Consider the following 56,686-nt stretch of genomic DNA (forward strand, 5'->3'; position numbering starts at 1 on the left):
GGAGGCCCGAACCCACTCCCGTTGCAAAGGTAGGGGATGAGGTGTGATTAGGAGTGAAAAGCTAATCGAACCCGGAGATAGCTGGTTCTCCTCGAAAGCTATTTAGGTAGCGCCTCGTATGAATCTTCTTGGGGGTAGAGCACTGTTATGGCTAGCGGGACATCGCGTCTTAGCAAACCATGGCAAACTCCGAATACCAAGACAGAATGTACGGGAGACACACGGCGGGTGCTAACGTCCGTCGTGAAAAGGGAAACAACCCAGACCCACAGCTAAGGTCCCAAATTTCGTGCTAAGTGGAAAACGATGTGGAAAGGCACAGACAGCCAGGAGGTTGGCTTAGAAGCAGCCACCCTTTAAAGAAAGCGTAATAGCTCACTGGTCGAGTCGGTCTGCGCGGAAGATTTAACGGGGCTAAGCACGAAACCGAAGCTTGGGGTGCATAACTTTGTTATGCGCGGTAGAGGAGCGTTCCGTAAGCCTGCGAAGGTGGCTTGAGAAGGCTGCTGGAGGTATCGGAAGTGCGAATGCTGACATGAGTAACGATAATGCGGGTGAAAAGCCCGCACGCCGAAAGCCCAAGGTTTCCTTGCGCAACGTTAATCGACGCAGGGTTAGTCGGTCCCTAAGGCGAGGGCGAAAGCCGTAGTCGATGGGAAGCAGGTTAATATTCCTGCACCTCGCGTGAGTGCGATGGAGGGACGGAGAAGGTTAGGTGTACCCGGCGTTGGTTGTCCGGGGGAAAGGCGGTAGGTTTGGATCTTTGGCAAATCCGGGATCCTTTAAGACCGAGCACCGAGACGAGTCCTTTAGGACGAAGTCACTGATACCACGCTTCCAGGAAAAGCTCCTAAGCTTCAGCTCACGCAGACCGTACCGTAAACCGACACAGGTGGGTAGGATGAGAATTCTCAGGCGCTTGAGAGAACTCGGGTGAAGGAACTAGGCAACATGGCACCGTAACTTCGGGAGAAGGTGCACCCCCTTTGGTGGCCCATGCGGGCTATAGCTGAGGGGGGTCGCAGAAACCAGGCCGCTGCGACTGTTTATCAAAAACACAGCACTCTGCAAACACGAAAGTGGACGTATAGGGTGTGACGCCTGCCCGGTGCTGGAAGGTTAATTGATGGGGTCAGCCGCAAGGCGAAGCTCTTGATCGAAGCCCCAGTAAACGGCGGCCGTAACTATAACGGTCCTAAGGTAGCGAAATTCCTTGTCGGGTAAGTTCCGACCTGCACGAATGGCGTAACGACAGCGGCGCTGTCTCCACCCGAGACTCAGTGAAATTGAAATCGCTGTGAAGATGCAGCGTTCCCGTGGCAAGACGGAAAGACCCCGTGAACCTTTACTATAGCTTTACATTGAACGTTGAGTTCGTCTGTGTAGGATAGGTGGGAGGCTATGAAACCGAGGCGCTAGCTTCGGTGGAGCCAACCTTGAAATACCACCCTGATGTGCTTGACGTTCTAACCTAGGTCCGTAATCCGGATCGGGGACCATGTATGGTGGGTAGTTTGACTGGGGCGGTCTCCTCCCAAAGAGTAACGGAGGAGCTCGAAGGTACGCTCAGCGCGGTCGGACATCGCGCACTGTGTGCAAAGGCATAAGCGTGCTTGACTGCGAGATCGACGGATCAAGCAGGTACGAAAGTAGGACTTAGTGATCCGGTGGTTCTGTATGGAAGGGCCATCGCTCAACGGATAAAAGGTACTCCGGGGATAACAGGCTGATACCGCCCAAGAGTTCATATCGACGGCGGTGTTTGGCACCTCGATGTCGGCTCATCACATCCTGGGGCTGTAGTCGGTCCCAAGGGTATGGCTGTTCGCCATTTAAAGTGGTACGCGAGCTGGGTTCAGAACGTCGTGAGACAGTTCGGTCCCTATCTGCCATGGGCGTTGGAGATTTGAGAGGGGCTGCTCCTAGTACGAGAGGACCGGAGTGGACGAACCTCTGGTGTTCCGGTTGTCACGCCAGTGGCATTGCCGGGTAGCTATGTTCGGAAGCGATAACCGCTGAAAGCATCTAAGCGGGAAGCGCGCCTCAAGATGAGATCTCCCGGGGCACAAGCCCCCTAAAGGAACCATCAAGACTAGGTGGTTGATAGGTCAGGTGTGTAAGTGGGGCAACCCATTGAGCTAACTGATACTAATGATCCGTGCGGCTTGACCATATAACCTCAAGTGGCCTTGGACTCGACGATATCGTCAGAGAAAATCCAATGCCCGCTACGTCACAAGACCCTATGAGAGATTGGCGCCTTAATCCGTTCCTTGGATGGCGACGCTCCAACCCTCTCCCTGGTGAAATTAGCGCTGTGGTCCCACCCGTTCCCATCCCGAACACGGAAGTGAAACGCAGCCGCGCCGATGGTAGTGTGGCTTAAGCCATGCAAGAGTAGGTCATCGCCAGGGGCTTTACCCCTAAACCCCCAGCCCAAAAGGCTGGGGGTTTTTTCTTGCGCCGGTTTCGCCAACAATCGAGCTTCATCTCATGTCAGGGGGCAGTGCGTGAAGCGATCCTGCTTGGTCGGCGCCATGTTGCTCGGAAGTCTGTACTCGCCCGTCTCGGCGGCCGGCCCCGTCTCGGCGGATGCGCAACGCGTGCACGAAGCCGCGCTCGTGCTCGACACCCATCTCGACACGCCCGCCAACCTCGCGCGGCCGGGGTGGGACATCGCGGACGACCATGCGCATGAAGGCGATCTCTCGCAGGTCGACCTGCCGCGCATGAAGGCCGGTGGGTTGGATGGCGGCTTCTGGGTGATCTACACCGGGCAGGGCGCGCGCGACGACGCAGGCAAGCAAGCAGCGCGAAACCATGGACTGGAGCGGCTGGTCGCGATCCGCGAGATGCTCGCCTCCCACGCGGACACGATGGAACTCGCGCTGACGCCGGACGATGCGTTGCGTATCGCGAAGACAGGCAAGCGTGTGTCGTTCATCAGCATGGAGAACGCGGCGCCCCTGGCCGCGGACCCGAGCCTGCTCGTGGCGTACCACCGGCTCGGCTTACGCATGCTGGGGATCACGCATGTGTTGAACAACGATTTCGGCGACTCCTCCACCGATGCGAAGGGCCCCGAATGGGGTGGCCTGAGCCCGGCTGGCAAGGCGCTGGTCGCCGATGCGAACCGGCTGGGTATCGTGCTGGATGCTTCGCATGCAAGCGATGCCGTGTTCGACCAGCTGCTGGAGCAGTCGCGCGCACCCATCGTGCTGTCGCACACAAGCGCGGATGCGATCTTCGATCATCCCCGCAATATCGATGACGCCCGTATCCGCCGTCTTGCGGCCAAGGGGGGCGTCATTCACGTGAATGCATTCGGTGGCTATCTCGTCAGTATTCCCAAGATCCCTGAGCGAGAAGCGGCACTCGACGCGCTGTCGGACAAGTACGGACCGGAGGGCAGGTTGTCCGTCGAAGGGGCGCCGGCCTATCTGGCCGAGCGGCGCGCCATCGACGCGCGTTACCCGGTGAAGCGTGCGACGTTCGATGACTACATGGCGCATCTGCTCCACATCATCAAGGTTGCGGGTGCGGACCATGTCGGCATCGGCGCGGATTGGGATGGCGGCGGCGGTGTCGTCGGTATGGAGGATGTCAGTGCCCTGCCGCTGATCACCCAGCGTCTACTTGCGGCGGGCTACAGTGAAGACGACATTCGCAAGATCTGGGGTGGCAACCTGTTGAGGGTGATGCGAGAGACCCAGGCGATCGCCGCACCCAGCACCGCGGATTGACCGTGCGTCAGCGTGCGCGCGCCGAGCCGACTGCCGGCAGGCCGCATGCGGGGTGCGGGCGTAGAGAGTGACGTGCCTGTTGTTTGAGCGGGAAATGGACTCATGGACGAATCGATCACGCCGCGCCGTTTCGTGGAAGCGCTGCCGCATGACGTGCCCAAGCACTGGTTGCCGGGCAACGAGGTCGTGTCCTCGCTGCTGAACGCCTATACGGTGCTCGTGCCTGCGAATGAGGCCTTCTATATCCGCACGTTGAATGCCTGCCAGTCGCGGATCGCCGACCCGGCCTTGCGGGCACGATGCCAGGCCTTCATCCGTCAGGAAGCGCAGCACGGGGTGGCGCACAAGCGCTACTGGCAGAACCTCGACGCGCAGGGTTATGCCTATCGCGGTTTCGAGCGCGTCGTCGACCGCGTCATCTTCAGGACGATGGATCGGTGGGGGCCCTTATGGCTGCGTGCGTCGCTCGTCAGCTGCGTCGAGCACATCAATGCGTACCTCGGCTACGAGTTCCTGTCCCAAGCCATCCTCTCGGAGGCCGATCCGCGGGTGCGTGATCTGATGGAGTGGCATTTCGCTGAGGAGATCGAGCACCGGGCCGTGGCGTTTGATCTGCTGCAGGCCGTCGCTCCGCGATATGCCGTCCGGCTGGCGGGCGCACTGACGACGGCGGCCCTGTTCTACCTGCTGATGACGGGGCTGGCCATCGCGCTGCTGGCCCAGGACCGGTTGTTGTGGCGCAGGAGTACGTTGCATCAGGCGGTCGAGCATGTCGGGCCCGGCCACCAGATGGGGCGCCGCACGCTCCGGCACCTGTGGAACTACCTGAAGCCCGGCTTTCATCCGGCACAACTGGGGGGCGATGCGGTCGCGGCGGCCACGCTGGCCCGGCAGACGGCGGCACGTCCCCCGGTGGTCGTCGCCATGGGCGCCAAAGCTGAATGAATGCATTCTCTTCGGATGCGAGGCCGTCGGCTCTGCGCTTTCACCAGCGCCAAGCCGTTGAAAATATTGGGGGTTTTCCCAAGGCCTGATGGCGGGGCGATTGTTGCATCGATGGGACAAAGGGAACTTCCCATGTGGTTAGCAGTCGAACCCCCCGACTGCTAACATCCTTGCCCATGAACCAGATCACCTCCACCACCGCCCTGGTCCCCAACAACCTCCCGATCCCCAGCGCCCTGGGTTCGCTCGACGCTTACATCAGCGCCGTGCACCAGATTCCCGTGCTGTCGGTCGAGAACGAGCGCGAGCTCGCCAACCGCTACCGCGAGGACGAAGACCTCGACGCCGCGCGCGAGCTGGTGCATTCGCACCTGCGCTTCGTCGTGCACGTCGCCCGCGGCTACAACGGCTACGGTCTGCCGCTGGGCGACCTGATCCAGGAAGGCAATATCGGCCTGATGAAGGCCGTGAAGCGTTTCGACCCCGACATGGGGGTTCGCCTGGTGAGTTTCGCGGTGCACTGGATCCGTGCCGAAATGCACGAGTTCATCCTGAAGAACTGGCGCATCGTGAAGGTCGCCACGACCAAGGCGCAGCGCAAGCTGTTCTTCAACCTGCGCAAGTCCAAGACCCGCCTCGGCTGGATGAACGCGGAAGAGGTCAGCGTCATTGCGAAGGACCTCAACGTATCCGAGCGCGAAGTGCTCGAGATGGAAGCGCGCCTGTCGGGCCGTGACATCGGCTTCGATGCGCCTTCAGACGAGGACGACGACCATGCGCCGCCGTCGCCGGCCAGCTACCTGGTCGCCCACGACGAGGACCCGTCGCAGGCCTACGAGCGTGCCGACAGCGAGGACAACCAGCTCGAGCTGTTGCGCGAGGGCCTGGCGAACCTGGACGACCGTTCGCGCGACATCATCAAGCGCCGCTGGCTGGATGGCGAAAGCAAGGTGACGCTGCAGGAACTGGCCGATGAGTACGGTATCTCCGCCGAACGCGTGCGCCAGGTCGAAGCCAATGCACTGAAGAAGATGAAGGCCTTGTTCGCTGCCTGATCGCCGTCAGTCGCCGCGCTTCATCGCAGAGAGGCCCCGCAAGGGGCCTCTTTCGTTTTCGCGCATGCATCGGTCAATCAAAATGTGATCCACTACGCCGCAGTCCGGATCGGACGACGACGACACAAGGAGCAGGGCATGCGGTGGGGGATACAGGGGCGCTGGATCGTGGGTTTGACGTGGCTCATCGTGGGCGCTTTCGCGATGACGGCGGCGCATGCCGCGGCAGCGGGGGCGGACGGAGCGAAAGCGACCGACACGCAGGGCCGCATCACGTTCGGCATCGATCGCGAAGAGTACGACGCGCAGGCCCGTGCGGCGATGCAGGTGGATCCGATCGTGGCCAAGCACCTCGGCGCGATCCGCAAGGTGGCACTGGACGAAGCCGCGAGCATGGACGAGCCCGGCCCCGACGTGCTGGTGTTCGATGTCGAAGGCAGCCGCGGCAAGGGGCGCGTCACCGCGCGTTTCATCACCGTGAGCCCCACCGAGGAAGTGCTGGGCCCCGGGACGCTGGTGATGGCGGACGGCGCCACGCACGCCATCGACGGCAACGCCGATGCGCTCGCCGCGGAGGACGAGCACGACCACGCGCATGACGACGAGGCGATGCTCGCGCATGGCAAGGATCTCTTCACCCGCCAGGCACGCGAAGCCGCGCAGCGGTATCCGCTGGTGCAGGAGCATATCGGGCAGATCGACACGTTCACGATGAACGAAATCGGCACGGGTGCCGCGGTCGGCATGAACACGTTCGTGTTCGACCTCGTGGGCAGCAAGGGACGTGGCACGCTGGAGGCCGAGTTCATCACCGTCAGCGCGGATACCGAACGCCTCGGCAAGGGCGTGCTGACGCTGCAGGACGGGCGCCGCCTGCCGTTCGAAGGCGAGCCTCGCGATGCGGACGAGCCCGCAGACGACGAAGACGCGACGTCGCTGTTCGGCGGCATGCAGGACAACATCTTCACCCGCCAGGCGCGCGCCGCGGCGCAGCGCTATCCGCTGGTGCGGCAGCACATCGGCACGCTGTCGGCGTTCGAACTCGATCTGAGCGCAAGCGCCGAGGCCGAAGGCGCGGATGAGTTCGTGTTCGCGGTGGCGGGCGACAAGGGGCGCGGACGCCTGCTGGCCGAGTTCATCACCGTGGATGCCGACACCGAACGCCTGGGCAAGGGTGTGCTGACGCTGGACGATGGCCGCGAACTGGCCTTCGAGGGTGAGGCGCCGTTCCCGGGCGAAGACGAACGCGCCACCGAAACCGATGTCGTGGACGTCGACGAGGACATCGAGATTCCGGAGACCTTTGCGCGCCAGGATGGCATCTTCGTCCTGCAGGCGAACGCCGCCATGCAGGCGCATCCGGTGGTGAAGCGCCATATCGGCGACATCCGCGAAGCGGCATTCGACCGCGAGGCGTCGTGGGCGGCGGAAGGCGAGCGCTACATCTTCGATCTGAAGGGCAGCAAGGGCGCCGGCCGGCTGGAAGCCGAGTTCATCACGGTGGACGCCGACAGCGAGCGTATCGGCGATGGCGAACTCGTGATGGCGGACGGTACGCGCCACCCGCTGGGCGGCCAATGATCAGCGCAAGATCCGGATAGCCGGATCGCCGGCGCGGCACGAACATGGCGTCACGTCCATTGGAATGATGCCATGTCGTTCGTGATCCGGGGCCTGTCTCCCGCACCCTTCCTGCCGCTGTTCGCGCTCGACGGGGTCGCGCTGGCCGCACGCAACATCCGCCGCGTCGTCGCCACCGCCGACCATGGGTTCCCTTGCCGCGTCACGCTTCAGGATGCACGCCAGGGAGATGCCCTGTTGCTGCTTCCCTACGTGCACCACGACGTCGCCGGCCCGTATCGCGGCAGCGGACCGATCTTCGTCAGCGAAGCCGCCCTGCAGACGCCGCCGGCGGAGTTCCGCGACACGCTTCCGCCCACGTTTCCACGGCGCCTGCTGTCGCTGCGCGCATACGACGCGGAAGGCGTGATGCGCGATGCGGAGGTCAGCGAAGGCGTCGATGCGCTTCCGCACCTGCAACGCCTCCTCGATGCGCCGGGCGTCGCCTACCTGCACGTCCACAATGCGCGCCGCGGCTGCTATGCCTGCCGCGTCGATCCTGCCTGATCGTCGTCCTTGCCCAGGATGATCCGCGCGCCGCGCTGGTAACTCCAGTACGCCCAGAACCAGTTCAACAGCACGACGAGCCGGTTGCGGAACCCGATCAGGAAGAACACGTGCGCGGTGAGCCAGAACCACCACGCCAGCAGGCCGGAGAATTTCAATCGGCCGAAGTCGACCACCGCCGCCATCCGGCCGATCGTGGCCAGGTTGCCGTAGTCGCGGTAGCGGAACGCCGCGGGCGACGGGCGTCCCGCCAGCCGCGCGCGCAGCACGGCCGCCACGTGGCCGCCCATCTGCTTGGCCGCCGGCGCGACGCCAGGAACCGGGCGGCCATCCGAGGTAAAGGAGGCGAGATCGCCGGCGACGAAAATGTCGGGATGGCCCGGCACGCTGAGGTCCGGTTGCACGTGGACGCGACCGGCCCGGTCCAGCGGCACGCCGAGCGTGCGCGCCAGGGGAGACGCGGCCACGCCGGCGGCCCACACGACCGTTTTCGCGGGCACGAACACGTCGCCCAAGCGGTAGCCGTCATCATCGATATGACTGACGGGCGTGCCGGTCGCCACTTCCACGCCCAGTTTCTCCAACTGCAGGCGCGCCTTTTCCGAGAGGGCTTCGGGGAACGACGCCAGTACGCGCGGGCCTGCTTCCACCAGGCGTACACGCGCCTGTGAGGGATCGATGTGGCGGAACTCGTTCTTCAACGTATGCCGTGCGATTTCGGCCAGCGTACCGGCCAGCTCGACGCCGGTCGGGCCGCCGCCGACGACGGCGAAGCTGAGCCAGGCCGCGCGCTTCGCCGGATCGTTCTCGGCTTCGGCGCGCTCGAAGGCGAGCAGCAGGTGGCGGCGCAGCTGCAGCGCGTCGTCGAGCGTCTTCAGCCCCGGCGCATGCGCAGCCCATTCGTCGTGGCCGAAGTAGGCGTGCGTCGCGCCAGTGGCCAGCAGCAGGTAGTCGAACGCGAGGGCGTTCCCATCGGCCAACACCACCTGCTTGTCGTGCGGGACGACCGAGGCGACATCGGCCAGGCGTACTTCGACGTTGCGCTGCTTGCGCAGGATGTGCCGCAGCGGTGCGGCGATGTCGGGTGCGGAGAGGCCCGCGGTCGCGACCTGGTACAGCAGCGGCTGGAACAGATGGTGGTTGTGGCGATCGATCAGGGTGATCCTCACCGGAGCGCCATCCAGCGCCCGCGTGGCCCAGAGGCCCCCGAAACCGCCGCCGACGATGACGACGTGGGGAAGTGCTGCGTGCATGCCCGTTTCTCCTGTCACCGCGGGCGATTGTCTCACGGCGTCAGTCGCTGTCGCGGTCGATCAGCGACGTCCTGCGGGTATCGGGCATCCACAGGTACACCAGCAGCGAACACGCGATGCAGGCGCTGACGTACCAGTAGAAGCCGGTTTCCATGCCGGCCCGCTTGAACCACAGCGCCACCATGTCCGCGGTGCCGCCGAAGATCGCCACGGTCAGCGCGTAGGGCAGGCCCACTCCAAGGGCGCGGATCTCCACCGGGAACAGCTCCGCCTTCACCACCGCATTGATCGCGGTGTAGCCGCTCACGATCACCAGCGCGGCCATTACCAGCCAGAACGCCTCGGTGGCGCTCCGCACGTCCTGGAGCTGGCTGAGGATCGGCACGGTGAAAAGCGTGCCGAGCACGCCGAAGGCGATCAGGATGCGGCGCCGGCCGATGCGGTCCGACAGCGCGCCGACGACGGGCTGCAGCAGCATGTAGACGAACAGCGTGGACGCGTTGATCAGGCTGGCCGTTTCGGCGGCCATGCCGGCGCTGTTGACGAGGAACTTGTGCACGTAGGTCGTGTACGTATAGAAGGCCAACGTGCCGCCCATCGTCAGGCCGACCACGCTGAGGACCGCGCGCGGATGCCGCATCAGTGCGCGCAGCGTGCCTTGGGCCTGCTGCTGCGAGGCGCCGGCATCGGATTCGGTGCGCACGAAGGATTCGGTTTCCACCATGTTCCGCCGCAGCCACAGTGCGACCAGCGCGGCCGCGGCGCCGATCGCGAACGGAATGCGCCAGCCCCAGTCGCGCAGTTGTTCGTCGGTGAGGAAAACGCGCTGCAGGACGATCAGTACCGCGAGTGCGACCAGGTGGCCCATCACCAGCGTGACGTACTGGAAGCTCGACCAGAACCCGCGATGCGCGCGCGTGGCCATTTCGCTCAGGTACGTCGCCGACGCGCCGTACTCGCCGCCGACGCTCAGGCCCTGCAGCAGCCGGGCCAGCACCAGCAGTACCGGCGCGGCGATGCCGATGCTGGCATAGCCGGGCGTGCAGGCGATGATCAGCGAGCCCGCGCACATCATCACCACCGACAGCATCAGGGCGCGCTTGCGGCCGTGGCGGTCCGCGTACCGGCCCAGCAGCCAGCCGCCCAACGGGCGCATCAGGAAGCCGACGGCGAAGATCGTGGCCGTCTTCAACAACTGGCTGGTGCGGTCGTCGCCGGGGAAGAACACGTCGGCGAAGTACAGCGAGAACGCCGCGTAGACGTACCAGTCGTACCACTCCACCAGATTGCCGACCGAGCCGCTGAAGATGCTGCGCAGGCGGCGGGTGGGCGTCATCGCATCAGGTGGCGTGTTCGTCATCAGTAGAGGTCCATCGGGTCCACATCCAGCGACCAGCGCGTACGGCGCGCTTCCGGCAAGGCATGTATCTGTGGCAGTGCCAGATCCAGCGTGCGGTGCAGGCTGCGGCGCTCCGGCGAGGAGAGCAGCAGCTGCACGCGATGCAGGCCTGCGCGGCGCGGCATCGGCGCGGGCAACGGGCCATGCAGTTCGAGGGTCGCATCGTGCGCACGCAGGGCCTGCTTCGCGGCCTGCAGGAACTGCTGCGCGGCATCGACGTGTTGGGCTTCGGCACGCAACAGGGCGAGATGCGCGAACGGCGGGAAGCCCGCCATCCGCCGCTGCTCGAGTTCGGCATCGGCGAAGGCGTGGTAGCCGCCGTTGATGAGCGTATCCAGCAACGGGTGGTCGGGATGATGCGTCTGCAGCCAGACATCGCCGCGCTTACCCGCACGTCCGGCGCGACCGGCCACCTGGATCAGCTGCTGCGCGAGTTTCTCGGTCGCGCGGAAATCGGTGGAGAACAGGCCTTCGTCCACGCCCACCACGGCCACGCGGGTGAGATGCGGCAGGTCGTGGCCCTTGGCCAGGATCTGCGTGCCGACCAGGATGCCCGGCGCCTCGCCCAGCTTCGCCAGTTGTTGCGCCAAGCCGTCGCGTTTCTGCGTGGTGCTGCGGTCCACGCGCAGCACCGGCACGTCCTGGAAGGTCTCGACCAGCAACTCTTCCAGCCGCTCGGTGCCGATGCCCTGCGGTTGCAGCGCCAGTCCGCCACAGTCCGGGCAGGCCAACGGTGCCGGTTGGCGTGCGCCGCAATGGTGGCACTGCAGGCGCTTGCCGCCGGCGTGCACCGTCATCGAGGCATCGCAGCGCTTGCAGTGCGCATTCCAGCCGCAGTCGTGGCACAGCAGTACCGGCGCATAGCCACGGCGGTTCTTGAACACGAGCGCCTGCCCTCCGGCGTCGACGGCCTGCCGCAGGGCCTGCAGCGTGTCGGCGAGCAGGCCGGCCTGTTGTGGACGCTTGCGCATGTCCAGCACGCGTACGCTGGGGGGCTGGGCCTCGCCGGCACGCCGCGACAGTCGCAGGTGCGTGTAGCGCCCGCTGCGCGCGTTGTGCAGCGTCTCCAGCGACGGTGTCGCGCTGCCGAGCACCACCGGCACGTCCAGCGCCTTGCCGCGCACCAGCGCGAAATCGCGGGCGTGGTACCGGATGCCGTCCTGCTGCTTGTAGCTGCCGTCGTGTTCCTCGTCGACGATGATCAGGCCCGCCTCCGGCAGCGGCGTGAATACCGCCGAGCGCGTGCCGACCACCACCCGCGCCTCGCCGCGCAGGCAGGCGGCCCAGGTGCGGGCGCGTTCGCCATCGTTGAGGCCGGAGTGCAGCGCGTGCACCGGCACGCCCAGGCGGTCGCGAAAACGCGACAGCGTCTGCGGCGTCAGCCCGATCTCGGGGACCAGTACCAGCGCCTGCCGCCCACGCGCCAGGCAGTCCGCGATGGCCTGCAGGTAGACCTCGGTCTTGCCGCTGCCGGTCACGCCGTCGAGGAGCAGTGCAGCGAAGCCATGCGACGCGATGATGGCGTCCGCCGCCTCGCGCTGCTGCTCATTGAGAAGCGGACCTGCGCGGGGCACGGGAACCGGCATGGTGGCCGGCACGGCGACGCGCTCGGCGAGCCCGCGCTTGGCCAGGGTTCGCGCCGTCGCGCGGCCTTCGTCCAGATGCAGGTCCAGCGCGTCCTCGTCCAGCGGCACGGCGGCCAGCAGATCGGCCAGGCGGCGGGGGCGGCTGCCGCTCCTGAGGCGGTCGCGCTGGGTCAGCCCGGCGTCGGTCAGCCGCCACTGCCAGGCGTGCGTGTCAGGCAGTGGCTCGCCCTGGCGCAGGGCAGTCGGCAGCGCGGTCGCGAACACTTCACCGAGCGGAGCATGGGTATAGCGGGCCAGCCAGTGCAGCGATTCCAGGAGCTCTCCCTGCACGAGCGGCGCGTCGTCCAGCAGAGCCAAGGCTTCGCGCAGCTCGGGCACGTCGTCGGTCCGGGGCTCGACGGAGGCGACCACGCCGACCAGTTCGCGGCTGCCGAACGGCACGCGCACCCGTTTGCCGACGTCCCCGGCGGTCGGGGCATGGCCGGGCGGCGGCAGGTAGTCGAATGCCTGCGGCAGGGGTACCGGCAGGGCGATCCGCAGGACGGGGGAGGGAGGCATCGGGCTCAGTTTATCGGGCGGCCTCGGCAAGGTCAGGTGGTTGTGCAGTTGCACGGTTGTCCTGCCAATTTCTTGACGAAATTCACGCAAGTACTGATCCGGCAAGGAGAATTGGGTTTATCCACATCTGCTGTGGATAAATCTGTGCATGGCGCTGATGCTTCACGGCGCGATGACGTACCTGCAAGCCTTCCAGTCAGGTTGGCGAAAAAAGCACCAACGCCAATATTCCTTTGAAATTCAATAATTTAATCGTGAAACCCAGCTGAAACATGGCGAGTGCCGCCGGGTCCACCGGGCTGCGTGACGGTTTGGTGACCGCTGTGCACAACGCATTTTCGTGGAAACCCTTGTGGCGCCGGGGAGAGCAGGTTCCGGCGCGCTGTCAAGCGTCCATACGGCCCCGCAGGCTGTCTATGATCGGACTGTCGAACCCCGGTTTTCGCATGGCCCCGAACCCCCCGTCCGAAGCTCCGCCCGCCGCTCTGGCCGCCTTCCTGCGCGGCTGCGAACGGCGGGGTGCTGTCTTCGCCGCGCTCCAGTGCGGCGACGCCGAACGCGGCGACGTGGCGCTGGCCGCGGCCCTGCGGGCGTTCCGTGCCCATGCGGCCGAACTGCCGATGGCCGCGTGGCCGGCGCGCTTCTGGAGCCTGCTGGTCGCGGCGCCACCGCTGCGAGCCGAATCCCCCGTCGCACATCGCGCGCCGGCGATGCAGGCGCTCGCCGGTATCGCCGCGCCCGACCGCGCTGCCTTGCTGTTGCGGCTGGCGGGCGGGCTGCAGGAAGACGAGGCGGCCGGCGTGCTGGGCCTGTCCACCGACGACTACCGGGCCGCCCTGACGCGCGCCTGCCCCCGGGATGCCACCGGGCGTCCGGATGCCGAGGCCTGGCGCCGCCTGGCCGAGGCGGTCCAGGTCCATCTGCGCGACCTGCCGCCCGAGCGGCTGGCCCGCCTGGCGCGTTTGCGCGAGGATGCGCTGGCGGGCACGCGGGTGCCGCCCGCCGCCACCGCACCTTCGCCCCGCACCGCCGTTCCCGTCAGTACGCCGCGCCGGTGGCCTTGGGTCGTGCTGGTCCTCGCGCTGATGGCGGCCGCCCTGGCGGCCACCTGGTGGCCCGGCGCGCCGTGGGCGGACCTGCTGCAGCCGGCGCCCACGCCCGTGTCCGAGACGGTGACCCTGACCGATCCCGACATCCTGCAGGAACCGTTGCCGCCGGCCGAACCACCCGCCGCGCGCTTCGACGCGGAAGAAGCCGCGCGCACGGATCGCGATGCACCGATGCGGATGGATCCCGAGGCGGCCACGCTGGTGCCGCAGGCAGATTTCCTCGCCTGGTACATCGTGCAGCGTGCAGCGACGGCGGCGGCCGAGGTCGCACCGGAGCCGTCGCCGCCACCCGCGCAGGCCGATGAAGACGCGGAAGCGCCCACGGCCCAGGCCGTCGTGGTGCCGGACCCGCCGCGACCCTGGGAAGCGCTCACCCGCCAGCGTGCCGACTACGCGGCCTGGCAGGCGCTGGAGGAAGCGGACCGCGCGCGCCTGCGCGCAGCGGCGCGGGATCTCGCGATGCAGCCCGCGGACGCGCAGCAGGCGCTGCGCACGCGTTTCGGCGCGCTCGATGCCATGGAGCATCGTGGCTGGCGGCTGGGCCCCGTGCTGGGCGCGGTGTGGCCGCGCCTGCAGCCGCTGTTCGCCTACGTACCGGCGCGCGAGCGCGAACCGCTGCTGGCGTTGCTGCGCCAACTGGATGCCACCGCGCTGGACGACCTGGCGGCGCTGGCCCAACGCACGCCGCCGCAGGAGCGCGACCGCTTCCGCCACGCGCTGATCCGGGTGCCTGCCGGCCAACGCACGGCATGGCTGCACGCGCGCCGCGAACGCTGATGCGTCAGGTGTTCACCCAGGTGGTCAACGCCAGGAAGAAGATCGCCATCACCAGCATCAGGTAGTAAAGCGTGCCCAGCACGCAGAACTTGATCGCGGTGAAGATCCAGTGCTGGCGGTAGACGCGCTGCTGCATCCAGAACAGGTAGACCGGCATCCAGGCCAGCACGGCGAGCTGTGCCGTCCACTGCGGGATTTTCAGCCAGAAGTTGCCCGATGGAACCAGGTTGCCCAGCGCCTGGATCAGGCAGAGCACCAGGATGCACAGGCACAGATAGGCGTGGCTGTACAACGCCACGACCAAGTGCTCCAGGTACACGCGCCGCGTCTCGATGTACGCCAGTTTCAGCAGCAGGGCGAACACCGGCACCAGCACGAACAGGGCCGACGGTACCGAGCCGATCAGGCGGGTGACGAAGTACTCCGGATCCTGTGCGATGCGTGGGACATTCTCTTCCGCCCGCGCCAGCTTCTTGTTGAACCAGCGATTGGCGAAGTCGGGCAGCCAGTCCACGCGCACCGGGTTGGTGTCGGCATCGAACGGCTTGCCGTCGATGCTGATCAGGGCGCGCATGGGTATCTCGGGCAGTGGTGCGCCTGCCGGGTAGAGATCGGGCTGTGCCAGCGATGGATGGTTCGGTTGAAGCTGGACGATCCGCTCGCGTGCCAGTCGTTGGGTGGCATAGATGTTCTCTTCAATCCGTTCGCGTACGAAGCCCAGTCCGCGAGGGACGCCCGCGCGCGCCGATACCAGGCCCTCCAGCGTCTGGTCGCGCTGTTTGATGACGCCCTCGACCGTCGTCTGCTTGGAGAAATCGATGCCGGACTCATCCGGTTTTGCGACCAGGTTGGTCGTGCCGTCGGCCGTCGGGGGCGGTTCCGGTAGCGTCACTTCGCCGATATGCAGGGTCAGCTTCGCGACGAAGAACGTCAGCACGCTGACGATCACGAACAGCCGCAGCGGCGCCACGTACGGCGCTCGGTGCCCGGCGAGGTAGGCGTTGGCCAGCGTGCCCGGCGAGAGCAGCGTGCGCAGCGTGCGGAAGATGCGGCCGTCCAGGTGCCAGAACGACTCGAACACCTCCTCCACCGCGTGCCCGAAACTGCGCAGCGGGTTGTGCGCGTTCTGCCCGCACTGGTGGCAGAACCCGCCCTGCAGCGGCGTCCTGCAGTTGTCGCACGCACTGGCGTGCACGGCGTCGGCTTCCTGCGATGAAGTCATGGGCGGTTCGGACGGTGCGGGTGGCGAGCGGGTAAGATACCGGCCTCCCGTGACCCGGTGCCAGCGCGCGACCGCGCGACCGTAGTCCGGCGGTTGCCCTCATGTCCCAGCTCCCCTCCCCGATCCCGCGCTTCGGCCAGGAAGTGCGTGCGACGGCCTCCCTCGCCCTGCCGTTGGTGCTGGGCCATGTCTCCACTGGCCTGATCGGCTTCGTCGACAACGTCATCGCTGGCCACCACGCCACCCAGACGCTGGCGGCGGTCACCGTGGGCACGGCCCTGCTGTGGCTGCCGATGATGGTACCGATCGGCACGCTGATCTCGCTGACGGCCTCCGTGTCCCAACTGGACGGGGCGAACCGGCGCGGCGAGATCGCGCCGCTGTTCCGCCAGGCGCTGTGGCTGTCACTGGGCCTGGGCCTGCTGATGTTCGCCTTCCTCAGCGTGGCGCCGTACGCGTTGGCGCGGTTCGGCATCGCCCCGGACATCATTCCCGGCGCGACCGCCTTCCTGCACGGCATCCGCTGGGGCGTGCCGGCGCTAACGTTCTATTTCTGCATGCGCTACCTCAGCGAGGGCACGCACTGGACGCTGCCGACGATGATCCTCGGCTTCGGCGGCCTGCTGGTGCTGGCGCCGGTAGGCTACGTGCTGACGTTCGGCAAGCTGGGATTCCCCGAAATGGGCGCGGGCGGCCTGGGCATCGCCTCGGCGCTGACCATGTGGCTGCAGGCCATCGCGTTCGCGGTGTACCTGTCGCGTTCGAAGCGGTTCGCCGACCTGCACCTGTTCGCGCACTTCGATCCGCCGCGCCGTGAACCGATCCTGCGGCTGCTCCGCACCGGCCTGCCGATCGGCATCACAGTGCTGATGGAGGGCAGCCTGTTCATCGTCACCGCGCTGCTGATCGCACGGCTGGGCACGACACCGGCCGCGGCGCACCAGATCGCCATCAACGTGTCCGCGCTGTGCTTCATGGTGCCGATGGGCGTGGCCGAGGCGACGACCGTGCGGGTGGGCCATGCGGTCGGCTCGGGCGATGCGCCCGGCATCCGCCGCGCGGCGCACGCCGGCTACGTCATCGTGCTGGCCACGCAGGCGATGTCGGCGCTGTTCCTGCTGTTGGGCCACGACCTGGTGGTGGCGCTGTACACCGACGATCTCGCCGTCGCCGCGCTGGCCGGGACGCTGCTGCTGTTCGCGGCGGCGTTCCAGTTCCCGGACGGCATCCAGGTGCTGTCGGCGGGCGCGCTGCGCGGGCTGAAGGACACGCGCGTGCCCATGTGGCTGGCGGTGGTGTCGTATTGGGGCCTGGGCATGCCGCTGGGGGCCGGACTGGGCCTGGGGCTCGGCTGGGGGCCGCAGGGCATGTGGGCAGGCCTGATCGTGGGCCTGACCGCCGCCGCGGTGCTGCTGGGTTGGCGTTTCGAGCGGAGCAGTCGGCGCCACATGGCCGTCGCGCAGGACCCCTTGCCAGCGTCACGGTGACCAACGGGGCATGAAAGCCCCGCAGGCACACGCTACAGTGGCCCCAGTTTCCCGGAGTCTTCCATGAACCAAGTCGCACCCGCACCCCGCCGTAGCCCGGTCGCCACGTTCTTCGTGGGGCTGTGGGACGTGATGAACTTCACCCGCAAGCTGGTCCTCAACCTGATCTTCTTCGGGTTGCTGTTCCTCATCTTCATCTTCTTCGTCATCGCCGCCGGCAGTGGCGGGGTGAAGCCGCTGATGGAGCGCACGACCTTCGTGCTGGCGCCGGAAGGCCGCCTGGTGGAACAGTTCACCGCCGATCCCGCCACCCGCGCGCTGGCCAAGGCGCTGGGCGACAAGAGCGGCGAGGAAGTGCAGCTGCGCGACCTGGTGCGCGCCATCGAGGCCGCGCAGAAGGACGAGAAGATCGAACGCATGCTGCTGCGCGTGGACCAGTTGCAGCCGACCGGCTACGCCTCGCTGCGTGAAGTGGCCGCGGCGCTGGCGAAGTTCCGTGCCTCCGGCAAGCAGATCGTCGCGTTCGGCGAGAACCTCAGCCAGACGCAGTACCTGTTGGCCGCGCAGGCCAACGAGGTCTACATCGATCCGATGGGCAGCCTGGTGCTCGAGGGCCTGGGCCGCTACCGCCAGTACTATCGCCAGGGCCTGCAGGACAAGCTTGGCGTGGACGTGCACCTGTTCAAGGTGGGCGAATACAAGTCGGCCGCCGAACCCTACGTGCTCGACGCGGCGTCGAAGGAAGCCAAGGAAGCCGACCTGTTCTGGATGAACGATGTCTGGCAGCGCCTGCTCGCCGACATCGCCAAGGTCCGCAAGACCACGCCGGAAGCGCTGGCCGCCGGCATCGACACGCTGCCGGAAGGCGTCGCCGCCGCCGGTGGCGACCTGGCCAAGTACGCACTGCAGCAGAAGCTCGTCGACGGCCTGAAGACCCAGGAAGAAGTCGAGAACCTGCTGATCGAGCGTGGCGTGGCCGATGAGGATTCGGAAACCGGCTTCCGCGCGGTCGGCCTGGCGGGCTACCTGGCCCAGATCGATGGCAAGAAGAATCCGCTGGACAGCCGTCCGCAGGTCGCCGTGGTCGTGGCCGAAGGCGAGATCACCGACGGCGACCAGCCGGCCGGCCGTGTCGGTGGCCTGTCCACCTCGGCGCTGCTGCGCGAGGCGCGCGACGACGAGGACGTGAAGGCCGTGGTGCTGCGCGTGGACTCGCCGGGCGGCGGCGTGTACGCCTCCGAGCAGATCCGCCGTGAAGTGGCCGCGCTGAAGAAGGCCGGCAAGCCCGTGGTCGTTTCGATGGGCGACCTGGCCGCGTCCGGTGGCTACTGGATCAGCATGAATGCCGACCGCATCTACGCCGATCCGTCCACGATCACCGGCTCGATCGGCATCTTCGGCATGATCCCCACCGTGCCGCGCTCGCTGGAGAAGATCGGCGTGCACACCGACGGCGTGGGCACCACGCGCTTCGCCGGCGCGTTCGACATCACCCGTCCGCTGGACCCGGCCGTCGGCCAGGTGATCCAGTCGGTCATCGACAAGGGCTATGCGGACTTCACCGGCAAGGTCGCCGACGCGCGCAAGAAGTCGGTCGAGGACATCGACGCCGTCGCGCGCGGCCGCGTGTGGAGCGGCGCGCAGGCGAAGGAACGCGCGCTGGTCGACGAACTGGGCGGCCTGGACGCCGCGCTTGCCGACGCCGCCAAGCGCGCCAAGCTCACCGATGCCGAGGGCTACCGCGTGCGCTACATCGAGAAGGCCGCCTCGCCGTTCTCGCAGTTCATGTCGGGCATGGCCGGTACGCGCCTGGGCGCCGCGTGGTTGAAGGATTCCGACTTCGCCCGCGCGCTGCTCGCACGCAGCCTGCCGGAAATGGAAGCGCAGCTGCGCTTCGTCGACGAAGCCGTGAACGACCGCAACGGCGCACCGGTGAAGACGTTGGCGTACTGCTTCTGCGGTTTCTGACGCCGACCCGCATCGCATGAACCCACGGGCCGCCCGGGCAACCGGGCGGCCCGTTTCGTTGTGCGCGTGCGAATGGCCGTCCGCCGCGCAATCCGCGTTGTATGCGGCATCGGCGCAGGAACCGGAGACGCATGAAACGCAGGGTGTCGGGTGTAGGGGCGATGGCCGCGATGGCCGCGATGGCCGCGATGGCGTGCATGGCGGGCGCGCATGCCGCAGAGCCGAGCCTGCCGGACGTGCCGTCATGCTCGAGCACGACAGCACCGGACGATGCAGGCCTGGTGGCGACGCCGGGTGGCTTCATGCTGGTGCATCCGCGCAGCGTGGACCTGGCCGACGATTACACCGGCTGCAAGACGCTGTGGGTGATGGACGTGGATCCGGCGCCATGGCGCTGGGCGACCCTATGGTTCCGCGACGGACGCCTGCAGCGCGTGGTGAGTGGCTCGCGCGATGCGGCGCCCCGCGTGTGCGACATGCCCGGCGCCGCGCTGCCCACCGGATACGCACCTGCACCGGCCTGCGAAGGCCTGGAGGAGCACCCCTGGATCGCGCTGCGCCTGCCGAGCTGGCCACGCGCCTGCGCCGCCGAGAACCCGCCGGCGGCCTGCGAGGGTGCGCCGGAATGAGTGGGGCGATGCGGATGGCCATCGCGATGCTGCTGGCGTTCGCCGGTGTCGTCGCGCCCGTGCGGGCGTCGGATGCCGATGCGGACTTCGCCACCTTCCTGTCGCGCTGGCGGGAGGCGGTCGCCACGAACGACGCCGAGGCCGTCGCGAGCCTGACGCAGGTGCCCTTCCTGTTCGAAAGCGAGCCGCGCGATCGCCAAACGGTGGCGCGCACGGTGGTGCCGGCGCTGCTGACCGCCGACGTCCGCCGCTGCCTGCGCACGGCGACGCCGCTGCGCGAAGACGATCGCTACGTGCTCTCCTGCGCGCCGTACCTGTTCTACCTCGGTCGCGTGGACGGGCAGTGGCGCTGGGTGGAATTCGCCGCCGACGGCGAAGCCTGAGGCTCAGGGAGCGCTGGCGTCGCCGGTCGCTTCCGCTTCGGCCGCGTTCGTGCGATCGGCCGATGCCTGCACCTGCGCTTCCACGGCCTCGGCCTTCTGGATGGGCGCCTGCACGGCGTCGCGCAGTTCGGTGCCGCTGGGCGTCGTCGTCGATGCGGTGGCTTGCGGTTCCGGGGGCTCGTCGGTGGGAGGCGGTTCCGGTGCGCGGCATGCCGCGGCCATCAGGGCGAGCGAGGCGAGCAGGGCGAAGCGGATCCCGGGCATGACGACGATCCTCGTATGACGTGGCGCTATGCTACGCCCAACGATGGAGGAGGCGCACGTGGCGGCGAACCGGTGGCGACTGGAGGGACAACTGGCGCTGGTGACCGGTGCCAGCGCGGGCATCGGGCTGGCGATCACGCGTGAGCTGCTGGGGTTCGGTGCCGACGTGCTGATGGTCGCGCGCGATGCGGACGCGCTGCAGGACGCGCGCCAGGACCTCGTCGAGGAATTCCCCGAGCGCGAGATCAGCGTGCTGGCCGCCGACGTGGCCGACGACGAGGATCGGCGCGCCATCCTCGATTGGGCCGAGGACCATGCCGACGGTCTGAACATCCTCGTCAACAATGCTGGCGGCAACGTCACCCGCGCCGCGGTGGACTACACCGAGGACGAGTGGCGCGGCATCTTCGAGACCAACCTGTTCTCGGCCTTCGAACTGTCGCGTTATGCGCATCCGCTGCTCACGCGGCATGCGGCCTCGTGCATCGTCAACGTCGGCAGCGTGTCGGGCATCACCGCCGTGCGCAGCGGCGCACCGTACGGAATGACCAAGGCCGCGCTGCACCAGCTCACCCGCAACCTGGCGGCGGAGTGGGCCGAGGACGGGGTGCGCGTGAATGCGGTGGCCCCGTGGTACATCCGCACGCGGCGCACGTCGGGTCCGCTCTCGGACCCGGACTATTACGACGAAGTGGTCGCGCGCACGCCGATGGGTCGCATCGGCGAGCCGGAAGAAGTCGCCGCGGCCGTCGGTTTCCTCTGTCTGCCTGCGGCCAGCTACATCACCGGCGAGTGCATCGCGGTGGATGGCGGGTTCCTGCGCTACGGGTTCTGAGCGACGCCGCAGGTACTCTCGGACAGGATGCGCGCCACGCGCTCGTACTCGGCGCGATTCTTCTCGACGTTCTCGCGGCGCGCGAAGCGATAAGCCACTTCGGTTTCGTCGCCGCGCTTCTTCCAGGCCTCGCACAGGCCGCCGTCGGGCACGCGCGCGCAGGTGTCGCGCACCACTTCGCAGGCCTGGCCTGCGCCGGCCTGCGGGTTGCCGTCCAGGCCGGTCGTGCGCAGCGAGACGCAGCGCGAGGCGGGCTCGCTGTCTTCGGTGACGTACGTGTCCTTGTCGTATGTCGTGCACTGGAACAGCACCGGCGGAGGCAGCGGTGCGGCGTCGGTCGCGCGTGCCGGAGGCGCGTCGGCCGTTCGCGCGGCCGGCTTCGCCGCCGCCGCGGGCGCCTGTCCGGCAGGGGCTGCGGGCGCCATCGGTACCGTGTTGACGCCCTGCATCGTGCGCTGTTCCTGCTTCGTGCCTTTCGGGCACGGTGCGTTCTGCAGGGTCAGCGCACCGCTGGCATCGGTACAGCGGTAGATGACGACGTCCGCGGCCTGCGCGGCGAACGATGCGAAGAGGCAACAAACCGCCAGCAGCAGGCGGCGGGCGATGGAGCGTGCGGTGCGGCTCATGGATTCCTGCAGTCGTTGGCGATGCGCGCGTCGATGCCGCGCTGCTCCAAGTCTAGCGTGCGGCGTTCGCTCGCCATCGCGCTGCCGTAGCGGCGCAGGATCTCGTAGCGCCGGTCCGACAGGCGCGCGCAGACCTCGGCCTGCGGCAGGACGTGGCAGGTATCGCGGATCCAGACGCCGCCGGGCGCATAGCCCGCGCCCCCGTGCCCGGGTCGCGGAGGTCGAGGCGGTCTCGGATCGCCGCTCTGGAACGAGAGCGTGCCGTTGCCGATCGACACATTGCCCGACACGCTGGCGGAACTTGTGTAGCCGTTGCGCGCCCACCCCGGATGGCCGGTCGACCAATACGGCACCCAGCGCGGATTTCCTTCACCGTCGTCGCTGGTGTAGCTCTCGCCATCGGGCGTCACGCATTCGTACATCGGGCGTGGCGGCGTGACGTAGACCACCTGGACACGGGTGTCCGATACCGGTGCGGCGGGCGTCGTCGGCGCGGGGGCCGGACGTGCGACGGGCGCCGGGTCGCGTGGGCGCTGCATGGTGCGGACGTCCTGCTTCTCGCCCTTGAGGCAGGGCGAATCCCGCACCGTCAGTGCGCCGGCGGCGTTCGTGCAGCGGTAGATCGTGACGTCCGCAGGCGCGGCCGGCTTCGCCTGCGTCTGCGCGAACGACGGCGGCGATATCAGGAAGACCGGCAGCAGGAGCAGGGCGCGGCGAGGCATGCCGCCATGGTGCGCGCGTGGGCAGGGGATGGAAAGTCGGGCGCCGTCGACGGCCGCCGGTCATTCACGTAGCGCTTGGCCGCTCAGTGCGTCGCGGATGGCGGTCGGGCGGGCCAGGCCGCCGGTCTGCCCGGGCACGGCGGCATCCACGCGTGCGAGCAGGGCCGGGTCCAGCGCGTCATAGGTGCTGACGGCCGGCTGGCCGCTCAGATTCGCGCTGGTGGACACCAATGCACCGCCATAGGCCTGGCACAGGCCGACGACGGTGGGATGGTCGCTGACGCGCACCGCGATGCCGCGATGCTGGCCGGTGATCCAGCGGGGCGCCTGCGCGCTGGCAGGCATCACCCAGGTGTGCGGGCCAGGCCAGCTGGCGAGCACTTCGGTGAGACGGTCGGTGGGTACGGCGGCGACGTCGATCAGCGGCTTGAGCTGTTCCAGCGTGGCGGCGATCAGGATCAGCCCCTTGTCGACCGGCCGCTGCTTGATCGCCAGCAGCCGGTGCACGGCACCCTCGTCGAACGGGTCGCAGCCCAGGCCCCACACGGCTTCGGTGGGATAGGCGACGATGCCGCCGCTGCGGATCACTTCCGCTGCTTCCTCGATGGTCCTTTCGATGGGCATGGTGTCGGCGTCGTCGTCGGATCAGAAGGGCGCGTCGTCTCCGGCGGCGGCCTTGGAGGCGGCCTTCTTCACCGTCGTCTTCTTGGTTGCGGTCTTCTTGGCGGCCGTTTTCTTGGTCGCCTTCTTCGCTGCCTTCTTCGCCGCCTTCTTGGCCGGCGCCTTCTTGGCGGTCTCGGTCTTCGGCGCAGCGGTCTTCTTCACCGCGGCTTTCTTGGTCGCGGCCTTCTTGCCGAAGCCCTTGCGCACCGGCTTGCCGGTTTCCTCCAGCAGCTTCTGCACTTCCTCGAATGTCAGCGAGGCCGGTTCCCGATCCTTCGGGATCTTGCCGTTGAGCTTGCCGTCGCTGATGTACGGGCCGAAGCGTCCGTTCAGCACCTGGATGTCGCTGCCGTCGAATTCCTTGATGATGCGGTTGCGCGCGATCTCTTCCTTCTCTTCGATCAGGAACACCGCGCGCGCCAGATCGATCGTGTAGGGATCGTCTTCCTTCTTCAGCGAGGCGTAGGTGCTGCCGCGCTTGGCGAACGGACCGAACCGGCCGATGCCGACGCTGACGTCCTCGTCCTTGTCCTGGCCCAGCTTGCGCGGCAGCTTGAACAGCTCCAGCGCGTCTTCCAGGGTGATGGTGTGCATCGACTGGCCGGGCCGCAGCGAGGCGAACTCCAGCTTCTCGTCGGTGTCCTTGTCGCCGATCTGCGCGTAGGGTCCGTAGCGGCCCAGGCGCACGCTGACCGGCTTGCCGGACTTGGGATCGGTACCCAACTCGCGCGCGCCGGTGGCTTCGCTGCGGTCGACGGTCTCGGCCTTCTCGTCGACCAGTTCCTTGAACGGGCCCCAGAACTTCTCCATCAGCGGCACCCACTCCTCCTCGCCACGGGAGACGGCGTCGAGCTCGTCCTCCAGCTTGGCGGTGAAGTCGTAGTCCACGTACTGGGTGAAGTGGCCGGACAGGAACTTGCTGACCGCGCGGCCCACGTCGCTGGGCTTGAACGCGCGGCCTTCCATTTCCACGTACTTGCGGAAGATCAGCGTCTGGATGATCGAGGCGTAGGTGGAGGGACGGCCGATGCCGTATTCCTCCAGCGCCTTCACCAGCGCGGCTTCGGTGAAGCGCGGCGGCGGCTGGGTGAAGTGCTGGTCGGCGTGGATGCGGTCCAGCGGCACCGTGTCGCCCGGCTTCATCGCCGGCAGCTTGCGGCCTTCGTCCTCGTCCTCGGCGTTCTTCTGGTCCTTGCCTTCCTCGTACACGGCCAGGAAGCCCGGATCGACCACCGTGGTGCCGCTGGCGCGGAAGCTGTGCTGGCTGCCCGCGGCCAGGTCCACACTGACGGTATTCAACGTGGCCGGCACCATCTGGCAGGCGACGGCGCGCTTCCAGATCAGGTCGTAGAGCTTGCGCTCGTCGTCGCTGAGGTAACGCGCAACCTGCGTCGGCGTGCGCAGTGCGCTGGTCGGGCGCACCGCCTCGTGCGCTTCCTGTGCGTTCTTCGACTTGGTCTGGTAGACGTTGGGCTTGTCGGGCAGCGCCTGGGTACCGAAGTCGCGCGCGATCACGTCGCGGATTTCGGTCAGCGCCTCTGCCGAGAGGCTCACCGAGTCGGTACGCATATAGCTGATCAGGCCGACGGTGCCTTCCTCGTCGCCGATGTTCACGCCTTCGTACAGCTTCTGCGCGACCTGCATGGTCTTGCGGGTGGTGAAGCCGAGTTTGCGCGAGGCTTCCTGCTGCAGCGTCGAGGTGGTGAACGGCGGCGCCGGTCGGCGCTTGCGCTCCTTGCTGGTCACGTCGGTGACATGCAGCGAACCCTGCGCGGCCTGCTGGATGCGCAGGCGCGCGGCCTCGGCGGTGTCACCATCGGTGACGGTGAACTGCTCGAATTTCTGGCCGTCCAGCCGGGTCAGCTTGGCGGTGAAGGCCTGGCGCGGATGCGCGCACTCGGCTTCGATGCTCCAGTATTCGCGGGCGACGAAGGCTTCGATCTCTTCCTCGCGCTCGACGATCATGCGCAGCGCCGGCGACTGCACGCGCCCGGCCGACAGGCCGCGCTGCACCTTCCGCCACAGCACCGGTGACAGGTTGAAACCGACCAGGTAGTCCAGCGCCCGGCGCGCCTGCTGCGCGTCGACAAGATCGCCGGCGATCTGGCGCGGCTGGCTCATCGCTTCCTTGATCGCGCGCGGCGTGATCTCGGTGAACACCACGCGGTGCAGCGGCTTGTCCTTCAGCAGACCGCGTTCCTTCAGGATCTCCGCGATGTGCCAGCTGATGGCCTCGCCTTCGCGATCCGGGTCGGTGGCCAGGAAGATGTCGTCGGCGCTCTTGGCGGCCTTGGCGATCGCGTCGACATGCTTCTCGTTCTTGTCGATCAGGTCGTACCGCATCGCGAACCCGTTGTCCGGATCCACCGCTCCCTCCTTCGGCACCAGGTCCCGGACGTGGCCGTAGGACGCCAGGACGGTGAAGTCCTTGCCGAGGTATTTGTTGATCGTCTTGGCCTTGGCGGGCGACTCGACGATGAGCAGGTGCTTGGGCATGTCGGGGATTCGGGGGATTCGAGGGGGGCCGTCCGGGGCCGGCTAGGGTGGCCCAAACGCGGGCGCCAGAGAAGCGGACGCCCGGGGCGAGGGGCCCCGGGCGTTCAGATTTCCTATTTATAGTGGAATCACGCCCGGCCCCGGCCTGTCAAGCCGGGCCGTCGGACGGGAGCGGGTTCCGTGAACCGGGTCGCGCCCCGGGCCGGGGCTCAGCGGCCAATCGAGGCGAACGCCGCGAAGCCCACCGCCAGCAGGATGAAGGCGCCCACGAGCAGCACGCCGAAGATGATCAGCACGACCAGGGCGACCGTGCCCAGCTCGTCGCGCTGGCGCTCGGGCTGCGAGGTGAAGGCCCATTTGTCGACCACCAGGGTGTCGCAGATCAGGTCGTGCAGGCCCTGCTTGCGGCTGGTGAACGCGGCCATGATCAGGCCGATGCAGAGCAGCAGGCCGCTGAGCAGGTACGCCCAGTAGCGTCCGAAGCCGCGCAGGAAGCTGATCCGGTCCCCGTCGCTGCGGACCACCTTGATGCCGATCGCCAGCTTGCCGGGCGTGGCCGTCAGGCCCGCCGTGGAGTGGAACCAGGCGAAGGCGATCGCGGTGAGCAGGTAGGAGATGGTCGTTTCGCCCGGGTTGAGTACGTCGGCCGCCCCGGAGAGGCCCGATGCGAACGAGCTGCCGAACCCCATCAGCCCGCCGATGATCGCCGCCACGATGCCCACGGGAATCCCGATGGCGAAGGCGTCGATGATGCTGGCTGCCACGCGCTTCCAGAAGCCGGCGTAGACCACGTGGCCCTCGTACACGGGCGTGCCGGTGTAGCCGCCGATGTCGGCGCGCGGCGCCGCATAGGGCGACGTGGCGGCGGACGCACCGCTGTCCACCGACGGCGCGGCCGCCATCGCCGCGGCCGCGACGGCCTCGGACTGGCTGGCATGGGGCGGCGTGTACTGGGTGTAGCTGGGTTCGCTGGCGGTGAACACCGCGCGACCGGTGAGCGGGCGCTCCACGGGTGCGTCGGTTTCGACGGCCATCGGTGCAGGGGGGACCGCCGGAGCGGCGGGCGCGCTGGCGGGTGCCGGATCCGCGATCCCGAGTTCCGTCGTGATCTCCCCCAAAGGCGTCCACTGCGACATGCCTTCGCGCCACGCGAGCGAGGCACGGGTCAGCGCGCCGGTGCGGTAGAGATGGGCGATGGCGTCCGCGGGCACCGGGCCCTGGCGCTGATGCTGCGGATCGACGTAGTACCACTGGGTCATGGGGTGCGCCTGCGGGACGGATCCCGCGATGAAAGGGTGAGAGTGGAGGGTGATCGCGGGGTGCTTACGAAGGCAGGCTGCCGAGCATCATGGCGCCCATCACCGCATACATGGCGATGGCGCCGACGATCACGACGCCCGCGAGGACCAGGATCACGATGGTCACCGTGCCCAGTTCCTCGCGCTGGCGCTCCGGATGGGCGGTGAATGCCCATTTGTCGACTACCAGCGTGTCGCAGACCATGTCGTGCAGCGCCTGCTTGCGCTCGGTGAACGCCACCATCAGCGCGGAGATAAGCACGCCGAGTCCGCAGGTGACCGCGCCGAACATCACGTAGGCCAGGGAACGCAGGAAGTTGCGCCAGAACCCGGCGCGTTGGCCGCTGGTCCGCACGACCTTGATCCCCACGGCGAGCTTTCCCAGGCTGGCCTGCATCGACGAGGACTGCATCCAGCCGAAGTACACGCACGGCGCCAGGATCAGTATCGGATACATCGCCAGGATGGTCACCATGCCCGCGCCGGTGGCCATCGCGTTGTCCGTGCCGCCGGCGCCCATCACGCTCACGCCGATCAGCATCATCGGGATGATCAGCGCGTAGCTGATGACCGTGGTGACGATGTTGTCGATGAAGGACGCCGCGAAGCGCTTCCACAGGCCCGCCTGCACGACGCGGCCGCCGGTGACGAACGAATGCGTGGAGGTCAGCTGCGCGCTGGGCGGCGCATAGGGGACGTGCGCCTGATCGGTCGCCTCCTCGGCGACCGGCTCCACCTGCGGCAGCGCCGTGACCGGCACGTCCAGTTCGGAGGCGAAGTTGCCGAACGGCTGCCAGTCGTCCAGGCCATCGCGCCAGACCAGCGATTCCGCGGTGAGGCGGCCGTTCCGCGCATGCGCGGCGAGCTCATCGGCCGTGAACGGCCCCTGCCGCTGCCCCCCGGCGTCGGCGTAGTACCAGTGCGTCATTCCGTTGTTCCCCTGTCATGCGCGCGGCCCGCGTCGCCGCGCTGACGATTCAGCCGCGGCACTCCAACGGCAGCCACTTGTCATCGACGTCGGACGAGCAGTGCCACTCGGTGTGGTCGCTGCCCAGGTCCCACCACAGCTTGCGGCCGTCGATGCCGGTGTTGCCGATGTTGCCGAACTCCAGTTCGAACCCGCAGGTGCCATCGTCGAACTCGCCGATGGTGGCGCGGGTGACGTAGGTGCCGGCGTAGCTCTCGGGCGTGCCGAACGTGCCTTCCCCGTTGCTGGGGCACCGGCCCTGGCTGATGTGGAATTCCTGTACCTCGGCCTTGAGCGCCTGGCTTTCGCTGACCGCCTGCACGACCTTCGCGCGCAGGGTGTAGTCCTGGTAGGCGGGAAGGGCGATCGCGGCGAGGATGCCGGCGATGCCGATGCACGGCACCACCATCACCGCGGCGACGATCAACGCGATCTTGCCGCCGGACATGCCCTGTTTCGGCGGCGGTGCCGGCGAGGGCCGCGGCGCGGCGGGGCGTGGCGGCGTGACGGCCGGCGGTACCGGCGGCGGAAGCGGTGCCGTCGTCTCGTCGACGGCCGGATGCAGGCCGAGTTCATCGGCAAAATCGCCCAACGGCAGCCATTGCGGCAGGCCTTCGCGCCACACCAGGCTGTCCAGCGTGATGCGACCGTAGCGGTAGTGCGTCCCCAATTCGTCCGCCGTCACCGGACCGTGCTGTTCACGGTTCCGGTCGGCGTAATACCAACCCGACATGCTTCCCCCAGAAGCGGACCGACGTCTCAGTGTACCGGTTCAGGCTCGTCGGCAAACATCTGGGTTTCCATCCACGCGTACGCGGCTTCCGACCCGGGCTGGTTGAACAGCACCATCAGGACGACCCACTTCAGGTCGTCCAGGTCCAGTTCGTCCTGGTCCAGCGCCATCGCGCGGTCGAGGACCAGTTCACGCTGGTCCGCATCGAGCACGCCGTGCTGCTCCAGGAAGAGCAGGAAGCCGCGGCATTCCACGTCGAGCTTTTCCAGCTCCGGACCATGGAACACGCGGGTGGGACCCCCGACGCGCGGGTTCGCCGCGCTGGGGCGCTGGTCGGCGAGGGCGTCGAGCCAGTCGAAGGCCTTGCTGATCTCGGCGGGGCTGAAGCCGGCCTGGATCAGGCCGTTCTGAAGAGAGTCGCGGTCACGGACAGGGTCCGCATCTTCGGTGAAGTAGTGTTCGAACAGGTACAGCAGTACGTCCAGGATGCTCTCTTTCATTGCCCCTCGGCCTGCGTCAACGACGCTGTGGAGGTGAAGAAACCGGTCTTTCTCAGATATCGGCCGTGTTCCGCCGTAACTAAGCCATCCAGTTCCATGACCAGCAGCATGGAGGACAGTTCCGCGGCCGTCAATCGTGTGCGTGAGACGAGCTGATCCATACCTGTTGGGTCATGTCCCAGCGCCTCCCACAAGGTCTGGTAGTCGGGTGCCAGTGCACGCGGTGCGCCGTCCGCACTGTCCGGGGGCCCCCATTCAGTTTCACCGAGGCGTTCGCGCAGGGCGTTCGCGAGGTCGGCCGCCAGCGGGGCGAGCGCGCCGATCACGTCTTCGGCGCTTTCGACCAGGGCGGCACCCTCGCGGATCAGTCGGTGGCAGCCGCGTGCCATCGGGTTGTGGATCGACCCGGGTACGGCGAAGACCTCGCGGCCGGCTTCGGCCGCCTGCCGGGCGGTGATCAGCGCGCCCGAACGCTCGGCGGCTTCGACCACCAGGGTCCCTAGGGACAGGCCGGCCAGGATCCGGTTGCGGGCCGGGAAGTGGCTGCGCAGCGCCGGCGTGCCGGGCGGATGTTCGCTGACCACCGCGCCGCGGGCCGCGATGCGGCCGCGCAAGCCGGCGTGGTGGGGGGGATAGGCCACGTCCGTGCCGGTGCCCACCACCGCGACGGTGGCGCCGTCCGCGGTCGCCAGCGTGGCTTCGTGGGCGGCGGCATCGATACCCCGCGCCATGCCGCTGGCGACGACGATGCCGGTCGACGCGAGGGCGCGGGCGAACCGCTGAGCGTTTTCGCGTCCGCCCGGGGTCGGCGAGCGGCTGCCGACGATGGCCACAGCGGGTCGCCAGAGCAGCCCGGCGTCCCCCTCGACGAAGAGCGCCAGCGGCGGGCTCGCGCTGCGGCGCAGGGGTGCCGGGTAATCCGCTTCGTGCCAGCCGATCAGGTGATGCTGTGGGATCCCAAGCCACGCGAGGGTGCCGGCCAGTGCGTCGTCATCGCGCATGCGGAGGGCTTCGGTCTGCGTCGCGAGCAGGCCGGCTTCGCGCCAGCCGGCGGGCCCGGCCGCAAGCGCGGCAGCGGGCCCGGCATGCGCATCCAGCAGCCGTCGCCGGGGCAGGAGAGGGCCGCCTGCCAGGACGAGCCGGGCCAGCGCGATCAGATCTTCGTTGGGCATCCTGCGAGCCTAGGCAGGAAACGACGACGGCGCCCTCGGGCGCCGTCGCGGTGATGCGTAGGAGTTGCCTGAAGCGGTCAGTACTTTGCGTCGGGGTGCTTCAGCTCATAGCCCACGCGGGTCGCTTCCACGCCTTCCATGACCAGGGCGTAGCTGACCTTGTCGAAGGTGCGGAACACCATCGCGTGGCTGGCGTATTCGTCGGGCAGCGAGACGCGGCCCGCGCCGGACTTGGGCGATTCGCTGACGCGCGAGGATTCCGGGTGGGCCATGCGGTTGGCGGTGTGGCTGCCGTTACGCCACACCGAGAACACGGTGCCGTTGTCCACGCCATCCAGGCGGCCGCCCGAAATGGCGATCACGTCGCGCGGACCGCCCGAGGTCAGCGCATCGGCCACCGCGAGCACGCGCAGCTTGCCGGCCGGATCGGTCGCCGGCGCATGCGGGAAGAAGTGCAGGTCGTACGGCTGCGCGTCGACCGGAATCAGGCGGTCGCCCACCCGGACTTCCATGCCGCCGATGTCCACCAGCAGCGTGCTGACTTCGGTGCCGGGCACGACGCCGCGGGTGAAGGTGGCGAGGTTGACCTTGGCCAGCTCGTAACCCAGGAACTCGCCCTTGCCGTTCTGCTCGATGATGTCCTTCCACATGTCGACTTCGCCGCGGATCGTCTTGCCGCGGAAATCCAGGTCCTGCGAGCGCGGGTTGTCGGTGAAGCGCGCGGTCGGGCGGACGATGGCGAAGCGCTGGCCGGGCTGGGCGCCGTCCAGGCCGCGCACATAGATGTTGTGGCCGCCGGAACTGCGCAGGCGGTCCTCGTCCAGGCCGGCCACATGCGGCAGCCCCTCGAAGCTGTCCACCACGCGGCGGTCCTTCAGGAAGGGCTCGATGTCGGCCAGCGGGATCGCGTTCAACGGCGCGTCCTGGCGCGGGCCCGGCTGCACCGCGACGCGGTCCAGGTAGGCCAGGCTGATGACGTCACCCGGGTAGATCAGGTGCGGGTTCTGGATCTGCGGGTTGGCCTGCCAGATCTCCGGCCACAGCCAGGGCTTCTTCAGGAAACGCGCCGAGATGTCCCACAGCGTGTCACCCCGCTTGACCACGTAAGTGTCGGGATGGCTTCCCGCCATCTCGGCCGCGGTCGCGTAGGTGCCGACGGTCAGCACCGCAACGGCGAGAACCGTACGAAAATATTTAAACATGGCGGTATCTACCTGATTCCCCGACAGGTGGTCAGCACTATAGTCCAGAAAACCCGGCGCAACGCAAGCGCCCTTGTTAGAATTCGTGAGGCCTTGCCGGATTCCGCAGGCACCCCCATCTCGAGACGTACCATGGCCCTGCTCCCCATCCTCGAATTCCCCGACCCCCGCCTGCGTACCAAGGCGGTGCCGGTCGACGCCGGAAACGTGACGACGCCCGAATTCCAGCGCCTGCTCGATGACATGTTCGAGACCATGTACGACGCACCGGGCATCGGCCTGGCCGCCAGCCAGGTGGACGTGCACCGGCGTTTCATGGTGATCGACGTCAGCGAGGAGAAGAACGAGCCGCAGGTCTTCATCAATCCCGAGCTGAGCGAGCAGGTGGGCGAACAGGTCTACCAGGAAGGGTGCCTGTCCGTGCCCGGCATCTTCGCCGACGTCACCCGGGCCGATGTGATCACCGTGCGTTTCCTCGACCGCCAGGGCCAGCCTCAGGAACTGCGCGCCGACGGCCTGCTGGCGGTCTGCATCCAGCACGAGATGGACCATCTGGACGGCAAGCTGTTCGTCGACTACCTCTCGCCGCTGAAGCGCGAGATGGTGCGCAAGAAGCTGGCCAAGCAGCGCAAGCACGTCGCCTGACGCGACCGCGGGGACGGGATGCGCGGGCCCCGCCCCGCCCGTTCCGTCCCTCCTCTTTCGGAACACGCCCCATGAGAATCGTCTTCGCCGGCACGCCGGCGTTCGCCGTGCCCAGCCTGCGCGCCGCGCATGCCCACCATGAAGTGGTGGCCGTCTACACCCAGCCCGACCGTCCCGCCGGTCGCGGCCGCGGGTTGACGCCGTCGCCGGTGAAACTGGAGGCGATCCAGCGCGGCATCCCCGTGCTGCAGCCGCTCTCGCTGAAGAAGAAATCCACCCAGGACGCGCTGCGCGAACTGCAGCCCGACGTCATGATCGTCGTGGCCTACGGCCTGATCCTGCCGCAGGCCGTGCTCGACATCCCGCAGTACGGCTGCTGGAACGTGCACGCCTCGCTGCTGCCCCGCTGGCGGGGCGCGGCGCCGATCCAGCGCGCGATCGAAGCCGGCGACGAGGAGACCGGCGTCTGCCTGATGCAGATGGAGGCCGGCTTGGACACCGGGCCTGTGCTGTTGGCACAGAGCTTGGAGATCGGCCGGGAAGAGACCGGCGGACAACTGCATGACCGCCTGTCCGACCTCGGTGCCCAGGTGCTGCGCGATGCGCTCGGCCTGCTGCGGGCCGGGGTCCGCCTGCCGCCGCATCCGCAGCCGGACGAAGGCGTGGCGTACGCGCACAAGCTCGACAAGGTCGAGGCGAAGCTCGACTGGACCCGGCCCGCCGCCGTGTTGGCCAGGAAGGTGCGCGCCTTCAACCCGTGGCCGATCACCGAGGCGCAGCTGGCGGGCGAGCGGTTGCGCATCCACGGCGCGGTGGCCGTGGACCAGGCCCACGATGCGGCGCCGGGCACCCTGCTCGGCGCGAGCCGGCAGGGCCTGGATGTCGCCTGCGGGCAGGGCGTGCTGCGCCTGCGCGTGGTCCAGCGCGAGGGCGGCAAGGCGATCACCGCCGCCGACTACCTCAACGCACGGCGTGACCTGGTGACGCCATGAGCGGGCAGGCCGGCGTCGCGGTCCGGGTGCTCGCCATCCGTGTCGTCGATGCGGTGATGCATCGCGGGCGATCCCTCAAGGCCGAACTGGCGAGCACGCTGCCGCAGATCGAGGACGTGCGCGACCGCGCGCTGCTGGAAGCCATCTGCTTCTCGGTGCTGCGTGCGCGGACGCAGAGCGATGCGGCCTTGGCGCAGTGGATGCCCCGCCCCCTCGGTCCGCGCGACAACGAACTCAAGGCGCTGCTGCACGTCGGCTTCGCGCAACTGGTCGTGTTGGAACTGCCGGCGCACGCCGCGGTCTCGGCGACGGTGGAAGCCGTGCGCGTGCTCGGGCGTCCCCATCAGGACAAGCTGGTGAATGCGCTGCTGCGGCGTGCTCAGCGGGAAGGACTGCCTGCGTCGGCGCCGGAGGCGGCGTGGCCGGCCTGGTTGCGCGGACAGGTGCGGAAGGACTGGCCCGTCCAGGCCGACACGGTGTTCGCCGAAAGCCAGCGCGAGGCGCCGGTGTGGCTGCGGGTCAACCGGCAGCACGGCCGTCGCGACGCGTACTTGCAGCGCCTGGCCGATGTCGGGCTCATGGCGGAAGCTCCCGAGGGCCTGCCGGACGCCCTGCTGCTGCGCGAGCCGCTGGCGGCGACCGCGCTGCCCGGCTTCGCGCAGGGCGACGTCTCCGTACAGGACGGTGCCGCACAACGCGTCGCCGACCTGCTGGACGGGCTCCCGGCCGAAGCGCGCGTGCTGGACATGTGTGCGGCGCCGGGCGGCAAGTCCGCGCATCTGCTCGAGCGCGATCCGACGCGACGCCTGCTGGCCCTGGACGTGGATGCGCGCCGGCTGCAGCGCGTACGCGAAACCTTCGATCGCCTGGGCGTACACGCCGAGTTGAAAGCCGCCGACGCGGCCGATCCGTCGGCGTGGTGGAACGGCGAACCGTTCGATGCCGTGCTGCTGGACGCCCCCTGCTCGGCGACAGGCATCGTGCGTCGCCAGCCGGACGTGCTGTTGCATCGGCGGGCAGAAGACCTGCCGGCGCTGGCGAGGCTGCAGGCTCGCCTGCTGGATACCGCCTGGCAGGTCCTGCGTCCTGGCGGGCGCCTCGTCTACACCACGTGTTCCGTCCTGCGGGAAGAAAACGCGGCGCAACTGGAAGCCTTCCGCGCGCGTCATCCGTCGGCCCTGGTCGAGCCGCTCGATGAAGGCTGGGGGCACCCGGACGCGGGCGGCCGTCAGCGCCTGCCCGGTGAACGCGACATGGACGGGTTCTTTTACGCGGCCTTCCGGAAAGCGTGAGCCTCGTAGCAGGATGCGACGTGGCGTCGCGGATGTTCCGTGCCGTGCCGGTGCCGAGCGGTCCGCATCGGCGATACTGGGCGGACGGCTCGTCGCCGTTTAGGACGCCTTGACGTCGGGGCACGTTCGTCGGCGCAGACTCCTGGCGTCGACCCGGCCCCGATCCCTGATTGCATGAACGTACTGTCGTACCCGCAGGATCCGAAGTGATGCAAGGAAGCAGTCCCCGCCGACAGGATGTCGCAAGCGCCTTCGTGTGGCTGGCGGCTTTCAGTGCGACGGCATTGCTGGCGGTGCCCAAGGGACTCTCGCTGTTCGCCGGTCTGATGCTGGTGGCGACGCTGCTGGCGCTGCCGGATGCGTGGCGTGATGGCCGCGCATCGGCGCCACGAGCCTTGCACGCGCTGCTCCTGATGGCGTTGGCGGTCGTGGTCGTGGCGGTGCTCTCCCTGTGGAGCGCCGGAGCGCGCCTGGCAGCGCTGGACAACCCCGCGCGCGTACTGCTGTTGCCGTGGTGCGCGTGGCTGGCGTGGACTACGCGCGTTCGCGCTTCGAGCCTCTGGTGGGGAGCGCTCGCCGGGCTGGTGATCGCCTTCCTGTTGTCCTCGGTGCAAAGCTGGCTGGGCGTCGAGCGGGCGGGCGGGGGCGCCAACCCCATCGTGTTCGCCAATGCGGTGCTGATCCTGCTGGTGGTGGCCGTGTTCTGCCGTCCGGCTCGCCAAAGCTTCCCCATGCAACTGCTGCTGGCGCTGGTCGTCGCGCTGGCCGTCGTGGCGGTCACGCTCAGCGGAAGCCGGGGCGTATTGCCCGGGCTGGGCCTCGTCCTGTTGATGCTCTTCGCGGGCGGCGCCGCCCGGCATCGCTGGCGACGGTTGGCGCTCGTGGCGGGGGTGTTCGCCGCCCTGTTCGCGGCGCTGTGGACCGTACCCTGGCTGTCCACGCAATTCCGGATGGACAGCTTGCACGCCGATGTGTCCGGCTATGCGCAGGATCACGTCGACCAGCCCATCAGCGCGCGCATGGGGCTGCTCTCGGTGGCGTGGGATGCCTTCCGCTCCGCACCGCTGTCCGGTGTTGGCATAGGAGGTTTCGCCCAGCGCGTCGATGCCAGCGGCTATTGCCGCGACGCCTCGCGGCACTTCTGCGGCCTCGAGCACGCGCACAACGATCTGGCCCAGTGGGGCGCGACGATGGGGGTGGGCGGAATCGTCGTGCTCCTGGCGTTGTATGGCGTGCCCCTGGTCATCGCGGCGCGGCACGTCCGCCGCTCGAAGCCGGACCTGCCCGTGGGGGCGGGCTGGGCGGCCGGCATGCTGGTCGCGGTCTATCTCATCTCCGGGCTTACCCAATCGATGTTCTCGCACGCGCTGACCACCAGTGCCTACGTTGTCATCGTCGGCCTGCTGTTGGGGACTGCGCTGGCCGAGGAGGCGCCCTCACAGGGCGGCGGACAAGCGTAGTTCGGGTTTCATTTCACATTCCTAAATGGCGCCGCAATGCCGGCGTGCAACGCGCGTTCTCTCACAGTTGAGTCATCAACGCCTTCCTACACTCTGCGCTCCCCCACGCAGTGTTTCCCCATGCCCCACGTCAACCTGATCGGTTGGGACAACGGTGTCGGCCTGAGCCGTGACTTGCGCCTGATCGAACAGGCATTGAGCGATGCAGGATTCCAGGTGGCGATCCAGCCGGCGCGCGGGCGGGGCAAGCTGCGCAAGTGGTTCGGCCCCTGGGTTCAACGGGCGGTGATCGCCGGGCGACGCCTCGCGCGCCGCAAACGTTTCGACCTGAACCTCATGCTGGAACACATCACGCCCGAGTTCCTCGGCGCCGCCGAGCGCAATGCGTTCATTCCCAACCCGGAATGGTGCCTGCCGCGCGATGTACGGCGCCTGCCGCAGGTGGACCGTGTGCTGACCAAGACCTCGCACGCGACCGGCATCTTCCACCGCCAGGGGTGCGAGGTCGCGCCCGTGGGCTTCACCAGCACGGATCGCCACTTGCCGGACGTCGTGCGCGCGCCCACGTTCCTGCACCTGGCCGGGCGCAGCAGCGCCAAGCGCACCCGGCTCGTGCTCGAAACCTGGGCACGCCATCCCGAATGGCCCAGGCTGACGGTCGTGCAGCATCCGCGCATGGCCGACTTCCGTCCGGAAGCCGCCAACATCGTCCATCGCGTGGACTATCTGGACGACGCCGAACTGCGCGAGATCCAGAACGCCAATCTGTTCCACCTGTGCCCGTCGGAGACCGAGGGCTTCGGCCACTACATCGTCGAAGCGCTGAGCGTCGGTGCGATCGTGCTGACCACCGACGCCGAGCCGATGAACGAGTTGGTGACGGCCGAGCGCGGCGTCCTCGTCCCGTTCGCCCAGACCGGGCGGCAGCAGCTGGCGACGCGCTACCTCATCGAGGCCGAAGCCCTGGAATGCGCCGTGGTCGGCGCCTTGGCACTGGACGCCGGAGAGATCGAGGCCAAGCAGGCGGCGGCGCGCGCGTTCTACCTCGACAACGACAGGACGTTCCGCGAGCGGCTGGCCGCCGCCGTGACGGCGATGATCGGCGGGACGGACGCGGCATCCGTCGCGCGAAGCCTGCCCGGGACGACCGGCGAGGCCTATGCCGAGGCCGCACTGCCTGCAGCGCAGGCATAGCCGTCATACGCCGGACATCCCCCGCGCGTAGGCGCGTCGGCGCTGCGGGTAGAATCGGCGGATGCAGCCCTTGCCCGCCTCCCTCGTCGTCATCACCCACAACGAGGCGTCCAACATCGCGCGCTGCCTCGACAGCGTGCCCTTCGTGGCGGAAAAGCTGATCGTCGACAGCGGCAGCACCGACGACACGATCGCCATCGCCCAAGCCCATGGCGCGCGGGTGGTGCGCCAGGACTGGCTGGGCTTCGGCCCGCAGCGCAACTTCGCCAGTACCCAGGCGAGCCACGACTGGATCCTCGTGCTGGATGCGGACGAATTCCTTTCGGCCGAACTCGCCGCGGACCTGCAGCGAGAGCTGCCCGGCCTGATCGCGTCGCAGAAGGCCGGTGCGTGGTTGCGCCGGAGCACCTGGCTGATGGGTGCGCCGATGCGCTGGTACCGGCCGATGGTCGGCGAGCGGATGGCGCGCCTCTATCACCGGGGACGGGCGCGCTGGACGGATGCGCGCGTGCACGAGTCCCTGCGCTTCGACGGAGAGGCGGCCGAATTCAAGGCGCCGTTCAACCATGCCGACAATCCCAGTCTGGTGCACAAGCAGCTGAAGGTGCTGCGCTACAGCGAGCTGAAAGCACTGGATTGGCGCGACAAGCGACGCCCGGTGCGAATGTGGCTGACGCCGCTGGTCTACCTGTCGACCTTTTTCAAGGATTACGTGCTGCGCCTGGCGTGCCTGGATGGCTGGCGCGGCTTCATCATCGCGCAGACGGCGGCCAGCTATGCCGCCTACAAGCGCATGCGCTACTACGAGATGCAGCGGAACCCGGCCTCGATCGAGGCCGCTCACGCCAAACTCGCCAAACACGGACTCGAACACTGATGGCCAAGCACTATCTCCTCTACGGTTCGGAGCGCTATGCGTTGGCGATCCTGCGCCCCGTCCAGGACGCCATCCGCGCGCGGGGCGGCGAGGCCGCCTGGTTCTTCGACGGTCCCGGCGCCGAGGACCTGCGGCCGGACGAGAAATTGCTGACCACCACCGAGGACGTCCGCCGCTGGAACGCGATCGCCGTGATCACCGGCAGCAACGCGGTGCCGCATTTCTTCCCCGGGGTGAAAGTGGAGACGTTCCACGGCTTCGACGCGGGCAAGCCGCGGCACATCTACATCCGTGGGTTCTTCGACCTGTACTGCACCACCGGCCCGCGCGACACAGCGCAGTTCCAGGCCATCGCCGACCAGGTGGGGCACTTCCGCGTCATCGAAACCGGCTGGCCGAAGATCGATCCCTTCATGCAGGAAATCGCCGGTGGCGTGCCGCCCGTGCGCCAGCCGCCGGTCATCCTCTACCACTCGACGTTCTCGCCCTCGTGGAGCGCGGCGGAGACGCTGTACGAAGAGGTGAAGCGGCTCTCGCGCACCGGGGAGTGGAAGTGGATCGTCACCTTCCACCCGAAGATGGACCCGGCCACCGTGGCGAAATTCCGAGCGCTGGAGAACGAGCACCTTCGCTTCGCCGACGACGACAACATCCTGGCGCTGTTCCCGCAGGTCGACATGATGTGCTCGGATACGTCGTCCGCGCTCAACGAATTCCTGCTGACCCACAAGCCGGTGGTGACCTTCAAGAACCGCCGTCCGGGCCCGCAGCTGATCGACATCGACGATGCGGCCCAGTTCGAACCGGCGATCCGTCGCGCGCTGTCGCGGCCACCGGAGCTGATGGAGGCGATCGTGGCGTATGCGGACAGCATCCACCCTTACCGCGACGGCCGGTCCAGCGAGCGCGTGCTGGAGGCCATCGACGCCTTCATCGCCGCCGGTGCGCGCAACCCCAAGCCGAAGCCGATGAACCTGTGGCGCAAGCTCAAGATCCGCAAGCGCATCGGCTACTGGGGACCCGCCTGAGGGCTGACTTCCGGGTGTCATCGCCACCGGCCACACTCCGGCAACGGATCCAAGCGGGGATGGGGATGAAGATCTCGGTCATTGCCAGCACCTACAACGCGGAGGCCTGGCTGGAGAAGGTGCTGGTGGGCTATCGCCACCAGACCTGGCCTTCTTTCGAGCTGATCGTCGCCGACGACGGTTCGCGTCCCGAGACGCGCGCGCTGATCGAACGCCACGCGACGGACTTTCCGGTACCGCTGCGGCACGTCTGGCACGAGGACGACGGCTACCGCAGGCAGGAGATCCTCAACCGGGCGATCCCGCTCGCCGCCCACGACTACATCGTGTTCACCGATGGCGACTGCATCCCGCGGCGGGACTTCGTGGAAGTGCACGCACGGCATGCCGCACCGGGGCGTTTCCTTTCGGGCGGCTACTGCAAACTGGACATGGGCGCCAGCCAGGCCATCGGCGCGGACGACATCCGCAGCGGCCGCTGCTTCGAGCTTCGATGGCTGCGCGCGCACGGACGGCAGGGTCTCTCCAATCGCATGAAGCTGGGCGCCGGCCGCACGGCCGCGCCGGTGCTGGATGCGGTCACGACCGCGCGGGCGAGCTTCAACAACTGCAACTCGTCCGCGTGGAAGGCCGACCTGCTCGCCATCAACGGCTACGACGAGCGCATGAAGTACGGCGGGCCCGACCGCGAACTGGGCGAGCGGCTGGAAAACGCCGGCATCCGTGGCAAGCAGATCCGGCATCGCGCGGTATGCGTGCACCTGGATCACGCACGGGGCTACAGGACCGACGAGTCGATCCGCCGCAACCTGGCGATCCGCGCCGAGACGCGCGCGCGCAGGATCACCTGGACGCCGCACGGCATCCGCAAGACGTCCGCCTAGGCGCGACCCAGGCGGTGAAGCGTGCGGTACTTCCGCACCACCGCGCGCGCGTGGCTCGCATGGAACTGCCATCCCTGGCGTCCGTCGCGCCAGGCCGCCCGCAACAGATACATCTTCAGCCAGTACGCTGCCGCGTGCGTCCATGGGCTCCATGGGGGGCAATGCCGGCCGTCCGCATGGCGTTGCTCGGCCCAGAGCTGCGCATAGCGATCGTTCTTGGTCCGGTGCGCGACCAGCGAGCGTGCGGTGTCGTGCTCGATCGTTGCGGTGCAGTCGGCGACGCGACGCCCCGCCAGGTCGGGCTTCTCGTGCACGCGCATCGGCAGGAAGCGATGGCTCGGGCGGACCAGGCGCGCCATGCATTCGTGCCCATGGAGCTTGCGGCCGAGGAACCAGTTCTCGCGGCGCAGGCGCCAGGCATCGGCCTGTTCGACGCGACCCTCGGCGAACAAGGCGCGGAGGACGTCCGCGGCGCCGTCGGCGAGCCACTCGTCGGCATCCAGCAGGAGCAGCCAGGGCTGCGTGGCCAGCGCGATGGCGGCGTTCTTCTGCGCGCCGAAGCCCAGCCAGTCCTGGTGTTCGACACGCGCGCCCAGCGACGTCGCGAGCGCCACGGTGCCGTCTTCGGAACCGCAGTCCAGCACCACGATCTCGGCGCACACGCCCTGCATCGACCGCAGGCAGCGGCCGATGCGGTCGGCCTCGTTCTTGCTGATGACCACGCCGGAAAGCGGAAGCGGAGCGTTCATGCGTCAACGGTGGGCGGAGGGAAGGAGTGTCCCCCGCCGACATGACAGGCGTGCGGTGGCTACCAGCGCAGTCGCCGGCGGCTCAGTGCGGCCGACAGCCGCTCGAAGGTGGCGCGGGCCTCGGCTTCCGGCACGAAGCGCAGGGCCAGCGGCGCGGCGATGCCGCTCGCGCCCGCGGTATCCAGCCATAGCGACGCCGTGCCGCAGGCATGGTCCAGCGGCGAGCGCGACAGGCGCAGCGCCTGCAGCTTGTCGATCTCGGCGAAGCGCCAGTAACGCGACCACCAGCCGCTGCGGACCGCCACCAGGTGGTCGTCCAGCGACCAGCCCATGCGCGACGACTGCCGGTGCGCAGCGTAGGCCGCCACGGGCAGCCAGGCGAGAGCGGTCCACGCCCAGGGCCCCAGGTGCCAGGCGGCCAGCGCCGTGGCGGGCAGCAGCCACACCAGGGTCGGCAGCAACAGGCGCCAGCGCGCGGACGCGGCCGCGCGCTGCCACTCGGCGCGTGGCCAGGCGGCATGCGGCAGCAGGTGGCCGATCAGCGCATCGCAGGCGTCGGGCGTGGCGATCGGCGCCAGGTCCTTCAGTGCGCGCTGGTCCTGCTGGCCGGCTTTTTCCGCGACCGCGGTGTCGATGCGCAGCGAGCGCCGGCCGAACCAGCGGTGCAGCACGCCTTCGTGCAGGGTCCAGGCCTGGATGCGCCGGCGCGCCACGCTGGTACGCAGGCGGGCGAGCAAACCGCGTTCCACCATCAGGCGGCGCGTGTCCTCGCTCAGGCGGAAGCCATGGAACTGCAGCAGCGCCAGGACCACCGACAGCGCGCGGACCATGGCGAGCGCGAGCAGCACCAGCGCGACGACGCTGGCGGCGCCGGCCATCCAGCCCAGATGCAGTTGTTCCGCGTACCCGAAGGCCTGCTTCGCGCCCTGGCGGAAGAACTGCTCGATCATGCGTTCGGGCAGGATCTGCCAGGCGGCGCCGAAGCCCGCGGCCACCACGATCATGCCGCGGTTGGAAATCAGCCCCAGCCGGATCACTTCCGCCGTCGACAGCGACAACAGGGTCGCGTCGCCCGCCTGGGTGTCGGCGTCCGTCGATGCCGCCTGTCCCGGGACGGAACCCCGCGCCTGATGGCGCACCAGGTCCTCCAGCGCGAGCGCGTCGCGCAAGCCGAGCACGCGCATCTGCGCCTCGGGTTTCTGCCCGCCGGCGGATTCCAGCCGCACCTCGGCGACGCCGAACACGCGGTGCAGCAGCGATTGGTGGACGACGACGTTGTGGATGCGCGAGAACGGGATCTCGCGCCGCGACCGGTGCAGCAGGCCCTCCCTCACCGTCAGTCCGTCGCGGCCGATCACGTAGCGGTAGGTGAAGTACTGCAGGATCGCCAGCACCACCAGCACGGCGATGCCGATCACGGGTGCGAGCGCGACCCAGAAGTCGCCGTCGTCGCCCTTGCGCGCGCCGAACACGAGCAACGCGACCAGCGGGAAGATGAACTGCTTGAGCTGCTGCAGCAGCACGAACAGCCACGACCACGGATGCAGGCGGCGTTCGGGGGCGGCGGTATCGATCGCGACGTCGTCCATCACAGCGCGTCGTCGTGGTCCAGCTGGTTGGCCAGGCGCTCGCGCAGGCGCTCGGCGTCGTCGACATCCAGACCGGAAATCGAGACCGCGGCCATGCGCGTGCCCGCGGTGTGCACGACCAGGGTCGACAGGCGCGCGCTGCGCTCCAGCGGGCCGCGCTTGAGGTCCAGGTGCTGCACGCGCGAGATCGGCACGTGCGTCTCGCTCTGCCACCAGTTGCCACGGCGCACGGCCAGGCCCTGCTCGTCCAGGCGCCAGCGGGTGCGCCTGTGGCGCTTCACCGCGACCCATGCGCCCAGGAGCGCACCGAGGCCTGCGGCGAGCGGCACCGCGAGCCAGGGCGAGACCAGGTCGCTCGTGCGCGAGATGAAGAACACGGGGAAGCCGAGCGGGAACAACAGCGCGGCACCTCCCAACGCGGCCAGCCAGGCGCCGCGCGACGGCAGGGCCTGCCAGGAGGAGGGCGCCGTCGTGGCGGCGATATCGTGATCGGTCTGCATCAAAGCCTGCTCGCTCGCATCTCGTCGATGGCGCGGTAGTCCACCACGTAATCGCGCCCGTTGCGATAGTGGCCCAGGCGCGCCTTCATCCGCTTCTGGACCGGACCGCGCCGGTCCTTGGACAGGGTCTCGTCGGCCGTCATCTTCTCGATCGCAAGCGTCTGGAACTGCACGGCCTGGGCGAAGTCGCCGTTCGCCGCCAGCGCGGCCGCCACGGTATCCAGCTCGTGCCAGCCGAGCTCGTCCTTGCGCTGGATCATGAACTGCGCGAGCTCCAACGCACGGGCGGCTTCGCGCTGGCCCGGGACGGGGCAGGTGGCGAGGATCCACACGCGTTCGTTGCGACCCTGCTTCGCGCCGGCCTCTTCCGCGCGCGCGGCCCATTCCTCGGCCTGGCGGCAATCGCGGGCCATGCCGGCCAGGCCGTCATGGTGGTACTGGGCCATCGCCATCAGCGCCTGCGGGCCCACGCCCTGGGTGGCGGCGCGCGTGAGATGGGGCAGGGCGCGCCGCATCGCGTCGTCGGAATACTTGCCTTCCTCGGTGATCGCCACCGAGGCGAGCCAGGCGGCCTGTGCCTGACCGCCCTCGCTGGCTTTCTCCAGCCAGGCAAGGCCTTCGACCGTGTTCTTCGGGACCATCTGCGGCAGGCCTCCGCCGTACCGCAGCGCGCCGTAGGCGTACTGGGCGAAGGCATCGCCCGCTTCGGCCTTGCTGAGGACAGCGCGCAGGCGCCAGCGGAACGGCGCGGCGTAGTCCGGCCATATTTCGTTGAGGCGCGTGCGCATGGACGCATCGTCCAGCGGCGTGCGGTCCAGCAGGGCCAGGCTGGGCGCCTCGGCTTCCAGCACCTCCGCCAGAGCGATCTCCATGATGCGGACCTCGCCCATCCCGCTCCGCTTGATGGCCTGGTCCATGGCGGCCGACGCGTCCGGGACCATCGACTCGTAGCGGTAGCGCCACTGCCCGTCCTCGCGGACCAGGGTGGGACCGAACTGGAACTGGCTTTCCGTCGGCGGTGCGATCTCGCCCACGGCGAGATCGTCGATCACCGTGACATTCGAGAGCGACAGGATCGGATGGTCCTCGTTGCCCGGCTCCACGCCCGACCAGCCCTCGACCATGCACAGCGTGGCCACCGCGCGGTTGTCCATCGCCTTGAGCGCGTCGGGTTGCTGGGTGGCGCGCAGCAGGTAGACCGTGATGCGGTCGCCGCTGGGCAGCCGGCGGATCTGCTCCGGCGAGGCGTACAGCGCCATGTCGCGGAGGAAGCCGAAGTGGACCAGGCTGGAGGCGGCGAGCAGGTCGACGCTCTCCGCCTTGTCCTGGCTGCTCAGCTCGGCATAACGGTCCCACGCCCGCGATACCTGGTTCATCGCAGCCGGGTCCTGCGCCGCCAGCGCCGGAACCACAAGCCATCCCGCCAACAGTCCTGTCAGCCACCTACGCATGCGCATCGCGTCCCCCGTCGTCGATCCCCTCAGCGGTAGGGATTGTCCTCGCCGCTGCCCTCGGGTCGCAGCGTATAGCGTTTGTAGGTCCACTGGTACTGCGCGGGATCGCGTCGCGCGATGCGCTCCACCGTCTGGTTGAGCGCGGTCACGGCCACGACAGGGTCGGCATCCGCGATCGCGGCAGGCGCCGGCTCCACGTGCAGCGCGAAGTCCGGGCCCGGGCCGATCCGTTCGCACCAGGCGAACAGCACGGTCGCGCCCGTGCGTTCGGCCAGGCGCGAAACCAGGGTCATCGTCAGGGCCTGCGTGCCGAAGAATGGCGCGAATTCGCCGTCGCCGGCCTTCGGTTGCTGGTCGGGCAGGATGCCGACCGCGCCGCCGTCCTTCAGCACCTTCCAGAGCTGGCGCACGGCAGGGCCCTCCGCGCGGACCTGGCGGATGTTGTCCGCACCGCGCACGCGCAACAGGAAGGCATCGCCCACGGCCGATTCGGGCGGCCGGTACACGATCGCGATGGGGCCGCGCGAGGCCAGCCACTGGTTCAGCAATTCCCAGTTGCCGAAATGCGGCGCTGCCACGATCACCCCCTTGCCGCTGGCCAGGGCCGCGTCGTAGAGCGCTTCGCCATGGCGTTCGCGCAGCCGCGTCAGGTTCTCGGCGGGCGGGCGGGTCCAGAAGCGCAGCGTCTCCAGCGCCTGCCGCGAAGTGGTGCGCAGGATCGCGTCGTGCAGCGCCTCGCGCTGGCCGGGCAGCAGGTCCGGGAAGGCGATCTCCAGATTGAGGCGGGCCACCCGGCTTTCACGAGCGTCGGAGCGACGCCACGCCCAGGCCATCGCATCGCCGAGGGTGCGCAACCACGGCCACGGCAGGCGGCCGACCAGGGCGGCGGTGTGATAGGCGAAGGAGGCGAGCGTGGCCGGTTTCATCGGGGCAGTGTAGCCAACCGCGGCGACACGTCCGTGGCAGGAGGCTCGGGCGGCGCTGCCGCTATCCTGTGGCTCCCTCACGCGGAGCCTGCCCATGCTGTCCCTGATCCAGCGCGTCGCCACGGCCACGGTCACGGTGGAGGGAGAGGTGGTGGGCGCCATCGACGCCGGGCTGCTGGCGCTGGTGGGCATGGAGCCGGGCGATGGCGAGGCGCAGATCGCGCGCATGGCCGAACGCCTGCTGGGCTACCGGGTGTTCGGCGACGACGCCGGCCGGATGAACCGGTCGCTCGGCGATACCGGGGGCGGCCTGCTGCTGGTGAGCCAGTTCACCCTGGCCGCGGACACCCGCTCGGGCATGCGCCCCAGCTTCACGACGGCCGCGCCGCCCGCCGAGGCTGAACAGGGCTTCAACCGGCTCGTCGCGATCTGCAGGGAAAAGCATGCCGGGAGGGTGGAAACCGGGCGTTTCGGTGCCCATATGGTGGTCAGCCTCGTCAATGACGGGCCCGTGACCTTCCTGCTTCGGCCATGACGTTCTCCCCTTGTCGGTGGCCGGGGTCCAGGAACCCAACCCGGTCCGGGCTGGTATAATACGGGGTTCTCCCTTCCTCACCTTCCGGTGGCGCAACCTCCATGGCCAACGAACGTCCTGCCCAGCAGTCCGACATCAAGCTCTTGATCAGCAAGGGCCTGGAGCAGGGCTATCTGACCTACGCCGAAGTCAACGATCACCTGCCGGACGACCTGGTCGACCCGGAGCAGATCGAGGACATCATCGGCATGATCAACGGCATGGGCATCGATGTCCATGAAGTCGCCCCGGATGCCGAGACCCTGCTGCTTGCCGATGGCAACACCGGCAATCGCGAAGTCGACGAAACCGCCGCGGAAGAAGCCGCGGCCGCGCTGACCTCGCTGGACACCGAAGGTGGCCGCACCACCGACCCGGTGCGCATGTACATGCGCGAGATGGGCACCGTCGAGCTGCTGACGCGCGAAGGCGAAATCGCCATCGCCAAGCGCATCGAGGAAGGCCTGGCCCAGGTGCAGGCGTCGCTGGGCAACTTCCCGTGGTCGATCGAACTGCTGCTGGAAGACTACGAACTGCACAAGGCCGGCAAGAAGCGCCTGGCTGAAGTCGTCGTCGGTTTCAACGACGTCGAGGAGCCGGCCCCGGAAGTCCCGGTCGCCGAAGACGCGGCTGACGCCAGCGAGGACGAGGAAGAGGAAGAAGAGGGCGGCGACGATGTGGCTGAAGAGGCCGCGCCGACCGGTCCCGATCCCGAAGAGGTGGCGCGCCGCATGCAGGTGCTGGCCGATGGCTACACCAAGTTCAAGAAGTCGTACGCCAAGAACGGCCCCGAGAACAAGGCCGTCGCCAAGCTGCGCAGCGAACTGGGCGAGACCTTCGTCACCCTGAAGCTGCCGCTGCCGCTGACCGACACGCTGGTCAGGAAGCTGCGCGAGGTGATGGCGCAGATCAAGGACCACGAGCGCCGCGTGCTGCACCTGTGCGCCAACGTCGCCAAGATGCCGCGCAAGGAATTCCTGCGCGCTTGGGAAGGCAACCAGACCAACCTGGGCTGGGTGGACGAGGTGCTGAAGCGCAAGCAGAAGTGGTCCTCGGGCCTGCGCGACGTCAAGGACCAGATCGTCGCCGAGCAGGAAGCCACCATCGCCGTCGAGCAGGCGATGCACCTGACCCTGGCCGACATCAAGGAAATCAGCCGCGCGATGGCCTATGGCGAAGCCAAGGCGCGCAAGGCGAAGAAGGAGATGGTCGAGGCGAACCTGCGCCTGGTGATCTCCATCGCCAAGAAGTACACCAACCGCGGCCTGCAGTTCCTCGACCTCATCCAGGAAGGCAACATCGGCCTGATGAAGGCGGTCGACAAGTTCGAATACCGTCGCGGCTACAAGTTCTCGACCTACGCCACCTGGTGGATCCGCCAGGCGATCACCCGCTCGATCGCCGACCAGGCGCGCACCATCCGCATCCCGGTGCACATGATCGAGACGATCAACAAGCTCAACCGCATTTCCCGCCAGATGCTCCAGCAGTACGGCCGCGAGGCCACGCCGGAGGAGCTGGCGAAGGAAATGGACATGCCCGAGGACAAGATCCGCAAGGTGATGAAGATCGCGAAGGAACCGATCTCCATGGAAACCCCGATCGGCGACGACGAGGATTCCCACCTGGGCGACTTCATCGAGGACACCAACGTGGAGTCCCCGATCGAGAACACCACCAACATCAACCTGCAGGAAACCGTCCGCGACGTGCTGGCCGGCCTGACCCCGCGGGAAGCCAAGGTGCTGCGCATGCGCTTCGGCATCGACATGAACACCGACCACACGCTGGAAGAGGTCGGCAAGCAGTTCGACGTCACCCGCGAGCGCATCCGCCAGATCGAAGCCAAGGCCCTGCGCAAGCTGCGCCATCCGTCGCGTTCGGAACAGCTGCGCAGCTTCCTCGACATCGACTGAGCCATCGCGCGCAATAACGCACCATCCAGGCGCGGCCTTTCGGGGCCGCGCTTTTTTTTAGTGCATCGGTGCGCCGCATGCACGGCGTTCCTTGTCATGACCCTCACATCACGCGCTCTACACTGACGCCATCATCACGGTCAGAGAACCGCGTGCAGCGACGGGACGCACTCAAGAGCGCGCTCGCCATCGCATTGCTGGGCGGCGTGCCCCGCGTGCTGGCACAGGCGACGACACCGGCGGATACCGCTGCAGCCTCCACACGCTTCACGTTGGAAACGGTTCCAGACCTAGCCCGCGCGTTGGCCCGGCAACCGTATCGCACACCGGACGAAACGCTGCCCGCGTCGTTGGATACCGGCTATGACGCCTATCGCGACCTGCGCTTCGACCCGCAACAGGCGATCTGGCGCAAGGAAGGCCTGCCGTTCCAGCTGCAGATGTTCCATCGCGGCTTCCTGTTCAAGCAGCGCGTCGAGCTGTACCGCGTCGACGGTGGCCGCGCGACGCCGATCGCGTACGCGACCGACCTGTTCTCGTTCCCGCCGGGAACGAAGCCCGAACTCGGCAGCGACCTCGGCTTCGCCGGCTTCCGCGTGCACACGCCGCTCAACACGCCCGATGTCTACGACGAACTGATTGCCTTCCTCGGCGCCAGCTACTTCCGAGCACTCGGCAAGGGGCATGCGTATGGCCTGTCCGCGCGCGGCCTGGCCCTGGGCAGTGGCGACGCGGGCGCCGAAGAGTTCCCGATCTTCCGTGCGTTCTGGATCGAGCAACCGGCGCCCGACGCGAATCACCTCGTCGTGCACGCACTGCTCGACAGCCCGAGTGTGGCCGGGGCGTTCCGTTTCGATATGAAGCCCGGTGCCGAAACCACCATCGATGTGCAGTCGCGCCTCTATCCGCGCGTCGAACTGACGCGCGCCGGCATCGCACCGCTGACCAGCATGTTCGAATTCGATGCCGGCGACCGGGTGGGTACCGACGACTACCGACCCGCCGTGCACGACTCCGATGGTCTGGCGATCTTCAACGGCCACGGCGACCAGATATGGCGGCCGCTGAGCAACCCGCCGCGCGTGCAGAGCAGCGCCTTCATGGACACGCATCCCCGTGGCTTCGGACTGATGCAGCGCAAGCGTGGTTTCGGCGACTACGCCGACATCGAGGCGCGCTACCACCAGCGCCCGAGCCTGTGGATCGAGCCGCGCGGCCGCTGGGGCAAGGGCGCGGTGACATTGGTCGAGATTCCGACCGGCGACGAGTACCACGACAACATCGTTGCGTTCTGGCGGCCCGAACAGCCGCTGCGCGCCGGCCGCGAGCATCGCTTCGACTACCGCATGCACTGGTGCGACACGCATGCCTGGCAACCTGCGCTCGCCGTCGTCAGCGACACGCGCATCGGCGCGGCGCCGGATCCGGCGCGACGCCTCGTCGTGATCGACCTGGAAGGCGGGCGCCTCGCATCGATGCCGCGCGATGCGAAGCTGACGGCCGACGTCTGGGCTGCGCGTGGCGAGATCGCCGGCGCCGTGGTGTATCCCAATCCGGAGACGCAGGGCTGGCGCCTGAGCTTCGAGTTCCGTCCGAACACCGACAGCGCCGACGGGCGCGATGTCGAACTGCATGCGCGCGTGTTGGAGGGGCACGCGCCCTTGTCCGAAACCTGGCTGTACCGCTGGAGCACCTGAGCATGAACGACACCCGCCACCCCGCCACGAACCCGCAGGCATGGCTGCCGCCCGAATCGCCCCTCGCCATGCCGGTGCAGACGCTGGCGAAAGGCGCCTCGCGCCCACGCGCGCTGCCCACGTCGCCGGGCGACATCGGCGCGCGGCGCGCGGTCGTGATCGGGGGCGCGGCGCTGCTCACGCTGCTGGCGACGTACCAGGTCTGGTGGGTGCTCCGCGCCGACGGCATCGACATGCTGGAGGGCGTGGTGCTGGTCCTGTTCGTGGCCCTGTTCGCATGGATCGCCCTGGCGTTCTCGAGCGCACTGGCCGGCTTCGTCCAGGTGGTGTCGCACCGCGCGATGCCGCTGGGCATCGATCCCGACGCGCCGCTGCCGGTGCTCGCGACGCGTACGGCGTTGCTGCTGCCCACCTATAACGAGGATCCGGACCGCCTGCTCGCGGGCCTGCAGGCGATGCATGAATCGCTCGCCGGCACCGGGCAGCTCGACCGTTTCGATTTCTTCGTGCTCAGCGACACCACCAAGCCGGACGTCGCGCAGGACGAAGTGCGTGCATTCGCGCAGCTGAAGCGCCGGCTCGGTCCGGCGGCGCGTGTCTACTATCGGCGCCGCGACAAGAACACCGAGCGCAAGGCCGGCAACATCGCCGAGTGGGTGCGCCGTTTCGGTGCGGCCTATCCGCACATGCTGATCCTCGATGCGGATAGCCTGATGACCGGCGACACGCTGGTGCGGCTCTCTTCGGCGATGGAGAAGCATCCGCAGCTGGCCCTCGTGCAGACGCTGCCGATGATCGTCAACGGCCGTACCTTCTTCGCACGGATGCAGCAGTTCGCAGGCCGGGTATATGGCCCCGTCGTCGCCCAGGGCGTGGCGTGGTGGCATGGTGCGGAGGGCAACTACTGGGGCCACAACGCCCTGATCCGCACGGCGGCCTTCGCCGCGCACGCGGGCCTGCCGCATCTCGGCGGTGGCAAGCCGTTCGCCGGCGCGGTGCTGAGCCACGACTTCGTCGAAGCCGCACTGCTGCGGCGCGGCGGCTGGGCGGTGCACATGGTGCCGGGCCTGTCGGGCAGCTACGAAGAAGGCCCGCCCTCGCTGACCGACATGCTCGTGCGCGACCGCCGCTGGTGCCAGGGCAACCTGCAGCATGGCGCGGTGCTGCCGGCACGCGGCCTGCACTGGGTGAGCCGCATGCACCTGCTCGTCGGCATCGGCAACTACTTCACCGCGCCGATGTGGGCGATGCTGATGCTGGCCGGCCTGGCGATTCCGCTGCAGCAGGCGGGCTTCTCGCTGGCGCAGCCGCATCTGGACGGATTCACGCCCGCGCTCTATTGGCGCGGCGGCGATCCGGAGCGCTTCCTGTGGGTCTTCTACTTCACGATGGCGGTGCTGCTGGCGCCCAAGGTCATGGGCTGCGTGGCCACGATGCTGCAGCCGGGATTGCGCAGGCAGTGCGGTGGCGTCGTCCGCATCATCGGCAGCGCCATGCTGGAGACCGTGCTGGCGGCGCTGATGGCGCCCGTCACCATGTACGTCCAGTCGCGCGGCGTGGCGGAAGTGCTGGCCGGACGCGATTCGGGCTGGGAAACGCAACGCCGCGACGACGGCAGCGTCCCGCTCATGAGCCTGGTGCGCCGCTATGCCGGCCTGACGCTGTTCGGCGCACTCAGCGGCGTGCTCGCCTATCTGGTATCGCCGGCACTCGCCGCATGGATGGCGCCGGTGGTACTGGGCATGGTGCTGTCGGTGCCGATCAACGTGCTCACCTCGTCGCCGGCGGTGGGCCAGTACCTGCGCGCGCGCGGGTGGCTGCGCATCCCCGAAGAGACCACGCCACCGCAGGTCCTCGCCCGCGCGCTCCAGCTGCGCGGAGCGCCCACCGCCACCGATTCGGAACAGGCCCCGTCCGGTACAATCCCGGCGCAGCGGGCCTATAGCTCAATGGTTAGAGCAGAGGACTCATAATCCGGTGTAGCCCAGTTTCCGCGGGTTACACGAAGTCTCCGGATCTTGCCGAAACCGCCTGAAATAGGCGGTTTCGCGCTTCTGGCATTGCCGCCAGTTTCCTCTGATTGGCTGCCTTTTCCGGCATCGTTACACCGGAATTACACGCGCTTTGGCGCGGGCGTATAGCACAAAAATTCGGTTGGGGGTGGGTGGGGGATGATTTAGGCGGTTTTCCGACTATTTGAATGTCAAGCCTTGCACTAGCAAAGCGAGGGGAATACGTTTTTTGTACGCCCAAATGCAAGTAACAGTTAACCCATGCGGCATGTCTTCATCGACGAGAGTTGTCAGAACGCCCACCAGTTCATGGTGCTTGGCGCGCTGATCGTGCCCGGCCAAATCGTCAAGGAGACCGAAGAGGCCTTCGAGGCTGAGCTCGTTAGGCAAGGCATGAGCGCTGAGCTCAAGTGGACGAAGGTGAGCCGAGCAAAGCTTGCCGCCTATCAGGGCAGCATCGATTTCTACTTCAACTGGCTCCATCCAAGAGGAGCTTCGTTCCAAGCTCTGATCGTCAACTGCCACGAGCTGGATCATCGAACCTTTAACCAGGGTGATCCTGATCTTGGCTTCAATAAGTTCCTCTATCAGCTGCTGTACCAAAAGGTCGGCAAGAGATTCGGTGATATGGAGCGCGTCGTTGTCGACCTTGACGCTCGGAACTCCACGAGGCATGTGACCGAACTTCAGAACGTGCTGAACACCACGATGATTCGAGACAATGGCGACCCAGGCCGTGCACCTTTTGCGAGGGTGGCACACCGGAACTCCAAATCGACTAGGCTTCTCCAACTGACCGACCTGCTCACAGGCGCAATTGCCTGGCACAAGAACAGTCACGATGCCCGGCCCGATTGCAGTGCTGCAAAGTCGGCGCTAGCAGATCACACGGCGCGGTCGGTCAACCTGAGGAGGCTGGGCAACAGCACCTCAAAATCAGAGGATCGACTGGGCGTCTGGAACTTCGCGCTACAGCGAAGAGGTAGATAGGGCGCCCGGCAGTCTAGACCCGTGGGCCGCGGCCGTTGCCGTTTCCCCTACGCTGGGCAGGGGCTTCGACTGCCGGGGGCTGCCCGAATCTTATCCCATGAGACATGAACGTCAAGGACGGCCGTCGGAGTCTGCCGACCGGCCGTCTCAGCGCTTGCGAGAGCGCCAGGCCAGCATTTGCGGCCTCACTTTCCGACGGAGAACGTCATGGCTCACTCCCCGCACGTACGGCTGATCAACCGCGCTCGGATCGCCTGGAGGATCTGCTCGCGATTGCGGTAGCTCTCCTAGCTGACGAGCGGGGCATCTCGATTGAACAGGTCCGAGAGCGCCTGTGGCGGCAGCCACCACGAGTAGACGCACCACCCGCTGGCCCCAGGCTACTTCGCATGAAGGGAGTCAAGGACAAGATTGGCTTCAGCCAGGCGATGATCTACCGCTGGATGGCTAACGGGACGTTTCCTAAGCCCCAGAAGATCGGCTTCGGCAGCGTGTGGCTGGAATCGGACATCGACGCTTGGATGCGGGCACGCTTCTCCGACGGCAGGGGGCTCCCGTGACTGACGCCGAGAAAATCTACCTGACCCCCGACGTCGCCACGCTCGTGGCCATGGCGCGCGAGGGCGAATGGCTCAACGCCGACGCCTGCGCCTTCCTGCTGAGCATGCTGACGCCGAAGGGGAAGATCAACCGCCGGGGCTTCCAGGAGCGCGTGGCGGTGCGCACGAGCTTTCCGAAGCCGCTGCACCTTGGCGGCGAGAAGAAGTGGAAGCGCTCTGAGGTCATGACCTGAGCCGAAGACGAGCGTCGAATCGCCTGTCGCCGTTAACTCGCTCCCGTTATCGACGGGAATACTAACCGCCGGCATTCAGGCGACGGGCCGCGCTGTACACCTGGGGCGAAAAGACGCGTTGCCATGTGCCGTCAGCGCTGGCTGCATGGTCGCAAACTCCGTAGGAGGAGCAAGCAGCCATGCTTTGCAGCTGCCCCGCATCGCAACCACCGTATCGGTCACACATCCGCATGCGCGTCGCCAAGAGCTGTGCTTCGGCTAGATCCTGATGGCTCAATGACCACCCCGATGTCCTGGCAATTCCTGCAAGCGCAGGCGAGACGAATCCTAGCTGGTGCAAAGCCTCTGCGGCCACCAGTGCCTCGAAGCCAGAACTGGGGTCGGTCGCTATGGATTCCAACACACCCAGAACTTCGTTCCTCTCCTGAGGCGACTTGGCTTCTGTGGCTAGGTCGAATGCTTCAGACGCCAAGCCGTAGCTCGTGACGTATGGATCGTCAGCGGGGAGGCTAAGCAGTCTTGCACGCTCATCTTCAGGTCTGCCGTTGTAGCCGGCACAGAAGGGAGTCTGCAGCGCCGCCAGCGCTTTTGCGGAAGCGTTAGTCCGCTGCCGCTCAGGAGAAGGGACGTTCGTACACAACTCTGCCAGCTGACCGCGGACATATGCTTCCTCGCCGGGTCCTTCGTATTTTCTGGCTCCTCCGACCGCTATTTCATTCGCAGTTGCTGCAGAGAGTGGCGCCATCAAAGGCCTGTCTGTCTTCACTCGAAAAGTGCCGCCGGGTAGTCGAGTTCCCCGCTGCTCAGTAGCGCGCTCATCCTTCCGCACGCCTGACCCTGAATCCCCTGCGATATCGGCTGTTGCGAAAGTACGGCTACTCCAAGGATTGAAGTGCCATCCCAGTGCTGCCACTAGAAGTACCACAACAGTGGCAACCAGAGTCTTTGTCTTCATGGGTCTCCGACGCAGCCCCCTCTGCGGAGGGGGCTGCAAGCTCCAATTACTGATAACAGCCGCTGGCCTGAACCATCCCGCTGACAGTACTCAAGCCGCCGGTATGGTAGAAATCCGCTTTGAAGCCGTCAGAGAAGGTAACAACTACTTTGACAGTCGGCTTCAGATACATGTTCTTGACCAAAATGCGTCCAGCCACGACCTGTCGCTGAACGGCTTCGGTGTTCTTGCATGCCAGATCTGGTGTCCGTACCTGGTGCTTGACCATGTTGACCTCGGCTCGGTAGTCGCCTCCGGGTATCGAAACCCAAACACCTTCACTGTCGAACCATCCACCTCCCCCACCGCCACCGCCGCTGTAGGGATCACCGTAGTTGCCACCCCCACTGCCGTTGTCAAAGCAGGTGACGCCATCGGGTTCGTACTGACTGTCAGTCAACTGACCGTTCGTGTAGTAGTCATACCAAGCATAGTTCTGCGTGCAAGTCTGGCCGCCGATATCAATCATCTGAGCGGAAGACGTTTGAGGCGTAAGAGCCGCAGCCAGAATGATTGTCGCCACTAAGCCCTGGGCTACCAAAGTTCCAAATTTCATCGACATCTCCATATGTTCAGTACATAAAATCAAGCAACGCCACCGCGTCCATCCTGTAAAGGATGCGCTCGGACGAGCTTCACGTTCATCCATGCGAGTGGCGCCCCAAGATTCCCCGAAGCCAGACGTATTGCACGCTGGCTATGCGCTCTATATCGCAAATCTAGAGTACATGCATTTATCCGGCCCGAAATTTTATTGCGCGATCATCAACATCATGCCGAAGCACATCGACGCGTGGCTGACGCCGGAGAGGCGCTCTGTCGAAGAGATTCAGGCGATCCTGGATGATCCGCCCCAGGCCTACTACGAGCATCAAGTGGCGAAGGCAGCTTGATTGGACTGAACCTGTTTGAGACCGCTGCGCATTCTCGCTAGCGCCTATTCTTCAGAGCCCTCTTCTTCATATCCTCTGCCTTTCGTCCGCCGGGATCGGCGTATTCAAGCGCGCCTTTGTAAGAAGGTCTAACTGATCCAGACCTGTCCAACTGCTGCTTGCAGTGGTCGAAAGCATCGAAATGAACCTTCTTGCCGAAGGAAAGCTCCACATGAATGTATGGCTCATTCCCCTTGGCTTGATGAGAAGCCAGATCAATCTCATCGCCAAGGAACTTCATCTTTACCAAGTAAACGAACGACAACTTCTCTAGAAGCTGGCTGTCGTCGGCTTCAACATCGAAAATGATGGAGTTGCCATTTTGCTTATAGTCCAAAGCAGCTTCCTCCTGTGAAGGGATAGTTGGTTGAGACGCTTAGCCAGCCTTCTCCTGCTCCACCGAATCCTCATACGCGTCGTCAACGCTCCACATTCGGTGGAACTCTGCCCTGGCGCGCGCAGATAGAATCATCGACTTCGCCTCCAGATCATGCTGGTCACACTTGGCGGTTGTAAGGGTGAGGCATTGCGAGAAGTCGTCCACCGCTATCTCCAGCGGGGAATTCTCAACCAACGACGAGCCCCCGGCCCGCAATTGGTGGAATCGAACAACGGAGCGGCGCTGCTCTTCAGCGGACTCAGGGAAGGCGATCTTTGAGGTCGTCTCGACAACTTCCAGGTGGTACTTCGTAGCGAGTTCCACCAGTGGCTGTCTGGTGCGCAAGTTGTACTCCGCCATGAAGTTCTTGTAGGCGACGATCCCCGCGATCAGCGATCCCACCATGGCTACGACTTTAAGAACGATCTCGGCGAGACGGTGCTGCGCTTCGGTCATCGTCAAATCCTCCCCAGGACTGCCTCAACGCTAACGCTATTCCTTCAGGGAGTACATGGCGGGCGGACAGTACATCCATTTACTTGCTGGGCCGACGGACGGCTGTCCGCAAGGTTGCGGACTGAGCGTTCGCCGCGTTAACAGCCAAGGAGAATGCTATGAAGAGTAGGACCCTGGGGGTGGCTTTCATTGTCGTAATCACGTTGGCCACGTGTGGCTGCAACTCGACCAAGAACTACAAGACACTGACACTCGCAGAAGCGATCTGTGAGGTGCAGGACGCAATCGTGGCTACAAGGCGAGAGCCTGGATCTGCCCAGGCTGGGCTACTGCCAGCAGAGGTTACCGTCACTTTGCAGCTGGCAGCCAAGGAAACTAGTTCGAGCTCTGTAGGGGTCGTAATTCCGAACGGCGTGACGACTTGGACCCTAGGATCAAGCAGAGCGAGCGAAGGCAGTCAAGCCAACACTATGGCAATCAAGTTCATTCCCGCTGCACTGGCCCCAACTACGACCGCTCTAGGCGAAGCCATCGCGCGCCAGAAGTTCCCCCCGGAGGCGGTGATGGGGCCCGGATCAGGATTGAACACGCACTCGCATGACCAAACCAGGGAGCTCCTTCAGGGCTTCCAGAC

50 protein-coding genes and 2 rRNA genes (1 of these 52 running past the window's edge) are annotated in these 56,686 nt (G+C 67.1%); 29 read left to right on the forward strand and 23 right to left on the reverse strand.

Going from position 1 to position 56,686, the window contains the following annotated elements:
- From BLT45_RS02850 to BLT45_RS02880, 7 genes are all read left to right on the forward strand, one after another.
- Window positions 1-2,173 (forward strand): 23S ribosomal RNA (locus BLT45_RS02850); it begins 706 nt to the left of the window's first position.
- A 126-nt stretch (window positions 2,174-2,299) separates the two neighbouring features.
- A 5S ribosomal RNA gene (gene rrf / locus BLT45_RS02855) occupies window positions 2,300-2,414 on the forward strand.
- A 123-nt stretch (window positions 2,415-2,537) separates the two neighbouring features.
- The gene (locus BLT45_RS02860; RefSeq protein ID WP_093294882.1) at window positions 2,538-3,743 is read left to right on the forward strand and encodes a membrane dipeptidase; all 1,206 of its coding nucleotides are present in this window, start codon (window positions 2,538-2,540) and stop codon (window positions 3,741-3,743) included.
- A gap of 102 nt (window positions 3,744-3,845) precedes the next feature.
- Window positions 3,846-4,688 carry a metal-dependent hydrolase gene (locus BLT45_RS02865; protein ID WP_093294885.1) on the forward strand — a complete coding sequence of 281 codons (843 nt, stop codon included), beginning with the start codon at window positions 3,846-3,848 and terminating at the stop codon, window positions 4,686-4,688.
- 176 nt (window positions 4,689-4,864) lie between these two features.
- Window positions 4,865-5,743 carry an RNA polymerase sigma factor RpoH gene (gene rpoH, locus BLT45_RS02870; RefSeq protein ID WP_093294888.1) on the forward strand — a complete coding sequence of 293 codons (879 nt, stop codon included), beginning with the start codon at window positions 4,865-4,867 and terminating at the stop codon, window positions 5,741-5,743.
- 174 nt (window positions 5,744-5,917) lie between these two features.
- Complete coding sequence (locus tag BLT45_RS02875) at window positions 5,918-7,324, forward strand: hypothetical protein (protein ID WP_093294891.1); 1,407 nt, start codon at window positions 5,918-5,920, stop codon at window positions 7,322-7,324.
- Window positions 7,325-7,396: 72 nt separating this feature from the next.
- On the forward strand, window positions 7,397-7,870 hold the full coding sequence (locus BLT45_RS02880; RefSeq protein WP_093294893.1) for a DUF1203 domain-containing protein: 474 nt from the start codon (window positions 7,397-7,399) through the stop codon (window positions 7,868-7,870).
- Here the strand turns inward: BLT45_RS02880 and BLT45_RS02885 are convergent.
- From BLT45_RS02885 to BLT45_RS02895, 3 genes are all read right to left on the reverse strand, one after another.
- Window positions 7,843-9,096, reverse strand: a complete 1,254-nt coding sequence (locus BLT45_RS02885) for an FAD-dependent oxidoreductase (protein ID WP_093298412.1) — start codon at window positions 9,094-9,096, stop codon at window positions 7,843-7,845. The two genes, BLT45_RS02880 and BLT45_RS02885, sit on opposite strands and share 28 nt — an antisense overlap.
- 67 nt (window positions 9,097-9,163) lie before the next feature.
- Window positions 9,164-10,483: an MFS transporter gene (locus BLT45_RS02890; RefSeq protein ID WP_093294896.1), complete on the reverse strand. Its 1,320-nt coding sequence runs from the start codon at window positions 10,481-10,483 to the stop codon at window positions 9,164-9,166.
- The gene (locus tag BLT45_RS02895; protein WP_093294899.1) at window positions 10,483-12,666 is read right to left on the reverse strand and encodes a primosomal protein N'; all 2,184 of its coding nucleotides are present in this window, start codon (window positions 12,664-12,666) and stop codon (window positions 10,483-10,485) included. Before BLT45_RS02895 ends, BLT45_RS02890 begins: the two co-directional genes overlap by 1 nt.
- A 446-nt stretch (window positions 12,667-13,112) precedes the next feature.
- On the opposite strand from BLT45_RS02895, the gene BLT45_RS02900 reads away from it, so the two are divergent.
- Complete coding sequence (locus tag BLT45_RS02900; RefSeq protein ID WP_093294901.1) at window positions 13,113-14,552, forward strand: hypothetical protein; 1,440 nt, start codon at window positions 13,113-13,115, stop codon at window positions 14,550-14,552.
- Between the two features lie 4 nt (window positions 14,553-14,556).
- Here BLT45_RS02900 and BLT45_RS02905 read toward each other — a convergent pair whose 3' ends face one another.
- Window positions 14,557-15,774: a DUF3667 domain-containing protein gene (locus BLT45_RS02905; protein ID WP_093294904.1), complete on the reverse strand. Its 1,218-nt coding sequence runs from the start codon at window positions 15,772-15,774 to the stop codon at window positions 14,557-14,559.
- Between the two features lie 101 nt (window positions 15,775-15,875).
- Here BLT45_RS02905 and BLT45_RS02910 point away from each other — a divergent pair, with 101 nt between their 5' ends.
- From BLT45_RS02910 to BLT45_RS02925, 4 genes are all read left to right on the forward strand, one after another.
- Window positions 15,876-17,261: an MATE family efflux transporter gene (locus BLT45_RS02910; protein ID WP_093294907.1), complete on the forward strand. Its 1,386-nt coding sequence runs from the start codon at window positions 15,876-15,878 to the stop codon at window positions 17,259-17,261.
- 63 nt (window positions 17,262-17,324) lie between these two features.
- Complete coding sequence (gene sppA, locus BLT45_RS02915) at window positions 17,325-19,229, forward strand: signal peptide peptidase SppA (RefSeq protein ID WP_093294910.1); 1,905 nt, start codon at window positions 17,325-17,327, stop codon at window positions 19,227-19,229.
- Window positions 19,230-19,360: 131 nt separating this feature from the next.
- A complete protein-coding gene (locus tag BLT45_RS02920) occupies window positions 19,361-19,858 on the forward strand; it encodes a hypothetical protein (RefSeq protein WP_139187897.1) in 498 nt (165 codons plus the stop codon).
- 8 nt (window positions 19,859-19,866) lie between these two features.
- Complete coding sequence (locus BLT45_RS02925; protein WP_139187899.1) at window positions 19,867-20,241, forward strand: hypothetical protein; 375 nt, start codon at window positions 19,867-19,869, stop codon at window positions 20,239-20,241.
- Between the two features lie 3 nt (window positions 20,242-20,244).
- Here the strand turns inward: BLT45_RS02925 and BLT45_RS02930 are convergent, their stop codons facing one another.
- The gene (locus BLT45_RS02930) at window positions 20,245-20,505 is read right to left on the reverse strand and encodes a hypothetical protein (RefSeq protein WP_093294919.1); all 261 of its coding nucleotides are present in this window, start codon (window positions 20,503-20,505) and stop codon (window positions 20,245-20,247) included.
- 58 nt (window positions 20,506-20,563) lie between these two features.
- Here BLT45_RS02930 and BLT45_RS02935 point away from each other — a divergent pair, with 58 nt between their 5' ends.
- Entirely contained in the window at window positions 20,564-21,340 is a 777-nt protein-coding gene (locus BLT45_RS02935) for an SDR family oxidoreductase (protein WP_093298415.1), read from the forward strand.
- Here the strand turns inward: BLT45_RS02935 and BLT45_RS02940 are convergent.
- The 10 genes from BLT45_RS02940 to BLT45_RS02985 form a co-directional block, all read right to left on the reverse strand.
- Complete coding sequence (locus BLT45_RS02940; RefSeq protein WP_254771773.1) at window positions 21,328-21,966, reverse strand: DUF4124 domain-containing protein; 639 nt, start codon at window positions 21,964-21,966, stop codon at window positions 21,328-21,330. The two genes, BLT45_RS02935 and BLT45_RS02940, sit on opposite strands and share 13 nt — an antisense overlap.
- Complete coding sequence (locus BLT45_RS02945) at window positions 21,963-22,688, reverse strand: hypothetical protein (protein ID WP_093294922.1); 726 nt, start codon at window positions 22,686-22,688, stop codon at window positions 21,963-21,965. The genes BLT45_RS02940 and BLT45_RS02945 overlap by 4 nt, the downstream gene beginning before the upstream one ends.
- Window positions 22,689-22,748: 60 nt before the next feature.
- Window positions 22,749-23,312, reverse strand: a complete 564-nt coding sequence (locus tag BLT45_RS02950; RefSeq protein WP_093294925.1) for an L-threonylcarbamoyladenylate synthase type 1 TsaC — start codon at window positions 23,310-23,312, stop codon at window positions 22,749-22,751.
- Window positions 23,313-23,333: 21 nt separating this feature from the next.
- Complete coding sequence (locus BLT45_RS02955; RefSeq protein ID WP_093294928.1) at window positions 23,334-25,847, reverse strand: DNA topoisomerase I; 2,514 nt, start codon at window positions 25,845-25,847, stop codon at window positions 23,334-23,336.
- 209 nt (window positions 25,848-26,056) lie between these two features.
- Window positions 26,057-27,106, reverse strand: coding sequence for an RDD family protein (locus BLT45_RS02960; RefSeq protein WP_093294931.1), 1,050 nt, complete (start codon window positions 27,104-27,106; stop codon window positions 26,057-26,059).
- Window positions 27,107-27,170: 64 nt separating this feature from the next.
- Window positions 27,171-28,073 (reverse strand): RDD family protein, encoded by a 903-nt coding sequence (locus tag BLT45_RS02965; RefSeq protein ID WP_093294933.1) that lies wholly within the window; start codon window positions 28,071-28,073, stop codon window positions 27,171-27,173.
- Between the two features lie 49 nt (window positions 28,074-28,122).
- On the reverse strand, window positions 28,123-28,845 hold the full coding sequence (locus BLT45_RS02970; RefSeq protein WP_093294936.1) for a GYF domain-containing protein: 723 nt from the start codon (window positions 28,843-28,845) through the stop codon (window positions 28,123-28,125).
- 26 nt (window positions 28,846-28,871) lie between these two features.
- Entirely contained in the window at window positions 28,872-29,345 is a 474-nt protein-coding gene (locus BLT45_RS02975) for a DUF494 family protein (RefSeq protein WP_093294939.1), read from the reverse strand.
- Entirely contained in the window at window positions 29,342-30,517 is a 1,176-nt protein-coding gene (dprA, locus tag BLT45_RS02980) for a DNA-processing protein DprA (protein WP_093294947.1), read from the reverse strand. The genes BLT45_RS02975 and dprA overlap by 4 nt, the downstream gene beginning before the upstream one ends.
- Before the next feature lie 77 nt (window positions 30,518-30,594).
- Window positions 30,595-31,719 (reverse strand): LysM peptidoglycan-binding domain-containing protein, encoded by a 1,125-nt coding sequence (locus BLT45_RS02985; protein ID WP_093294951.1) that lies wholly within the window; start codon window positions 31,717-31,719, stop codon window positions 30,595-30,597.
- Between the two features lie 132 nt (window positions 31,720-31,851).
- Here BLT45_RS02985 and def point away from each other — a divergent pair, with 132 nt between their 5' ends.
- The 8 genes from def to BLT45_RS03025 all read left to right on the forward strand — a co-directional run bounded on the left by def (window position 31,852) and on the right by BLT45_RS03025 (window position 40,091).
- Entirely contained in the window at window positions 31,852-32,364 is a 513-nt protein-coding gene (gene def, locus BLT45_RS02990) for a peptide deformylase (RefSeq protein WP_093294954.1), read from the forward strand.
- Between the two features lie 71 nt (window positions 32,365-32,435).
- Window positions 32,436-33,356, forward strand: coding sequence for a methionyl-tRNA formyltransferase (fmt, locus tag BLT45_RS02995; RefSeq protein WP_093294957.1), 921 nt, complete (start codon window positions 32,436-32,438; stop codon window positions 33,354-33,356).
- A complete protein-coding gene (rsmB, locus tag BLT45_RS03000) occupies window positions 33,353-34,648 on the forward strand; it encodes a 16S rRNA (cytosine(967)-C(5))-methyltransferase RsmB (RefSeq protein ID WP_093294960.1) in 1,296 nt (431 codons plus the stop codon). Before fmt ends, rsmB begins: the two co-directional genes overlap by 4 nt.
- Before the next feature lie 209 nt (window positions 34,649-34,857).
- Window positions 34,858-36,108: an O-antigen ligase family protein gene (locus tag BLT45_RS03005; RefSeq protein ID WP_093294963.1), complete on the forward strand. Its 1,251-nt coding sequence runs from the start codon at window positions 34,858-34,860 to the stop codon at window positions 36,106-36,108.
- Window positions 36,109-36,228: 120 nt separating this feature from the next.
- The gene (locus tag BLT45_RS03010) at window positions 36,229-37,302 is read left to right on the forward strand and encodes a glycosyltransferase (protein ID WP_175455706.1); all 1,074 of its coding nucleotides are present in this window, start codon (window positions 36,229-36,231) and stop codon (window positions 37,300-37,302) included.
- Window positions 37,303-37,363: 61 nt separating this feature from the next.
- Entirely contained in the window at window positions 37,364-38,179 is an 816-nt protein-coding gene (locus tag BLT45_RS03015) for a glycosyltransferase family 2 protein (protein WP_093294975.1), read from the forward strand.
- A complete protein-coding gene (locus tag BLT45_RS03020) occupies window positions 38,179-39,207 on the forward strand; it encodes a CDP-glycerol glycerophosphotransferase family protein (RefSeq protein ID WP_093294978.1) in 1,029 nt (342 codons plus the stop codon). Before BLT45_RS03015 ends, BLT45_RS03020 begins: the two co-directional genes overlap by 1 nt.
- Before the next feature lie 65 nt (window positions 39,208-39,272).
- Window positions 39,273-40,091, forward strand: a complete 819-nt coding sequence (locus tag BLT45_RS03025; RefSeq protein ID WP_093294981.1) for a glycosyltransferase family 2 protein — start codon at window positions 39,273-39,275, stop codon at window positions 40,089-40,091.
- Here the strand turns inward: BLT45_RS03025 and BLT45_RS03030 are convergent.
- The 5 genes from BLT45_RS03030 to BLT45_RS03050 all read right to left on the reverse strand — a co-directional run bounded on the left by BLT45_RS03030 (window position 40,088) and on the right by BLT45_RS03050 (window position 45,309).
- Window positions 40,088-40,840, reverse strand: coding sequence for a glycosyltransferase family 2 protein (locus BLT45_RS03030; RefSeq protein WP_093294984.1), 753 nt, complete (start codon window positions 40,838-40,840; stop codon window positions 40,088-40,090). The genes BLT45_RS03025 and BLT45_RS03030 overlap by 4 nt on opposite strands.
- A 59-nt stretch (window positions 40,841-40,899) precedes the next feature.
- Window positions 40,900-42,429 carry a PH domain-containing protein gene (locus BLT45_RS03035; RefSeq protein ID WP_093294986.1) on the reverse strand — a complete coding sequence of 510 codons (1,530 nt, stop codon included), beginning with the start codon at window positions 42,427-42,429 and terminating at the stop codon, window positions 40,900-40,902.
- Window positions 42,429-42,929 (reverse strand): PH domain-containing protein, encoded by a 501-nt coding sequence (locus BLT45_RS03040; RefSeq protein ID WP_093294989.1) that lies wholly within the window; start codon window positions 42,927-42,929, stop codon window positions 42,429-42,431. The genes BLT45_RS03035 and BLT45_RS03040 overlap by 1 nt, the downstream gene beginning before the upstream one ends.
- Window positions 42,929-44,305, reverse strand: a complete 1,377-nt coding sequence (locus BLT45_RS03045; protein ID WP_175455707.1) for an SEL1-like repeat protein — start codon at window positions 44,303-44,305, stop codon at window positions 42,929-42,931. Before BLT45_RS03045 ends, BLT45_RS03040 begins: the two co-directional genes overlap by 1 nt.
- Window positions 44,306-44,409: 104 nt before the next feature.
- Entirely contained in the window at window positions 44,410-45,309 is a 900-nt protein-coding gene (locus tag BLT45_RS03050) for a lauroyl acyltransferase (RefSeq protein WP_093294995.1), read from the reverse strand.
- A gap of 94 nt (window positions 45,310-45,403) precedes the next feature.
- Here BLT45_RS03050 and dtd point away from each other — a divergent pair, with 94 nt between their 5' ends.
- From dtd to BLT45_RS03085, 7 genes are all read left to right on the forward strand, one after another.
- Window positions 45,404-45,844 carry a D-aminoacyl-tRNA deacylase gene (gene dtd, locus BLT45_RS03055; RefSeq protein WP_093294998.1) on the forward strand — a complete coding sequence of 147 codons (441 nt, stop codon included), beginning with the start codon at window positions 45,404-45,406 and terminating at the stop codon, window positions 45,842-45,844.
- Between the two features lie 101 nt (window positions 45,845-45,945).
- Window positions 45,946-47,799, forward strand: coding sequence for an RNA polymerase sigma factor RpoD (gene rpoD, locus BLT45_RS03060; RefSeq protein WP_093295001.1), 1,854 nt, complete (start codon window positions 45,946-45,948; stop codon window positions 47,797-47,799).
- Between the two features lie 152 nt (window positions 47,800-47,951).
- On the forward strand, window positions 47,952-49,496 hold the full coding sequence (locus BLT45_RS03065) for an OpgD/OpgG family glucan biosynthesis protein (protein WP_217629523.1): 1,545 nt from the start codon (window positions 47,952-47,954) through the stop codon (window positions 49,494-49,496).
- 2 nt (window positions 49,497-49,498) lie between these two features.
- On the forward strand, window positions 49,499-51,469 hold the full coding sequence (gene mdoH / locus BLT45_RS03070) for a glucans biosynthesis glucosyltransferase MdoH (protein ID WP_093295007.1): 1,971 nt from the start codon (window positions 49,499-49,501) through the stop codon (window positions 51,467-51,469).
- 300 nt (window positions 51,470-51,769) lie between these two features.
- On the forward strand, window positions 51,770-52,498 hold the full coding sequence (locus BLT45_RS03075; RefSeq protein WP_093295010.1) for a DUF3800 domain-containing protein: 729 nt from the start codon (window positions 51,770-51,772) through the stop codon (window positions 52,496-52,498).
- 389 nt (window positions 52,499-52,887) lie between these two features.
- Window positions 52,888-53,058: a helix-turn-helix transcriptional regulator gene (locus BLT45_RS03080; RefSeq protein ID WP_093295013.1), complete on the forward strand. Its 171-nt coding sequence runs from the start codon at window positions 52,888-52,890 to the stop codon at window positions 53,056-53,058.
- Window positions 53,055-53,291 (forward strand): hypothetical protein, encoded by a 237-nt coding sequence (locus tag BLT45_RS03085; protein WP_093295016.1) that lies wholly within the window; start codon window positions 53,055-53,057, stop codon window positions 53,289-53,291. The genes BLT45_RS03080 and BLT45_RS03085 overlap by 4 nt, the downstream gene beginning before the upstream one ends.
- 1,001 nt (window positions 53,292-54,292) lie before the next feature.
- Here BLT45_RS03085 and BLT45_RS03090 read toward each other — a convergent pair.
- Window positions 54,293-54,934, reverse strand: coding sequence for a hypothetical protein (locus tag BLT45_RS03090; RefSeq protein ID WP_139187902.1), 642 nt, complete (start codon window positions 54,932-54,934; stop codon window positions 54,293-54,295).
- Here BLT45_RS03090 and BLT45_RS03095 point away from each other — a divergent pair.
- Entirely contained in the window at window positions 54,933-55,178 is a 246-nt protein-coding gene (locus BLT45_RS03095; RefSeq protein ID WP_139187904.1) for an SOS response-associated peptidase, read from the forward strand. The genes BLT45_RS03090 and BLT45_RS03095 overlap by 2 nt on opposite strands.
- Before the next feature lie 37 nt (window positions 55,179-55,215).
- On the opposite strand, the gene BLT45_RS03100 is transcribed toward BLT45_RS03095, so the two are convergent.
- Both BLT45_RS03100 and BLT45_RS03105 read right to left on the reverse strand, forming a co-directional pair.
- A complete protein-coding gene (locus BLT45_RS03100) occupies window positions 55,216-55,554 on the reverse strand; it encodes a hypothetical protein (RefSeq protein WP_093295025.1) in 339 nt (112 codons plus the stop codon).
- Between the two features lie 39 nt (window positions 55,555-55,593).
- The gene (locus BLT45_RS03105) at window positions 55,594-56,052 is read right to left on the reverse strand and encodes a hypothetical protein (RefSeq protein ID WP_093295028.1); all 459 of its coding nucleotides are present in this window, start codon (window positions 56,050-56,052) and stop codon (window positions 55,594-55,596) included.
- Between the last annotated feature and the right edge of the window lie 634 nt (window positions 56,053-56,686).

It is taken from the genome of Pseudoxanthomonas sp. CF385 (genome assembly GCF_900104255.1).
In the GTDB taxonomy this organism is placed as follows: domain Bacteria; phylum Pseudomonadota; class Gammaproteobacteria; order Xanthomonadales; family Xanthomonadaceae; genus Pseudoxanthomonas_A.

What these genes read in the sequence shown, in the direction of transcription:
- BLT45_RS03030 (WP_093294984.1), bottom strand. Translation starts at nt 40,840, where the DNA reads ATGAACGCTCCGCTTCCGCTTTCCGGCGTGGTCATCAGCAAGAACGAG.
- BLT45_RS02890 (WP_093294896.1), bottom strand. Translation starts at nt 10,483, where the DNA reads ATGACGAACACGCCACCTGATGCGATGACGCCCACCCGCCGCCTGCGC.
- BLT45_RS02950 (WP_093294925.1), bottom strand. Translation starts at nt 23,312, where the DNA reads ATGCCCATCGAAAGGACCATCGAGGAAGCAGCGGAAGTGATCCGCAGC.
- BLT45_RS03095 (WP_139187904.1), top strand. Translation starts at nt 54,933, where the DNA reads ATGCGAGTGGCGCCCCAAGATTCCCCGAAGCCAGACGTATTGCACGCT.
- BLT45_RS03035 (WP_093294986.1), bottom strand. Translation starts at nt 42,429, where the DNA reads ATGGACGACGTCGCGATCGATACCGCCGCCCCCGAACGCCGCCTGCAT.
- BLT45_RS02905 (WP_093294904.1), bottom strand. Translation starts at nt 15,774, where the DNA reads ATGACTTCATCGCAGGAAGCCGACGCCGTGCACGCCAGTGCGTGCGAC.
- BLT45_RS03040 (WP_093294989.1), bottom strand. Translation starts at nt 42,929, where the DNA reads ATGCAGACCGATCACGATATCGCCGCCACGACGGCGCCCTCCTCCTGG.
- BLT45_RS03080 (WP_093295013.1), top strand. Translation starts at nt 52,888, where the DNA reads ATGAAGGGAGTCAAGGACAAGATTGGCTTCAGCCAGGCGATGATCTAC.
- BLT45_RS02985 (WP_093294951.1), bottom strand. Translation starts at nt 31,719, where the DNA reads ATGTTTAAATATTTTCGTACGGTTCTCGCCGTTGCGGTGCTGACCGTC.
- rpoH (WP_093294888.1), top strand. Translation starts at nt 4,865, where the DNA reads ATGAACCAGATCACCTCCACCACCGCCCTGGTCCCCAACAACCTCCCG.
- BLT45_RS02970 (WP_093294936.1), bottom strand. Translation starts at nt 28,845, where the DNA reads ATGTCGGGTTGGTATTACGCCGACCGGAACCGTGAACAGCACGGTCCG.
- BLT45_RS02965 (WP_093294933.1), bottom strand. Translation starts at nt 28,073, where the DNA reads ATGACGCACTGGTACTACGCCGACGCCGGGGGGCAGCGGCAGGGGCCG.
- BLT45_RS03105 (WP_093295028.1), bottom strand. Translation starts at nt 56,052, where the DNA reads ATGACCGAAGCGCAGCACCGTCTCGCCGAGATCGTTCTTAAAGTCGTA.
- BLT45_RS03015 (WP_093294975.1), top strand. Translation starts at nt 37,364, where the DNA reads ATGCAGCCCTTGCCCGCCTCCCTCGTCGTCATCACCCACAACGAGGCG.
- dprA (WP_093294947.1), bottom strand. Translation starts at nt 30,517, where the DNA reads ATGCCCAACGAAGATCTGATCGCGCTGGCCCGGCTCGTCCTGGCAGGC.
- BLT45_RS02945 (WP_093294922.1), bottom strand. Translation starts at nt 22,688, where the DNA reads ATGCCTCGCCGCGCCCTGCTCCTGCTGCCGGTCTTCCTGATATCGCCG.
- BLT45_RS02860 (WP_093294882.1), top strand. Translation starts at nt 2,538, where the DNA reads ATGTTGCTCGGAAGTCTGTACTCGCCCGTCTCGGCGGCCGGCCCCGTC.
- BLT45_RS02865 (WP_093294885.1), top strand. Translation starts at nt 3,846, where the DNA reads ATGGACGAATCGATCACGCCGCGCCGTTTCGTGGAAGCGCTGCCGCAT.
- BLT45_RS02940 (WP_254771773.1), bottom strand. Translation starts at nt 21,966, where the DNA reads ATGAGCCGCACCGCACGCTCCATCGCCCGCCGCCTGCTGCTGGCGGTT.
- BLT45_RS02920 (WP_139187897.1), top strand. Translation starts at nt 19,361, where the DNA reads ATGAAACGCAGGGTGTCGGGTGTAGGGGCGATGGCCGCGATGGCCGCG.
- mdoH (WP_093295007.1), top strand. Translation starts at nt 49,499, where the DNA reads ATGAACGACACCCGCCACCCCGCCACGAACCCGCAGGCATGGCTGCCG.
- BLT45_RS03050 (WP_093294995.1), bottom strand. Translation starts at nt 45,309, where the DNA reads ATGAAACCGGCCACGCTCGCCTCCTTCGCCTATCACACCGCCGCCCTG.
- BLT45_RS03045 (WP_175455707.1), bottom strand. Translation starts at nt 44,305, where the DNA reads ATGAACCAGGTATCGCGGGCGTGGGACCGTTATGCCGAGCTGAGCAGC.
- BLT45_RS02880 (WP_093294893.1), top strand. Translation starts at nt 7,397, where the DNA reads ATGTCGTTCGTGATCCGGGGCCTGTCTCCCGCACCCTTCCTGCCGCTG.
- rpoD (WP_093295001.1), top strand. Translation starts at nt 45,946, where the DNA reads ATGGCCAACGAACGTCCTGCCCAGCAGTCCGACATCAAGCTCTTGATC.
- BLT45_RS02975 (WP_093294939.1), bottom strand. Translation starts at nt 29,345, where the DNA reads ATGAAAGAGAGCATCCTGGACGTACTGCTGTACCTGTTCGAACACTAC.
- BLT45_RS02895 (WP_093294899.1), bottom strand. Translation starts at nt 12,666, where the DNA reads ATGCCTCCCTCCCCCGTCCTGCGGATCGCCCTGCCGGTACCCCTGCCG.
- BLT45_RS03020 (WP_093294978.1), top strand. Translation starts at nt 38,179, where the DNA reads ATGGCCAAGCACTATCTCCTCTACGGTTCGGAGCGCTATGCGTTGGCG.
- BLT45_RS02910 (WP_093294907.1), top strand. Translation starts at nt 15,876, where the DNA reads ATGTCCCAGCTCCCCTCCCCGATCCCGCGCTTCGGCCAGGAAGTGCGT.
- BLT45_RS03005 (WP_093294963.1), top strand. Translation starts at nt 34,858, where the DNA reads ATGCAAGGAAGCAGTCCCCGCCGACAGGATGTCGCAAGCGCCTTCGTG.
- BLT45_RS03025 (WP_093294981.1), top strand. Translation starts at nt 39,273, where the DNA reads ATGAAGATCTCGGTCATTGCCAGCACCTACAACGCGGAGGCCTGGCTG.
- BLT45_RS02930 (WP_093294919.1), bottom strand. Translation starts at nt 20,505, where the DNA reads ATGCCCGGGATCCGCTTCGCCCTGCTCGCCTCGCTCGCCCTGATGGCC.
- BLT45_RS03090 (WP_139187902.1), bottom strand. Translation starts at nt 54,934, where the DNA reads ATGGATGAACGTGAAGCTCGTCCGAGCGCATCCTTTACAGGATGGACG.
- sppA (WP_093294910.1), top strand. Translation starts at nt 17,325, where the DNA reads ATGAACCAAGTCGCACCCGCACCCCGCCGTAGCCCGGTCGCCACGTTC.
- BLT45_RS02960 (WP_093294931.1), bottom strand. Translation starts at nt 27,106, where the DNA reads ATGACCCAGTGGTACTACGTCGATCCGCAGCATCAGCGCCAGGGCCCG.
- BLT45_RS02955 (WP_093294928.1), bottom strand. Translation starts at nt 25,847, where the DNA reads ATGCCCAAGCACCTGCTCATCGTCGAGTCGCCCGCCAAGGCCAAGACG.
- BLT45_RS03010 (WP_175455706.1), top strand. Translation starts at nt 36,229, where the DNA reads ATGCCCCACGTCAACCTGATCGGTTGGGACAACGGTGTCGGCCTGAGC.
- rsmB (WP_093294960.1), top strand. Translation starts at nt 33,353, where the DNA reads ATGAGCGGGCAGGCCGGCGTCGCGGTCCGGGTGCTCGCCATCCGTGTC.
- BLT45_RS02900 (WP_093294901.1), top strand. Translation starts at nt 13,113, where the DNA reads ATGGCCCCGAACCCCCCGTCCGAAGCTCCGCCCGCCGCTCTGGCCGCC.
- def (WP_093294954.1), top strand. Translation starts at nt 31,852, where the DNA reads ATGGCCCTGCTCCCCATCCTCGAATTCCCCGACCCCCGCCTGCGTACC.
- BLT45_RS03075 (WP_093295010.1), top strand. Translation starts at nt 51,770, where the DNA reads ATGCGGCATGTCTTCATCGACGAGAGTTGTCAGAACGCCCACCAGTTC.
- BLT45_RS02925 (WP_139187899.1), top strand. Translation starts at nt 19,867, where the DNA reads ATGCGGATGGCCATCGCGATGCTGCTGGCGTTCGCCGGTGTCGTCGCG.
- fmt (WP_093294957.1), top strand. Translation starts at nt 32,436, where the DNA reads ATGAGAATCGTCTTCGCCGGCACGCCGGCGTTCGCCGTGCCCAGCCTG.
- dtd (WP_093294998.1), top strand. Translation starts at nt 45,404, where the DNA reads ATGCTGTCCCTGATCCAGCGCGTCGCCACGGCCACGGTCACGGTGGAG.